The sequence below is a fragment of the Scopulibacillus cellulosilyticus genome (assembly GCF_042665295.1).
Classification (GTDB): Bacteria; Bacillota; Bacilli; order Bacillales; family Sporolactobacillaceae; genus Scopulibacillus_A; species Scopulibacillus_A cellulosilyticus.
Genome location: NZ_JBHTCO010000011.1, coordinates 1 through 57,671 on the forward strand (window position 1 = coordinate 1; position 57,671 = coordinate 57,671).

General features: G+C 39.0%; 55 protein-coding genes, 1 other RNA gene, 2 pseudogenes and 3 other annotated features (1 of these 61 running past the window's edge). Of the genes and pseudogenes, 52 read left to right on the plus strand and 6 right to left on the minus strand.

The window, feature by feature from the left end:
- Positions 1–400: 400 nt before the first annotated feature.
- The 3 genes from ACFQRG_RS09405 to ACFQRG_RS09415 all read left to right on the plus strand — a co-directional run bounded on the left by ACFQRG_RS09405 (position 401) and on the right by ACFQRG_RS09415 (position 4,162).
- A complete protein-coding gene (locus tag ACFQRG_RS09405) occupies positions 401–2,158 on the plus strand; it encodes a LysM peptidoglycan-binding domain-containing protein (RefSeq protein WP_380965640.1) in 1,758 nt (585 codons plus the stop codon).
- A gap of 73 nt (positions 2,159–2,231) precedes the next feature.
- Positions 2,232–3,143, plus strand: a complete 912-nt coding sequence (locus tag ACFQRG_RS09410; protein WP_380965641.1) for a hypothetical protein — start codon at positions 2,232–2,234, stop codon at positions 3,141–3,143.
- Complete coding sequence (locus tag ACFQRG_RS09415) at positions 3,140–4,162, plus strand: hypothetical protein (protein ID WP_380965643.1); 1,023 nt, start codon at positions 3,140–3,142, stop codon at positions 4,160–4,162. The genes ACFQRG_RS09410 and ACFQRG_RS09415 overlap by 4 nt, the downstream gene beginning before the upstream one ends.
- Here the strand turns inward: ACFQRG_RS09415 and ACFQRG_RS09420 are convergent.
- Positions 4,146–4,328 carry a hypothetical protein gene (locus ACFQRG_RS09420; protein WP_380965644.1) on the minus strand — a complete coding sequence of 61 codons (183 nt, stop codon included), beginning with the start codon at positions 4,326–4,328 and terminating at the stop codon, positions 4,146–4,148. The two genes, ACFQRG_RS09415 and ACFQRG_RS09420, sit on opposite strands and share 17 nt — an antisense overlap.
- Before the next feature lie 146 nt (positions 4,329–4,474).
- Positions 4,475–4,723 (plus strand) — a binding site (T-box leader).
- 48 nt (positions 4,724–4,771) lie between these two features.
- On the opposite strand from ACFQRG_RS09420, the gene ACFQRG_RS09425 reads away from it, so the two are divergent.
- The 19 genes from ACFQRG_RS09425 (at position 4,772) to ACFQRG_RS09515 (ending at position 22,781) form a co-directional block, all read left to right on the plus strand.
- Positions 4,772–7,414 (plus strand): valine--tRNA ligase, encoded by a 2,643-nt coding sequence (locus ACFQRG_RS09425; RefSeq protein WP_380965645.1) that lies wholly within the window; start codon positions 4,772–4,774, stop codon positions 7,412–7,414.
- A 75-nt stretch (positions 7,415–7,489) separates the two neighbouring features.
- Complete coding sequence (locus ACFQRG_RS09430) at positions 7,490–8,794, plus strand: bifunctional folylpolyglutamate synthase/dihydrofolate synthase (RefSeq protein WP_380965821.1); 1,305 nt, start codon at positions 7,490–7,492, stop codon at positions 8,792–8,794.
- Positions 8,795–9,019: 225 nt separating this feature from the next.
- Positions 9,020–9,778 (plus strand): prepilin peptidase, encoded by a 759-nt coding sequence (locus ACFQRG_RS09435; protein WP_380965646.1) that lies wholly within the window; start codon positions 9,020–9,022, stop codon positions 9,776–9,778.
- A 115-nt stretch (positions 9,779–9,893) separates the two neighbouring features.
- Positions 9,894–10,937: an SPOR domain-containing protein gene (locus ACFQRG_RS09440; RefSeq protein WP_380965647.1), complete on the plus strand. Its 1,044-nt coding sequence runs from the start codon at positions 9,894–9,896 to the stop codon at positions 10,935–10,937.
- Positions 10,938–11,349: 412 nt separating this feature from the next.
- On the plus strand, positions 11,350–12,039 hold the full coding sequence (gene radC, locus ACFQRG_RS09445; RefSeq protein WP_380965648.1) for a RadC family protein: 690 nt from the start codon (positions 11,350–11,352) through the stop codon (positions 12,037–12,039).
- A gap of 72 nt (positions 12,040–12,111) precedes the next feature.
- Positions 12,112–13,149, plus strand: coding sequence for a rod shape-determining protein (locus ACFQRG_RS09450; RefSeq protein ID WP_380965649.1), 1,038 nt, complete (start codon positions 12,112–12,114; stop codon positions 13,147–13,149).
- 18 nt (positions 13,150–13,167) lie between these two features.
- Positions 13,168–14,022: a rod shape-determining protein MreC gene (gene mreC / locus ACFQRG_RS09455; RefSeq protein WP_380965650.1), complete on the plus strand. Its 855-nt coding sequence runs from the start codon at positions 13,168–13,170 to the stop codon at positions 14,020–14,022.
- 3 nt (positions 14,023–14,025) lie between these two features.
- A complete protein-coding gene (mreD, locus tag ACFQRG_RS09460) occupies positions 14,026–14,544 on the plus strand; it encodes a rod shape-determining protein MreD (RefSeq protein ID WP_380965651.1) in 519 nt (172 codons plus the stop codon).
- Between the two features lie 63 nt (positions 14,545–14,607).
- Positions 14,608–15,288, plus strand: coding sequence for a septum site-determining protein MinC (gene minC / locus ACFQRG_RS09465; protein WP_380965652.1), 681 nt, complete (start codon positions 14,608–14,610; stop codon positions 15,286–15,288).
- Between the two features lie 18 nt (positions 15,289–15,306).
- On the plus strand, positions 15,307–16,104 hold the full coding sequence (gene minD / locus ACFQRG_RS09470; protein ID WP_380965653.1) for a septum site-determining protein MinD: 798 nt from the start codon (positions 15,307–15,309) through the stop codon (positions 16,102–16,104).
- 135 nt (positions 16,105–16,239) lie between these two features.
- Entirely contained in the window at positions 16,240–17,019 is a 780-nt protein-coding gene (locus ACFQRG_RS09475; protein WP_380965654.1) for a peptidoglycan DD-metalloendopeptidase family protein, read from the plus strand.
- On the plus strand, positions 17,012–17,869 hold the full coding sequence (locus tag ACFQRG_RS09480) for a M50 family metallopeptidase (RefSeq protein WP_380965655.1): 858 nt from the start codon (positions 17,012–17,014) through the stop codon (positions 17,867–17,869). The genes ACFQRG_RS09475 and ACFQRG_RS09480 overlap by 8 nt, the downstream gene beginning before the upstream one ends.
- 66 nt (positions 17,870–17,935) lie before the next feature.
- Positions 17,936–19,129 carry a ribonuclease E/G gene (locus ACFQRG_RS09485; RefSeq protein WP_380965656.1) on the plus strand — a complete coding sequence of 398 codons (1,194 nt, stop codon included), beginning with the start codon at positions 17,936–17,938 and terminating at the stop codon, positions 19,127–19,129.
- 48 nt (positions 19,130–19,177) lie between these two features.
- Positions 19,178–19,297 (plus strand) — a sequence feature (ribosomal protein L21 leader region).
- Between the two features lie 12 nt (positions 19,298–19,309).
- Positions 19,310–19,618 (plus strand): 50S ribosomal protein L21, encoded by a 309-nt coding sequence (rplU, locus tag ACFQRG_RS09490; protein WP_380965658.1) that lies wholly within the window; start codon positions 19,310–19,312, stop codon positions 19,616–19,618.
- Between the two features lie 9 nt (positions 19,619–19,627).
- Positions 19,628–19,966 (plus strand): ribosomal-processing cysteine protease Prp, encoded by a 339-nt coding sequence (locus ACFQRG_RS09495; RefSeq protein WP_380965659.1) that lies wholly within the window; start codon positions 19,628–19,630, stop codon positions 19,964–19,966.
- A gap of 5 nt (positions 19,967–19,971) precedes the next feature.
- Positions 19,972–20,262, plus strand: coding sequence for a 50S ribosomal protein L27 (gene rpmA / locus ACFQRG_RS09500; RefSeq protein ID WP_380965660.1), 291 nt, complete (start codon positions 19,972–19,974; stop codon positions 20,260–20,262).
- Positions 20,263–20,465: 203 nt separating this feature from the next.
- Positions 20,466–21,002: a Spo0B C-terminal domain-containing protein gene (locus tag ACFQRG_RS09505; protein ID WP_380965661.1), complete on the plus strand. Its 537-nt coding sequence runs from the start codon at positions 20,466–20,468 to the stop codon at positions 21,000–21,002.
- 18 nt (positions 21,003–21,020) lie between these two features.
- Positions 21,021–22,310, plus strand: a complete 1,290-nt coding sequence (gene obgE / locus ACFQRG_RS09510; RefSeq protein ID WP_380965662.1) for a GTPase ObgE — start codon at positions 21,021–21,023, stop codon at positions 22,308–22,310.
- Positions 22,311–22,331: 21 nt separating this feature from the next.
- Positions 22,332–22,781, plus strand: coding sequence for an ACT domain-containing protein (locus tag ACFQRG_RS09515; protein ID WP_380965663.1), 450 nt, complete (start codon positions 22,332–22,334; stop codon positions 22,779–22,781).
- Here ACFQRG_RS09515 and ACFQRG_RS09520 read toward each other — a convergent pair.
- Positions 22,776–23,300 carry a transcription repressor NadR gene (locus tag ACFQRG_RS09520; protein WP_380965664.1) on the minus strand — a complete coding sequence of 175 codons (525 nt, stop codon included), beginning with the start codon at positions 23,298–23,300 and terminating at the stop codon, positions 22,776–22,778. The genes ACFQRG_RS09515 and ACFQRG_RS09520 overlap by 6 nt on opposite strands.
- A gap of 213 nt (positions 23,301–23,513) precedes the next feature.
- Here ACFQRG_RS09520 and ACFQRG_RS09525 point away from each other — a divergent pair.
- From ACFQRG_RS09525 to yajC, 11 genes and pseudogenes are all read left to right on the plus strand, one after another.
- A pseudogene (locus ACFQRG_RS09525) lies at positions 23,514–23,735 on the plus strand (LysM peptidoglycan-binding domain-containing protein); the annotation flags it as partial.
- A gap of 80 nt (positions 23,736–23,815) precedes the next feature.
- Entirely contained in the window at positions 23,816–25,186 is a 1,371-nt protein-coding gene (locus ACFQRG_RS09530; RefSeq protein WP_380965665.1) for a hypothetical protein, read from the plus strand.
- Between the two features lie 203 nt (positions 25,187–25,389).
- The gene (locus tag ACFQRG_RS09535) at positions 25,390–25,971 is read left to right on the plus strand and encodes a YhcN/YlaJ family sporulation lipoprotein (RefSeq protein ID WP_380965666.1); all 582 of its coding nucleotides are present in this window, start codon (positions 25,390–25,392) and stop codon (positions 25,969–25,971) included.
- A 103-nt stretch (positions 25,972–26,074) separates the two neighbouring features.
- Positions 26,075–26,800, plus strand: coding sequence for a YebC/PmpR family DNA-binding transcriptional regulator (locus ACFQRG_RS09540; RefSeq protein ID WP_380965668.1), 726 nt, complete (start codon positions 26,075–26,077; stop codon positions 26,798–26,800).
- Between the two features lie 76 nt (positions 26,801–26,876).
- Positions 26,877–27,422: a BofC C-terminal domain-containing protein gene (locus tag ACFQRG_RS09545; protein WP_380965669.1), complete on the plus strand. Its 546-nt coding sequence runs from the start codon at positions 26,877–26,879 to the stop codon at positions 27,420–27,422.
- Between the two features lie 191 nt (positions 27,423–27,613).
- Positions 27,614–28,207, plus strand: coding sequence for a Holliday junction branch migration protein RuvA (gene ruvA / locus ACFQRG_RS09550; protein ID WP_380965670.1), 594 nt, complete (start codon positions 27,614–27,616; stop codon positions 28,205–28,207).
- 16 nt (positions 28,208–28,223) lie between these two features.
- Positions 28,224–29,225, plus strand: coding sequence for a Holliday junction branch migration DNA helicase RuvB (gene ruvB / locus ACFQRG_RS09555; protein WP_380965671.1), 1,002 nt, complete (start codon positions 28,224–28,226; stop codon positions 29,223–29,225).
- Positions 29,225–29,425 carry a DUF2905 domain-containing protein gene (locus ACFQRG_RS09560; RefSeq protein WP_380965672.1) on the plus strand — a complete coding sequence of 67 codons (201 nt, stop codon included), beginning with the start codon at positions 29,225–29,227 and terminating at the stop codon, positions 29,423–29,425. The genes ruvB and ACFQRG_RS09560 overlap by 1 nt, the downstream gene beginning before the upstream one ends.
- Positions 29,426–29,490: 65 nt before the next feature.
- Positions 29,491–30,537: a tRNA preQ1(34) S-adenosylmethionine ribosyltransferase-isomerase QueA gene (gene queA, locus ACFQRG_RS09565; RefSeq protein WP_380965673.1), complete on the plus strand. Its 1,047-nt coding sequence runs from the start codon at positions 29,491–29,493 to the stop codon at positions 30,535–30,537.
- Positions 30,534–31,673, plus strand: a complete 1,140-nt coding sequence (gene tgt, locus ACFQRG_RS09570) for a tRNA guanosine(34) transglycosylase Tgt (RefSeq protein WP_380965674.1) — start codon at positions 30,534–30,536, stop codon at positions 31,671–31,673. Before queA ends, tgt begins: the two co-directional genes overlap by 4 nt.
- An 83-nt stretch (positions 31,674–31,756) precedes the next feature.
- Positions 31,757–32,089: a preprotein translocase subunit YajC gene (gene yajC / locus ACFQRG_RS09575; RefSeq protein ID WP_380965675.1), complete on the plus strand. Its 333-nt coding sequence runs from the start codon at positions 31,757–31,759 to the stop codon at positions 32,087–32,089.
- A 31-nt stretch (positions 32,090–32,120) separates the two neighbouring features.
- Here the strand turns inward: yajC and ACFQRG_RS09580 are convergent, their stop codons facing one another.
- Positions 32,121–32,498, minus strand: a complete 378-nt coding sequence (locus ACFQRG_RS09580; protein WP_380965677.1) for a TIGR04086 family membrane protein — start codon at positions 32,496–32,498, stop codon at positions 32,121–32,123.
- A gap of 336 nt (positions 32,499–32,834) precedes the next feature.
- Between ACFQRG_RS09580 and ACFQRG_RS09585 the strand changes: the two genes are divergently transcribed.
- The gene (locus ACFQRG_RS09585) at positions 32,835–33,491 is read left to right on the plus strand and encodes a YetF domain-containing protein (protein ID WP_380965679.1); all 657 of its coding nucleotides are present in this window, start codon (positions 32,835–32,837) and stop codon (positions 33,489–33,491) included.
- A 34-nt stretch (positions 33,492–33,525) separates the two neighbouring features.
- Here the strand turns inward: ACFQRG_RS09585 and spoVB are convergent, their stop codons facing one another.
- Positions 33,526–35,079 carry a stage V sporulation protein B gene (spoVB, locus tag ACFQRG_RS09590; RefSeq protein WP_380965680.1) on the minus strand — a complete coding sequence of 518 codons (1,554 nt, stop codon included), beginning with the start codon at positions 35,077–35,079 and terminating at the stop codon, positions 33,526–33,528.
- A 248-nt stretch (positions 35,080–35,327) separates the two neighbouring features.
- Between spoVB and ACFQRG_RS09595 the strand changes: the two genes are divergently transcribed.
- From ACFQRG_RS09595 to ssrS, 11 genes and pseudogenes are all read left to right on the plus strand, one after another.
- Complete coding sequence (locus tag ACFQRG_RS09595; protein WP_380965681.1) at positions 35,328–35,624, plus strand: post-transcriptional regulator; 297 nt, start codon at positions 35,328–35,330, stop codon at positions 35,622–35,624.
- Between the two features lie 166 nt (positions 35,625–35,790).
- A pseudogene (gene secDF / locus ACFQRG_RS09600) lies at positions 35,791–37,996 on the plus strand (protein translocase subunit SecDF).
- Between the two features lie 266 nt (positions 37,997–38,262).
- Positions 38,263–38,589, plus strand: a complete 327-nt coding sequence (locus ACFQRG_RS09605) for a LapA family protein (protein WP_380965682.1) — start codon at positions 38,263–38,265, stop codon at positions 38,587–38,589.
- A 23-nt stretch (positions 38,590–38,612) separates the two neighbouring features.
- Entirely contained in the window at positions 38,613–40,982 is a 2,370-nt protein-coding gene (gene recJ, locus ACFQRG_RS09610) for a single-stranded-DNA-specific exonuclease RecJ (RefSeq protein ID WP_380965683.1), read from the plus strand.
- A complete protein-coding gene (locus ACFQRG_RS09615; protein ID WP_380965684.1) occupies positions 40,960–41,472 on the plus strand; it encodes an adenine phosphoribosyltransferase in 513 nt (170 codons plus the stop codon). Before recJ ends, ACFQRG_RS09615 begins: the two co-directional genes overlap by 23 nt.
- Before the next feature lie 75 nt (positions 41,473–41,547).
- Positions 41,548–43,722 (plus strand): RelA/SpoT family protein, encoded by a 2,175-nt coding sequence (locus ACFQRG_RS09620; protein WP_380965822.1) that lies wholly within the window; start codon positions 41,548–41,550, stop codon positions 43,720–43,722.
- A gap of 131 nt (positions 43,723–43,853) precedes the next feature.
- Complete coding sequence (gene dtd / locus ACFQRG_RS09625) at positions 43,854–44,303, plus strand: D-aminoacyl-tRNA deacylase (protein ID WP_380965685.1); 450 nt, start codon at positions 43,854–43,856, stop codon at positions 44,301–44,303.
- A 336-nt stretch (positions 44,304–44,639) separates the two neighbouring features.
- Positions 44,640–44,795: a hypothetical protein gene (locus ACFQRG_RS09630; protein WP_380965686.1), complete on the plus strand. Its 156-nt coding sequence runs from the start codon at positions 44,640–44,642 to the stop codon at positions 44,793–44,795.
- 73 nt (positions 44,796–44,868) lie between these two features.
- Positions 44,869–45,107 (plus strand) — a binding site (T-box leader).
- Positions 45,108–45,156: 49 nt separating this feature from the next.
- Positions 45,157–46,425, plus strand: a complete 1,269-nt coding sequence (gene hisS / locus ACFQRG_RS09635; RefSeq protein WP_380965687.1) for a histidine--tRNA ligase — start codon at positions 45,157–45,159, stop codon at positions 46,423–46,425.
- Between the two features lie 2 nt (positions 46,426–46,427).
- Positions 46,428–48,212 (plus strand): aspartate--tRNA ligase, encoded by a 1,785-nt coding sequence (aspS, locus tag ACFQRG_RS09640; RefSeq protein WP_380965823.1) that lies wholly within the window; start codon positions 46,428–46,430, stop codon positions 48,210–48,212.
- A 98-nt stretch (positions 48,213–48,310) separates the two neighbouring features.
- A non-coding RNA gene (gene ssrS / locus ACFQRG_RS09645) (6S RNA) lies at positions 48,311–48,498 on the plus strand.
- Positions 48,499–48,621: 123 nt separating this feature from the next.
- On the opposite strand, the gene ACFQRG_RS09650 is transcribed toward ssrS, so the two are convergent.
- Together ACFQRG_RS09650 and ACFQRG_RS09655 are read right to left on the minus strand one after the other, a co-directional pair.
- The gene (locus ACFQRG_RS09650; RefSeq protein ID WP_380965688.1) at positions 48,622–49,275 is read right to left on the minus strand and encodes an RsfA family transcriptional regulator; all 654 of its coding nucleotides are present in this window, start codon (positions 49,273–49,275) and stop codon (positions 48,622–48,624) included.
- A 99-nt stretch (positions 49,276–49,374) separates the two neighbouring features.
- The gene (locus ACFQRG_RS09655) at positions 49,375–50,709 is read right to left on the minus strand and encodes an AAA family ATPase (protein ID WP_380965689.1); all 1,335 of its coding nucleotides are present in this window, start codon (positions 50,707–50,709) and stop codon (positions 49,375–49,377) included.
- Between the two features lie 232 nt (positions 50,710–50,941).
- On the opposite strand from ACFQRG_RS09655, the gene cymR reads away from it, so the two are divergent.
- The 7 genes from cymR to ACFQRG_RS09690 all read left to right on the plus strand — a co-directional run.
- Complete coding sequence (gene cymR / locus ACFQRG_RS09660) at positions 50,942–51,364, plus strand: cysteine metabolism transcriptional regulator CymR (RefSeq protein ID WP_380965690.1); 423 nt, start codon at positions 50,942–50,944, stop codon at positions 51,362–51,364.
- 85 nt (positions 51,365–51,449) lie between these two features.
- On the plus strand, positions 51,450–52,595 hold the full coding sequence (locus tag ACFQRG_RS09665; RefSeq protein WP_380965691.1) for a cysteine desulfurase family protein: 1,146 nt from the start codon (positions 51,450–51,452) through the stop codon (positions 52,593–52,595).
- Between the two features lie 120 nt (positions 52,596–52,715).
- Positions 52,716–53,852, plus strand: a complete 1,137-nt coding sequence (mnmA, locus tag ACFQRG_RS09670; protein WP_380965692.1) for a tRNA 2-thiouridine(34) synthase MnmA — start codon at positions 52,716–52,718, stop codon at positions 53,850–53,852.
- A 113-nt stretch (positions 53,853–53,965) separates the two neighbouring features.
- A complete protein-coding gene (locus ACFQRG_RS09675) occupies positions 53,966–54,634 on the plus strand; it encodes a tetratricopeptide repeat protein (protein WP_380965693.1) in 669 nt (222 codons plus the stop codon).
- 17 nt (positions 54,635–54,651) lie between these two features.
- Positions 54,652–56,967, plus strand: a complete 2,316-nt coding sequence (gene recD2, locus ACFQRG_RS09680; protein ID WP_380965694.1) for an SF1B family DNA helicase RecD2 — start codon at positions 54,652–54,654, stop codon at positions 56,965–56,967.
- Positions 56,968–57,059: 92 nt separating this feature from the next.
- Positions 57,060–57,257: a hypothetical protein gene (locus ACFQRG_RS09685; protein ID WP_380965695.1), complete on the plus strand. Its 198-nt coding sequence runs from the start codon at positions 57,060–57,062 to the stop codon at positions 57,255–57,257.
- A 68-nt stretch (positions 57,258–57,325) separates the two neighbouring features.
- Positions 57,326–57,671, plus strand: partial view of an AI-2E family transporter gene (locus tag ACFQRG_RS09690; protein WP_380965696.1) — the 5' end (the start) only. The gene runs 734 nt beyond the window's last position; the window shows 346 of its 1,080 coding nt (coding positions 1–346); its start codon is at positions 57,326–57,328; its stop codon lies beyond the right edge, outside the window.

The window sequence follows — 57,671 nt, forward strand, 5'->3', positions numbered from 1 at the left end:
GGTTTTAAGCGTTATGATCGTTTACGATTACGTGTTTTATTACATCATCAATATAAATCAATGGGATATCAGTTAGGTTAAGGAGTAGGAACTATTACTCCTACCCCAACATTTGACGTAGAACCTTTTTTAAAATATCACTCTTAGGGCATGAAAGCTGTTTCTCTGAATACACATTAAAGTAGACATATTCATAGACTTACCGCATACATCTTTAAGAGGATGTTCAAAAAGTCCGGGAAACATTGCCGTCGATACTGTGGGTAAGGTGATCTTTCGCCGAAGATTACTCATTGGAGTATCTCCACTTCTCGTCGCAACTCGCAGTAGTTCGAGATGTAATGCTCGTTCCCTTTTTGAACACGAACTTTATAATGAAAACCTTGAAAGGGTGAGAAACGTGTCCCAATCTTCTTCAAAAAGCTTGCAATTCTCAATTAACGAAACGATTTGGTTAAAGGACGGAGAAGCTGCCGAAGAGATTCTCTCAATGGCCTTGGAACCGGACATCACGATAGAAGAAAACAGAAGCTATGTTTCCATTAAAGGAGGATTAAGACTCACTGGCGAGTATAAGCCGGCAGAAGATAAAGGGTTGGCAAATCAGCCTGATCCGACTACCTTCCGAACAATTGATGAGATTACCGAGAGTGATTCCGGAACATCATTGATTGAACATCGTTTTCCTGTTGATATAACAATTCCATCCGAGCGAATTCATGATCTCGAAGATGTATTTGTTATGATTGAAACCTTTGATTATAGTATGCCTGAAAAAAATTGTATTCAGTTAGAAGCGGATATCTCTATAACAGGTCTGATCGAAGAAAATTCTTTTCCGGCTTACGGAGATGATAATAATAATGACAGTGAAAATGCCGTTAATCATCCGTATCTTGCCGATAAATCACTGGAATCAGAGCAAACAGATGATTTTCATCCGGACAGTAATGAAATACCTTTCCAACAAAGTTTTCAATTTGAGGCCTCAAGAGATGTTGACAATAAACCGGATCAACAAGAAAGCCCGCAAATAGAAATGAAGAAAAGGGAAGAAGATCACAAGAAACAATCAACATCTTTTAGAGAGGACAAGGACCAATTTTCACCTTTTAATCATTATTCTTTGTCCAATCAAGACTTTGGCGATCATGATGAGAAGTCCATTAATCAGATATCTCAGGATGATATCCTTCCATTGCGGCCAATTTTCCCTAATATAGATAAAATACCGGAACAAGATGAGGTTCAAACAAATACGGACTCACAATATCAATATAATTATAATCAAATGAAAAAGGATACTGACATAGAATGGGAGCATCAAGAAGCGCTTCGCCAAAATTATAATGAAACGTCCGACGATGAAAGCCTGGAACTTTATGACAATCAACACGGCGTCGAACAAGATCAAGTTAATAATGATAGAGATAACATTGATGAAGCTGCTCAGAAAGTTCAATACGAAAATTTTGATATATCAAATGAAGAAGATGAAACAACAGAATACAATGAGGATTTGTCCTATTCAAAACGGGAAAATGAAAGCAGCAGCTATAACGGAGAAGACCATGATTCGATAGAAGAAACTGAGGATGAATCAAATTATCAAGAAAATCAGAATCATGCCGAAAGCGATAAAGGCAGATTTGAAAAAAAGATTAAGGTCGTTCCTAAAGAAAACAAGAATGTAAACAAAAAAGAAAACAAAAAAGAGACGAAAGAGGAAAACAAAAAAGAAAACAAAGAAGTTGAAAAGCAAAATAAAAAATTAGAGAAGTCTGAAGAAAAAGCGGTTAAAAAGGAAAATAAGCAAAAATACAAGGAAAACAAAAAAGAGAAAAAGGAAATTGAAAATCAGGAAAATGTGAATAAGGAAGCAGAAAATGAAGAAAAAGGGTATGAGTCAGAAAACGAACCTAAGAAAAAAATGAGCAAACGTGAAGAAAATGCTTTATACCTGACAAGTATGCTGACTAACGAAAATGAACAATTTTCCAAAGTTAAAATGTGCATTGTACAAAGCGGTGATTCAATTGAATCTATCTCGGAGCGCTACCAAGTACCAGTGACGAGCATTTTAAGAAAAAACAATTTAGAGTCTGATTTTGTTGATGAAGGGCAAGTGTTATATATTCCGATTCCAAAAAAACGTTAATAAAACTGTTCAAAAATTGAGTCCTCGTATTTTGAATAAAAGATAAAAAATACAGAAGGGACCATATGTTATTATGGATATCCTCTCTTTAATTAAAACACATTATTATTTTGAAAACGCAGCATGGTCTCGTGAACATGAGCCAATCATTGAGACCGGCACCGAAAAGAAAAAAGTTTATTTTTGGCGGGATTTTAATACTCTGCAATGGCATATTAATTGGCGGCACAGGTTATATTGTGACGCCTTTTATGTTGACCGGATGCTGGTGACCGGATCCGGTCAGCTTTTTATTCCATTTGAATCAGGCGGGTTTTTAACATGTCATGATGTATTAGAAGAACGCGCTGACTTGGAAGGCAATGAAAAATCATGGGGACAATTTATCGGTACTGTGTTAAACAGAAGTATGGTGCCAGCAAAAGGTTATTCTCAATTATTAAGTCAAAATATAGAAAAGACATATCAAACATTTGAATATATGCATAGATGGCAACCGCAAATAAATAGTGCAGAGTATCAAATGATAAAGCGCTGTGTACCGACAGTCGGGGAACGGATTAGAAAAATGAAGTCTTTGCTGCGTCAAAACGAGTTAGAATATGTACCATACACGACGGCTTTTTTACCGGTTGAAAGAGGAAAATGGCTGTCCGGCAAACTATTTTGGGAGATTGGTCAGTCAACACCTGTTATAGGATACAGAACCTTTTCTGATTTTCTAAAGAAATGGTTAATGGCAACCAATGAAAAGAGTTTTTACAATTTAGTAGAAACTGTTGACAAGATTTCTCCCTTAAACCGTCATGCACATCAACTATTAGCAGATTTATATTTTCCGGATGAATGGCAAAGAATGGTTGATAACTTACGATTTGAACGTCAACAAATATTATTTGAACAGTTTAAAACAGAATGGGATGCAACGAGCCGGACAACAACTTTTTTTTATCAATTTCTTAAGGAACAGGGGTATGTTTTATGACAACGGCTGCCGAAGAAAATGAGCTTTCCCGTGTGTTATTTCATTATGATTTTACGCCGGCTCATATTGAGCAAAGGAATTCTATTATTAAAATAGAAACTTTTCGGGGGATTTTTGCTTTAAAAGGGACACCTATGTCCGCGTCAAAACAGCAGTCCTTTCTTGCTGCCCGCAACGCTTTAACCAGCCGTTCGTTGAGTGCTTTGCCTATTCTGCCAAATAAATATGGAGACCATTTTATCAATAGTGAAAGTCAATGCTATTATTTGATGCCTTGGATAAATGAGACAACAACTGATTTGCATGTTAAATATGAGCGGTTAATAGATGCCGCGGCTGCCTTGCATAGCGGGACCGTACAGACAGTCAGGAAAAATAAAGAAGAGACTGAGACATTTTATCAACAAATCATGGACAGATGGCAAAGAAGAAAAGAATTTTATGAACGTTTTGCCGACTTTGCTGAACACAGGATTTACCCTTCACCATTTGAACAATATTATTTGACAACCTTTGTACAATTAATGAGAGAACACGAGCAAATGAAAAATGTTCTTGACCAATGGTCTCAAGCTAATGCCGAGTCCGAAGAAGATCGCATTGTTTTATGTCACCGCCAACTTTTGCCGGAGCATCTCCTGATAGAAAATGAACAAAATTATTTAATAAGTCTCGAACACGTACAACCGGACCGACCGGCTTCGGATTTAGTTTTTTTATTAAAAAGGGCAAACAAGGATCTCCGGTTCGATGAAGAACAATGTCATCAAATGATACAGCGCTATCTATCCCAATTCCCTTTAAGCAGTCAAGAAAGGTTATTGTTAAGAGGCATGATTCATCAAACAAATGAGTTTCATCAAATTCTTGTTGATTACATTGAAAGGACTGATCGTACTGGTGATATCACTTTTGTTGAAAGATGGTCAAAGACCCTTTCCGTGTTTGAAGGGATATATCATTTGGATAAAGTTTTAGATCAAACCGAAGAACCGGGACAGTCTAAATCCACCCCTTAAGAAAACAAATATAACAACAAATAAGCAAAACGAGAATAATAACATCAATTCCCGTAGCAAAGAAAATGGTTCGTAATAATTGAAAGCAAATGAGCGGAAGAAGAATAACTTCAAAACCGTCTCTGATTTTTCTTAGCCAAGGCGGCATATTAAAGCGATTAAACATATGCTTATCCCCCTTTAAAGTATTCTTTATACAGTCTATGAAAAACGCCCATGCTTGTGACGTATAAATATGATTTTATAGGTTAAAATAAGAACATCTGTTGACGAATGAGCATATTTTTAATTAAAATAAGATTGTTAATATAAGTAGATGCTGAGACAGGGAAGAGTACATGATTGGAAGCTATAAGAGAGAGAAGTCATTAGCTGAGAGGCTTCTTTAGCGGAAGATATGGAAGTCGCCCTTGAGCTGCTTTTTTGAATAGCTTGAAATAGTGTTCAAATTGAACATCCGCTAAGTAGAAAAAGCCGGTTTTACACCGTTATCCAGTTAAGCGTGTATGGATTATTCCGTATAAATTAAGGTGGTACCGCGGAGCTTTCTTCGTCCTTTGTGAGAAGAAGGCTCTTTTTATTTTGTTCAAAAGATGAAGGAGGAAAAAAATGGAGCACACCAAACGTGAAATGGCCACAAAATATGATCCAAGCCAAACTGAAGAAAAATGGTATGATACTTGGAAAAAAAATAATTATTTTAAAGCAGGAATGGATACTTCAAAACCGCCATATTCCATCGTTATCCCGCCTCCAAATGTAACCGGAAAGCTGCACCTGGGGCATGCTTGGGATACGACGATGCAAGATTTATTAATTAGATTCAAACGCATGCAAGGTTATGATGCGCTTTACCTTCCGGGAATGGATCATGCCGGGATTGCGACTCAGGCAAAAGTTGAAGGTAAATTAAAGGAGCAAGGGACTTCAAGATATGAGCTTGGCCGCGAGAAATTTTTAGAAGTTGCATGGGAATGGAAAAAAGAATATGCAGAATTTATTCGAAAACAATGGGCAAAGCTTGGCCTTTCCCTGGATTATTCCCGCGAACGTTTCACTCTTGATGAAGGTTTGTCAAATGCCGTAAAAAAAGTCTTTGTTAATCTTTATGAAAAAGGGCTGATATACCGCGGTGAATACATTATAAACTGGGACCCGGCAACGAAAACAGCTTTATCCGATATTGAGGTTATTTATAAGGAGGTAGAAGGACATCTCTACCATTTAAAATACCCGCTTAGTGATGGTTCAGGGACAATTGAAATTGCGACAACAAGACCTGAAACGATGCTCGGCGATTCAGGAATTGCCGTTCACCCGGATGATGAACGCTATCAGGATATGATAGGAAAAACAGCTATCCTTCCTATCGTGGGCAGGGAAATTCCGATTGTAGCCGATGAATATGTAGATATGAGCTTTGGTTCCGGCGCGGTTAAAATTACTCCGGCTCATGATCCTAATGACTTTGAAATTGGCAACCGTCATCATCTTGAGCGCATCCTTGTCATGGATGAATCAGGAACGATGAATGAACAAGCCGGAAAGTACCAAGGTCTAGATCGCTTTGAATGCCGGAAACAAATTATTAAGGACTTAGAAGCTGACGGTGTCTTAGATCGGATTGAAGATCATCATCATTCGGTTGGTCATTCAGAACGAAGCGGCGCTGTTGTTGAACCATATTTGTCAACACAATGGTTTGTCAAAATGAAACCGCTCGCTGACGCATCGGTCGCCCTTCAGAAACAGAATGATAAAATTCGCTTTGTCCCGGAACGCTTTGAAAATACTTATTTGCATTGGATGGAAAATATCCGTGACTGGTGTATTTCAAGACAGCTTTGGTGGGGTCACAGGATTCCAGCCTGGTATCATAAAGAAACCGGCGAGGTATATGTTGGTATCAATGAACCTGAAAATCCTGAAGATTGGAAGCAGGATGAGGATGTTCTTGATACATGGTTCAGTTCAGCGCTATGGCCGTTTTCTACCATGGGTTGGCCAGATGAAGAAGATCCTGATTTCAAACGTTATTTCCCGACAAACACGCTTGTCACCGGATACGATATTATCTTCTTCTGGGTTGCCCGGATGATTTTCCAATCGATTGAGTTTACAGGCGGAAAGCCTTTTGATGATGTTTTATTACATGGGTTGGTCCGTGATGCCGAAGGCAGGAAAATGAGTAAATCGCTTGGCAATGGTATTGATCCAATGGATGTTATTGATAAATACGGCGCCGATGCCCTTCGTTATACACTGGCAACCGGGACAACGCCTGGACAAGATTTAAGGTTCCAATGGGAAAAGGTTGAAGCGAATTGGAACTTTGCCAATAAGATATGGAATGCATCACGCTTTACCATCATGAACCTTGGAGATTTTACTGCTGAGGATATCGATTTATCAGGTAAGAAAACTGTCAGTGATCAATGGATTTTGACAAGGCTGAATCAAACGATTGAAAAGGTTACAAATCTCTTTGAAGCCTATGACTTCGGAGAAGCCGGCCGTTACCTCTATTCATTTATTTGGGATGATTTCTGTGATTGGTATATTGAAATGGCTAAATTGCCGCTATATGGTGATGATGAGGAAGCGAAACAAACAACCAAGTCGGTTCTTACTTATGTTCTGGATAAAATTTTAAAGCTTTTACATCCGATTATGCCGTTTGTAACTGAAGAAATTTGGCAGCACTTACCTCATAAAGGAGAAACAATTCTTCTGTCTGATTGGCCAACGGTAAATGAAAAGTGGCATTCGGAATCGGCTGTACAAGAGATGACATTGCTGCAAAATATCATTCGTTCAATCCGCAATATTCGTGCCGAAATGAATGTGGCGCCAAGCAAACCCATTCATATTCAAATTAAGGCAGCGTCAGATATAGAAAAAGAAAGTCTTATTAATAATAAGGCATACCTGGAAAGATTTTGTAACCCTGAAACATTAGATATTCAAACAGAACTCGAAGCTCCTGAAAAATCAGTATCATCTATTGTGACGGGCGCAGAAATTTATTTGCCGCTTGAAGGCTTAATTAATATTGATGAAGAAATTAATCGTTTGAAAAAAGAACTTGAAAAGCTTAACTTTGAAGTTGAAAGAGTTCAAAAGAAACTAAGCAACCAAGGTTTTGTTAATAAAGCGCCAAAGAAAGTGGTTGACGAAGAAAAAGCAAAAGAAAAAGATTACCTGGAAAAACGCCAAAAAGTTGAAGAAAGAATCAAGGAGCTTCAAGGCTGAAGAAATCCTTAGTGTCAAGTTGCAAATAAGGGTGACGGACAATGTTCGTCATCCTTTCCAATGGAGGTTATTATGATGTTTAAAACAATAGAAGAAACGATGAACTGGATACATCAACTTCTTCCTCATGGTATTAAACCGGGTACGATGAGAATGGAGCGGGTCTTAGAGAGGCTTAACCATCCCGAAAGATCGCTTCGTACGATTCATGTTGGCGGGACGAATGGCAAAGGCTCAACAGTCAGTTTCCTAAGAAACATTTATCAAAAAGCGGGATTTGATGTCGGGACATTTACATCACCGTATATTACAAGCTTTAATGAACGGATTTCTGTCAATGGTGAAGGAATCAGTGATGAGGATTTAATTAAAGCGGCAAATATTATTTATCCTTACGTCAAAGAATTGGAAGGCACTGATCTTGGGACACCGACAGAATTTGAGGTTGTGACCTTAATTGGCATCGTTTATTTTGCGAAAATTAACTTTTGTGACCTGGTTATTTTCGAAGTTGGTCTTGGCGGAAGATTAGATTCAACAAACGTTATTGCGCCGTTAGTTTCAATTATTACAAATGTCGGCATGGATCATATGCAGTACCTTGGCAATTCCATTCAGGAAATTGCCCGCGAAAAAGCCGGAATTATAAAATCTGGTACAGCAGTTATTACTGCAAGTGATCATCCGGATGCTCTTAAAGTTATTCAAGAAACATCGGAAGAGAAGCATGCCAAACTATACGTTTTTGGACAGTCATTTCATATTACAGATCACGGCGGTGATGATGAAGAATGCTTTGATTTCTCATCCGTGTTCAGCCATTATTCGAACTTAACAACAAAAATGAAAGGGTTTCATCAGCTCATCAATGCAGCAACGGCATTAATGGCAGTTGATTATTTAAAAACATATTTTGCTTTGCATGTAGAAGAAGAACATGTGATTCAGGGTATTAAAGAAACGCATTGGCCGGGGCGTTTTGAAATTTTAACGGCAGATCCGCTAGTTATATTGGATGGCGCGCATAATCCTGAAGGTATGCATGCTTTAGCGGAAACGGTTGAACGTTATTATAAAGACCGGACGATTAAAGTCCTTTTTGCCTCATTAACAGATAAAAAAAATGAAGCGATGTTGGAGGAGGTTGAAAAGATAGCAGACGAGCTTACTTTCACATCATTCGACTTCCCAAGGGCAGCTAAAGCGGATGAATTATACGGTTATTCAAATCATCCGCATAAAATACAGGCCGATGACTGGCAACATGCATTAGCCGGCATGAAGCGTGATGCAGATGAAAATGATGTCATTCTTGTAACAGGATCTCTTTATTTTATTACCGAAGTTCGACAAAGCTTCAACCTGAATAAACATCAATGAGGCTTTACGATAGATAGGAAGCTGGAAATAATCCTGAATAAGCTGCGATGAGAAATGGCCTTTACTTCTTGAATAGTTCAACGGCGCAGGCACACACTCATTCCTGCATTTAAATTCACCAATCGACAAGTTAGGATCGCCTTTTATCCTAACTTGTTTTTAAATTAAAAAACTATTCCAAAGTTGATGAAATTTTAGTAAAATATGTTTAAATCTTAAAAGGATGTGAGGTTTATAGTTATTTACTTTTATATTTTTATTGTCGGGTTAATTCTTGGTTCCTTTTATAATGTTGTTGGTATCCGGGTAAGCCGGGGCCAATCCATTGCATTCCCGTCGTCACATTGTCCAAATTGCCGCCGGAAAATCCCCATTCATGAAATGATTCCATTTATTTCTTACCTTTTTTTACTCGGAAAATGCCGCGGCTGCGGTATCCGCATTTCTTTAATATATCCAATCGTTGAAATCTCCTGTGCTTTATTGTTTGTTTTTACCTTCATTATTGAACCTTCACTTTCCTCAATTATTATGGGATGGCTCTTAATCTCCCTTCTGCTTATCATTTTTGTTTCGGACATAACAGATATGATCATACCTGATAAGGTTCTTATCGTATTTTTTATTCTTTTTATCTTCTATAGAATTATTTTCCCAATCTCTCCATGGTGGCAATCTGCCGCTGGAAGTATCGCCGGTTTTTTTATTCTTTTTTCTATTAATTATATTAACAGGGGGAGCATCGGCGGAGGAGATATTAAGCTTTTTACCGTGCTGGGATATTTATTAGGTCTGGAGACTGTGTTATTAGCATTGTTTTTATCAGCATTTTTTGGTGCGGTCATCGGCGGGGGAGGACAATTGACAGGATGGTTGAAGAAGGGACAGCCTATACCGTTTGGTCCGTTTATTTCACTTGGGACGCTTATGGCATTCTTCTTTGGGGAGCAAATGATGCGCTGGTACGTATCTTTGGTTTCGTAGTGTAAAAAAATGACGAAAAGAAATTAGGACAGGACGACAAAAGTCTTGTCTTTTTTTTGACGATGTATGCTATTCTTCGATATACACGTAATATTCTGGGAAGGAGTGGTTGCTATTGGTCAAAAAAAAGACTGATCCAGACATTATTGTTAAATTTAACGGCAAGGAACATTCCCTCGAAGAAATAACTAAGGCGGAAACTGCGGCCGCTGATTCTGATAAAAGTCTTAATTGGCGTCAAGTATTTCCCAATGAAGAAAAGGAAACGCTTAAATCTGATAAAATAGAAGAGCAATCTGCTGTCACCCATGAAAGCTTGGTATCAAAATTAAAGAAAAAGAAAAGTAAGACTAAAAGTGAAAATGACCATATACCAATCTTCCTGTTAATAAAACATATTTGGATACCTCTGCTTGCGGCAATAATCGTAGGTATGGGCTTGGGATTCACTCTCCTTTTAGCTTTTTCGGGACATGGAAAAAATCATGCAGTCTCAACTGTTTCAAACACGGAAACTGCCAGTCAACCGGGCCAATCACTGAAGCAAAATGCTTCTGCACTCCCCGCTAAAGATCTCAGCCTTCATTTATATGTTATCCAAGCAGGTGTATTTTCAAATAAAAGCCAAGCAGATGCACTGGTTAATGGCTTTCACGAGCAAGGTGTGCCGGGAGTAGTTGAAAAGGACGGCAATAATTATGTATTTATTGGCGCTCAAACAAATCAATCGGATGTTAACCGTATGAAAAATTATTTCAAGGATCAAAGCATTAGTGTTTATACAAAAGATTGGACCGCAAAAAGCAAGCAGAAGACAGTTAAACGAAATGCCTATAACTTTATGAAATTAGGCAATGATTTATTAGTATCAATGATTCCCGTAAGCGGACAAATGATTCTCAATGAAGGCGGTTCAATCAATAATAAAGATATGAATAAAATAAAGGCAATGGAAAGTGAGTTAAAAAAGGCGGAAAATGAAGCTGAAGGCGTGTTTACGAAGAAAGATCAGGATAAACTTCACTCGTTTTCCAACCAAATTTCTAAAAGTGTCCAATACTTAGATAAGCATAAGGATAAACTTGATAAAAAGACAGGAAGTTACCTGCAGCAGCATTTGCTTAATGCTATGCTGCTCTATAAAGAGCTGTTATCATAAAACTCGCCGCGGTGAGTTTTTTTGTTTTGCCTTGTCATAAAAAATAAAGTCCTGACGAACCCTCTTTATTGGGATTGGATAGGAACATGAAAAGATTTTTTAATGACAGAGGAGTAACGTTATGATACATTTATGTTATCAATCATACATCCTCTTTTAACCTCTTCAACTATCATGTTAATGCTGATTTCATCCTTCCTTTTTCATGAACGCTCTTTTCAAATCTTAACTCACCCGGTCGAATCATCTATACTCAATGTCGGTAACGATGAAGTGCTCGCGTTCAAATGACTGTAAGTGCGTGTTCAAAACTTATTGAACATCTTTATTATAAGGAAATGGTTTGTCATGCGGGGAAGTATGCTTGAAAAAGCATCTTAGTCAGTCACGGAACAATTATTTAGGAGGAATTATGTTGGAAGAAGTTTTGATGATCCGTGATGTACCGAAAGAAGAGCGGCCCAGAGAAAGATTAATCAAGGAAGGCGCTCATGTTCTGTCCAATCAGGAGTTACTCGCAATTATTTTGAGAACCGGTACGAGAGAAGAATCAGTTCTTCAATTGTCTCATCGCTTGCTTCACAAATTTGAAGGACTTACTCTCCTGAAGGAGGCAAGTGTTGAGGAACTTGAAAGTGTGAAAGGTATAGGTAAAACAAAAGCCGTTCAATTGATTGCCGCGATAGAGTTAGGAAGACGTGTCAGCCAATTGCGAAACGAAGAACGTTACGTGATCCGCTCTCCTGAAGATGGAGCGAAGTACGTGATGGAGGATATGCGGTTTTTGGCGCAAGAACATTTTGTCTGTCTTTATTTAAATACCAAAAATCAAGTACTCTATCAAAAAACGATTTTCATCGGGAGTCTGAATGCTTCAATCGTCCATCCGCGTGAGGTGTTTAAAGAAGCCCTGCGGCGATCGGCAGCCTCGATTATATGTTTTCATAATCATCCAAGCGGCGATCCGACACCGAGCCGGGAAGATATTGAGGTTACGAAGCGGTTGGTTGAGTGCGGGATGCTGCTTGGTATTGATGTCTTGGATCACATTATTATTGGTGATCAAATTTTTATAAGTTTGAAAGAAAAAGGTATAGTTTAGTACTATTTTTTTCATGATATTTAAGTTATAATTTAATTTATGAGTTTTGCATCATGAAGGGAGATTACATAGATGTTTGGCGGATTTTCTAGAGATATGGGAATCGACCTGGGAACGGCGAATACGCTCGTTTACGTTAAAGGTAAAGGTGTTATAGTGAGGGAACCCTCGGTAGTTGCATTACGTACTGATACAGACACAATTGAAGCTGTAGGTAATTCAGCTAAAAATATGATTGGCAGAACTCCGGGAAATATTGTGGCTGTACGCCCAATGAAAGATGGGGTCATCGCCGACTTTGAAACGACCGCTACTATGATGAAATATTTTATTAATCAAGCTCAAAAAACGCGGTCTGTTTTTTCGCGCAAGCCTAATGTTATGGTTTGTGTACCATCGGGCATTACTGCCGTTGAGAAGCGTGCGGTTGAAGATGCGACAAAACAAGCAGGCGCAAAGGAAGCTTATACGATTGAAGAGCCGTTTGCGGCGGCGATTGGCGCTGATTTACCGGTATGGGAACCGACCGGCAGCATGGTTGTGGACATTGGCGGCGGTACAACAGAAGTAGCTATTATATCACTTGGAGGCATCGTTACCAGCCAGTCAATTCGTGTAGCCGGCGATGAGATGGATGATGCTGTGATCCAGTATATAAAGAAGACCTATAACTTAATGATAGGTGAAAGAACTGCTGAAGCATTAAAGCTGCAAATTGGATCAGCCGGCAAGCCTGAGGATATTGACAGTATGGAAATACGCGGAAGGGATCTGTTAACAGGTCTGCCGAAGACTATTGAAGTAACAGCGGAAGAGATAGCTGATGCGTTAAGTGATACAGTTACGGCAATTATTGAGGCTGTTAAAGTGACATTGGAAAAAACCCCTCCTGAACTCGCTGCCGATATCATGGACCGCGGGATTGTTTTGACCGGAGGCGGCGCTTTATTACGTCATTTAGATCATGTGATCAGTGAAGAGACTAAAATGCCTGTTATAGTAGCTGAAAATTCAATGGACTGCGTTGCTATTGGAACAGGACGTGCGCTTGAAAATTTACATTTATTCAAGTCTAAAGCAGGTATTACTTCACGATCCAGATCAAAGTAAAGTAAGTGGGTGTCTTAAATGTCCCCTTTTTTCTCAAATAAAAAACTTATCGTACTCTTAGCAAGCCTCATTGTACTCGTTGCATTAATCGGTTTTTCAATAAAACAGCAAACAAAAACGACTTGGGCTGAAGAATTCGTTCATGATACGGTTGGATGGTTTCAACAAATTTTCAATAGACCCGCTCAATATGTGGCGGGTTTCTTCGAGACTATTGATGATATAGAAAATACCTATAAAGAAAACCGTGCTCTTAAGGCTAATCTTGATAACTATGCATCCGTTGTTCAAGAAAACCAGGAAGTCAAAAAGGAAAACTATGATCTGAGGAAAGAATTGAATCTATTGAACGACCCAAGTCTTCATGATTATACGAAACACCCTGCGACGGTTATTGCCCGTTCCTATGATGAATGGAATCAAATGATTACTATTAATAAGGGTGCTCAAGACGGTATTAAGTCAGGTATGGCTGTCATAACGCCAGACGGCTTTGTTGGAAAAGTCACTAAGGTCAGTCAGTTTACCAGTGATGTCACGTTAATTACGGCTTCGAATAATGCCAATCAGATTGCAAGTATGATACAAAGCAAAAGTATTTACGGTATGATTGAAGGCTATGATCCTAAGAAAAATGTTCTATCATTTAATAAAGTACCGGTAAAGTCCAATATTAAAAAAGGTCAAACGGTTGTTACTTCAGGACTTGGCGGTGTTTTTCCTAGAGGCCTTATTATCGGAAAGGTCAAGGATATTAAAACAGATCAGTACGGTTTAACGAAGAATGTTGAAGTTACCCCGGCTGCTCATTTAAATGACTTAACAAATGTCATTGTTGTCGAGCGTCATGCGACAACTGTCAAGGGGGGATAAGCCTTGAATCATGTAAAATTATTTCTTATCCTCTTTGTTTTATTCCTTATTCAAGGGACGGTAATGACTGTTTTTTCTCCTGAATGGTTTGGTTTCAATATGGCAGTCATTCCGCACTTTATATTAGTTGCCGTTATGCTGATTGCTTTTTTTCTAAATCGCGGTACAGCTGTAAAATACGGAGTTGTCTTTGGGTTTCTCATTGATATTATTTACACCAATGTATGGGGTGTATACGCGTTTTGTATCGCTTTTACAGCCTATCTCATGAGCTATTTAACTAAAGTTTTTCACATGAATCTTATTGTTGTGCTGTTTATAAGTATGATCGGTGTCTGTTTTTTAGAATTGGAAGTTTACGGTATCTATTCTATTGTTGGTTTAACTAATGTCCCATTTGTTCATTTTCTTGAGTTTCGGCTGCCGCCTACTGCCGCTTTAAACGGCGTATTTACTATTATAGCTTTTTATCCAATGCGGCGTTTTTTAGGCAGGATGAGAGAAGGAACGGTAGAAGAATAGGCCGCAAAAAAAGGATTCCAATCATAGGATGTTGAATATATCTATGTTGAGGTGAACGATCCTATGTCTAACGTGCAGCCTTTAGTAACAATCAAAGGCAGGAAAGATGGCCTCGTTCTTTCCTTAAATGATAAATGTTCTTATGATAATCTAATCTTAGAACTTAAAGAGAAACTGTTAGTTGATACAAGAGATCATGAGGGTCCTCTTATTCCGGTAAGAATTGAAGCGGGATATCGTTATTTATCTGCGGAACAGAAAGAGGAAATAACGGATATTGTCCGCTCCAAAAAGAAATTGTATGTTGATGAAATCAATTCTCACGTTCTTTCAAAGAAAGAATGTGAGAATCAGTTAAAACAGTCCCAGCTAACTTCAAAAACTCAAATTGTCCGTTCAGGTCAAGTTCTTGAGATAGAAGGGGATTTGCTGCTTATAGGTGATGTTAACCCCGGCGCACGTGTGATAGCTACAGGAAGCATCTATGTTATGGGATCGTTGCGGGGCATCGCTCATGCTGGAAAGAATGGCAATCACGAAGCTGTGATCGCTGCATCCTTGATGAAACCAACCCAATTACGAATTGGTGAAGTCATTAGTCGTTCACCGGACAATACAGATGACAATAAAGATGGTCAAAATACAATGGAATGTGCTTTTGTCGATCCATCAGCCAAACAAATCGCCATAGACCGCATCCAGTCATTGTTTAAAAGAAACAAGCAATTAGCAAGGTTGACATGATGAGAGAGGTGTTGACAAATGGGGGAAGCCATTGTTATAACTTCCGGAAAAGGCGGCGTCGGCAAAACGACAACATCTGCCAATATTGGTACAGTTCTAGCACTTCAAGGTAAAAAGGTATGTCTAGTCGATACTGACATTGGGCTTCGAAACCTTGATGTTGTCATGGGATTAGAAAATCGGATTATCTATGATCTTGTTGATGTTGCTGACGGACGTTGTAAGCTTAATCAGGCGCTTATTAAGGACAAAAGGTTTGACTGTTTAAGTCTGCTTCCGGCTGCACAAACCAGGGATAAAACCGCTATTACCCCTGAACAAATGAAGAAAATCATTGATGATTTAAAGCGGGAATATGATTACATAATTATTGATTGTCCAGCGGGGATTGAACAAGGATATAAGAACGCTGTTGCTGGGGCAGATAAAGCAATTGTCGTTACAACACCTGAAATTTCTTCTGTCAGGGATGCTGATCGAATTATCGGTTTGCTTGAGCAGGATGAAAATCTATCTTCACCCCGTTTAATTATTAACCGAATTCGTAATCATATGATGAAAAATGGCGATATGCTGGAAATTGATGAAATTATGAATGTACTCGCTATTGATTTGTTAGGTATTGTTATGGATGATGATGCGGTGATTTCCGCTACAAACAAAGGTGAACCGATTGCCCTTAATCCTTCTTCCAAAGCATCGATTGCTTATCGGAATATCGGCCGGCGTATCCTTGGAGAATCAGTACCGTTAATGTCGCTTGATGAAAAACCTGGATTTTTTCAAAGAGTTAAGCAATTGCTGGGTATGCGTTGATTAAACCCGGTTGGGAATATTCCCAACCGGGTTTTTTTAATAATAATAATTGCTTAATGTATCTTTTACCCTTCAGTCATAACTTGTCCTCAGATAACATAAGTTGTACAAAGACGGGTAAAGGAAGGGTTAGCGATGAAAAAGATTGATGAGATTAGAAAGAGGCATAAGAATAGAAAAAATTCATTTAGTTTTTCAAGTAAACAATCAACTTTTCACTCGCATCAACATTCCGCGGACGACTTTTCCGAATATAAGGAATACAAGAAGCCAACCAATGACCAAAACAATTGGCATCCCTTATTTCAAGTGCAAACTTTCATTGTCAAATGCCTGATATCCGGTTGTTTAGTATTAGCGACAGGCATTGTTTATAAACAAGCTGACAGCCGCTTGAACGTTGTTAAAAGCGGTGTGTCAAAGGCTATGAATGATGAATTTAAATTCGCTAAAGTATCAGGGTGGTATGAAGATACATTCGGAAAACCGCTAGCTTTATTACCTTTCCTAGATCAGTCTCCGGATAAAAATAATAAGGAAAATAAGTCTAATAAAATGGCTTATGCTGAGCCGGTCAGCGGGCAAGTGACCAGGAAATTTTCAGCTGCCAATAAGGGTGTATTAGTTAAGACGTCTGCTAATTCACAAGTTAAAGCTGTTAAAGACGGCTTTGTCGTGTATGTCGGTAAAAAGGCTAAAACAGGTGAAACGGTTATTATACAGCACAAAGACGGCAGTGAATCCTGGTATGGAAAATTGGACAATGTTGATGTTAAAACTTATGACTTTGTAAAAAAAGGTCAAAAGGTTGGCAAGGTTTCCAATGGTGATCATAATCAGAAAGGAACTTTTTATTTTGCATTAAAAGAAGGTAACCAATTCGTTGATCCCATTCAGGTGATTAAATTTGAATAATTTTTATTTACCAAAATTTAAAATTCATCCAGTTTTCTGGTTTGTACTTGCTGCCGGATTAATTACAGGTCACTTTTGGGATATTGTCATTGTGTTTTTTATTGTTTTTATTCATGAATGCGGCCATGCTGCAGCTGCTATGATAGTAGGATGGCGGGTCACAGCCATAGAACTGCTTCCTTTTGGAGGTGTTGCCAAGGTTGAAGATCACGCTAACCGGCCTCTTAAAGAAGAATTATTTGTAACTATTGCCGGACCGTTGCAGCATTTATGGCTGCCTGCTGTTTCTTATCTTTTAGCACCAACAGAGTTTTGGAGCTATTCCCATCATCATTTATTTTTAACATACAATACGATGATTTTGCTGTTTAATTTATTGCCTGTTTGGCCATTGGACGGCGGGAAACTTCTTTATATCCTTTTAATGAGGCGCTTGCCTTTTAAAAAAGCTTATCACTATTCCTTGATCATTTCGCTTATTATATTAGTTTTACTCACCGTTTTTCTTTTAATCTTTTATCCTTTTTTACTGAGTTACTTTGTTGTTGCCAGTTTTTTAGGCTTGTCAATTTATAAAGAGTGGAGACAGAGGCAATATGTTTTTATGAGGTTTTTATTGTCCCGTTGGCGGGAATATCAAGATAAATCCAAGTACTATAAGCCGCTCATCGTACCTCCAAATATGCCAATTATAAATATTTTGGATTTGTTTTACAGGGGAATGGATCATCAAATTATTATTCGCAATCATAATAAACAGCGGGTCATTAATGAAGGAGATTTGTTGAATCTATATTTTAGCGGTCATTATGCACGGCACAGAATAGGTGAATTGTTCAAGCTTTGCTGATCGCCGTTTGACGTATGTTCTTCCGATTTAATACAATAAGAACATCCATATCGGAGGTTCGTTCCCATGGCTAAATTAATTATAGATTCCAAGCAGCACCCGGAGCGTGCTGCTTTAGTTAGTGATAAGGAAATATTGGCCTTCTATATTTCAAGGGGAGATCAATTTCCTGTAATAGGCAATATATATATAGGAAGCGTGACGAAAGTTAATAACGGCCTTCAAGGCGTGTTTGTTGACTTTGGCGGAGACAAACATGGCTTTCTGCATAAACACGACATTCTCGGATTTAACGATGAAAATTCATCTCAAGTGCCGCTGAGTGAGCTGGTACATCACGGAGATAAAGTTATTGTGCAGGTAGTCAAAGAACAAACTGAACGAAAAGGCGCTAAATTAACACAGTATATTCAACTTTCAAATGCCCAAATGGTTTATTTGCCATATAGCGGTTATGTTGCTGTGTCCAAAAAAATACCTGAAGATTTAAAAGAAAAATTACGATATCAAGTATCTGAATGGTGTTCTAATCAAGAAGGCGCTATTATAAGAACTGAGGCTAAAAACTATTCATTGCCGGAATTGCAGAAGGCTTTTTTTGAGCTTAAAGATTTATGGAAGGATTTATTGGAGAAGGCTGGCCAATCAGCCCGGCGAGGTGTACCTTTATTTACATATCATCATTTTGTCAACCGAGTGTTAAATGAAAACATTAGACTTGGCATTGATGAAGTGATTATTAATAAAAAATTAAATGAATCAATATTAAATGAAATCAACGAGAAAACTAACCATAAAATTCCTATCACCTTCAATTCATCTGCTAATCTGTTCGAGCTGTATCATATCGAAGGAGCTTTTAAAAAAGCATTAAAAAGAAAAATTTATTTGAATTCAGGTGCTTTTATCGTTATAGACTACACCGAATCCATGACGGCTGTTGACGTAAATGCTGGCCGCTTTACCGGTGACAATTGGGAAGATACGGCCTTTAGGGTTAATATGGAAGCGGCTGATGAAATCGTTCGTCAAATAAGGCTTAGACAAATTGGCGGGATCATCATCATTGATTTTATAAACATGAAGAATGAACACCATCAAGCAGCTTTATTAGACAAATTGAAATCTCAATTTAAATATGAGAAAGATACAACTCAAGTGTTAGGGTATACAAAGCTTGGTCTCATGGAAATTTCAAGAAAGAAAAGCTGGTATGGATTACAAGAAGCTGTTATGGATAATTTGTTTAAGAGCAATTGACAGAACGTTTTTCACTATGGTATGATTTTAACGTTAGTTTTTTTGGGGCACCCGCTCCAACCGCTCAAAATAGGTCGTAAAGTACTTTACAGCAGATGTTCGATAGAGGATAACTTCTTCTTAACATCTCTTAATGTGCTGCCTGTGATGGCGAGTCTGAGAAATTAGGGAGGTGCGATTATGTACGCAATTATTGAAACTGGTGGAAAACAGCTTAAAGTAGAAGAAGGCCAAGCATTGTATATCGAAAAATTGCAAGCTGAGCCGGGTGAAACAGTAACATTCGATAAAGTTCTTTTCGTTGGCGGCGACAGCGTAAAAGTTGGACAGCCAACTGTTGAAGGTGCTACAGTTACTGCAAAGGTTGAAGAACACGGCCGCGGTAAAAAAGTTGTTGTGTTTAAATTTAAGCGCAGAAAAAATTACCGTCGTAAGCAAGGTCATCGTCAACCATTCACTAAAGTGACAATCGAAAAAATCAATGCATAGGTTTTTTCTATGATTAAAGTAGATGTTCGGCGGGACCAAGAGGGATACATTCATACTTTAACAATTAAAGGTCATGCGGATGCCGGTCCGCACGGATACGATCTTATTTGTGCCGGTGTGTCTGCTGTTTCTTTTGGTTCATTGAACGCCATACAATCGTTAACTGGTCTTGAACTTGATATAAAACAAGGCGACCGGGGCGGCTTTCTCCGCTGTGACGTTCCTCTGAATATAGATACGGAATGTCAAGAGAAGGTTCAGTTATTACTTGAAGGTATGATCGTTTCTTTAAGGACGATCGAAGCCTCATATGGTGAACATATTCAGATTGAAGATCATGGGAGGTGACATGAATGCTAAGACTTGATATTCAATTCTTTTCCTCGAAAAAAGGTGTAGGCAGTACTAAAAACGGCCGTGATTCCATTGCAAAACGTCTGGGCGCGAAGCGTGCTGACGGTCAATTTGTAACAGGCGGTTCCATTCTTTACCGTCAACGCGGTACAAAGGTATATCCTGGAACTAACGTAGGCCGCGGTGGAGACGATACACTATTTGCTAAAATCGACGGCGTTGTTAAGTACGAACGTGTTGGCCGTGACCGTAAGCAAGTCAGTGTATACCCTGTTGCCAAAGAAGCTTAATAGTATAAGTATAAATAACAAAAAGCTTATAACTAAATGAAGAAAAAAAGCAGCGGATAACGTCCGCTGCTTTTTTTCATAAGAAATTTCGTGTGGATTATATTACCTATACAGCCAATGCTCTTTGATTTTCTGATATAATTGAACAAAGCATATTGGAATGGTTAAATTGTAAGCCTTAAAGTGAGCATGGGAGCTATATTATGATAAATGAAACAGAACTTATCGAACTGTTAAGGAACGAGCGGCATGAATGGTTAAATGAATTACAGCTGATTAAAGCTTACCTTTCATTAAACCGCCTCGAAGAAATTGAAAATGTTATTGAACGCATTATAATGAAATCGAAAAACGAAGCACAGCTTTCTAACTTAAATATCCCCAGGTGTGCGGCGTTATTATTAACATATAACTCGTATTCACATTTGCTAAAACTTGAATTTGAAGTCATCGGCAAAGGTTTTAAGTTAAATCAATATGATGAGGAACTTACAAATTTGCTAATGCGATGGCTTGATATTTTTGAGAGCTATGCAGCAAAAACAGTTGAAAATGAGGTTACTGTTACTCTTGATATTAAAGAAACTTCAGCGGTATTAATTTTTGATTTCATTGGTTCATTAACAGATCATAGGCACCTGGCTGAGGTTTTACAAACAGACAAACTGCATCAATCGTTTCATTTAGTTGAACAATATATTAACGAGACAGAGGCATTTATAGAATTGCAAATTACTTAATATTTGAGGTGGATTAGTGTGTTTGTTGATCGAGTAGATATTTACGTAAAGGGCGGCGATGGCGGTAATGGCATGGTTGCCTTTAGACGGGAAAAATATATCCCTAACGGCGGTCCTGCCGGCGGCGACGGCGGCAGCGGTGCAAATGTTGTTTTTCAAGTTGATGAAGGATTGAGGACTTTAATGGATTTCCGTTATCAGCGGCATTTTAAAGCGATGCGCGGTGAAAACGGAGGCTCCAAAAATCAACACGGAAAAAACGCAAAAGATATGATTGTTAAAGTACCGCCTGGAACGATTGTGATGGATAAAGCCACTGAACGCATCATTGCGGACTTAACTGAGCAAGGACAAACAGCAATTATTGCCAGGGGCGGCCGGGGCGGCCGCGGAAATACGCGATTTGCGACACCGGCCAATCCGGCGCCGCACTTATCCGAAAACGGTGAACCGGGTGAGGAGCGGGAAGTGAGATTAGAGCTCAAGTTGTTGGCTGATGCAGGTTTAGTTGGATTTCCGAGCGTTGGTAAATCGACGTTGTTGTCAGTTGTTTCAGCCGCCAAACCAAAAGTTGCTGCGTATCATTTTACTACGATTAAACCTAATTTAGGTGTTGTTTCACTCGATGATACGAGAAGCTTTGTTATCGCTGACCTGCCCGGTTTGATTGAAGGGGCAAGCCAGGGGGCGGGACTTGGACACCAGTTTTTACGTCATATTGAAAGAACTCGGGTCATTATTCATGTCATTGATATGGCTGGAACTGAAGGCCGTGATCCTTATGACGATTATCTGAAAATTAATGATGAATTAAAGCATTACCAAATGAGGTTGTTAGAACGTCCTCAGGTTATTGCTGCAAACAAAATGGATATGCCGGGAGCGGAAGAAAATTTAAAGAAATTCAAGGAAAAGGTAAGTGAAGATCTTCTAATTTATCCAATCTCTGCCTTAACTAAAGAAGGTTTGCGGGATTTGATCTATGCAGTTGCTGATTTGATCGAAAAAACACCGACATTTCCTATCCATGATGTTGATAATGAAGAGGAAACAGAACGGGTTGTTTATAAGTTTGAAGAAGAGGAGAAGCCATTTGAAATTAACCGTGACGATGACGGCGTATTTGTAATTAGCGGTCCAAGGATTGAAAAGTTATTCAAAATGACTGACTTCACTCAAGATGAATCTGTCAGACGTTTTGCAAGGCAAATGCGTGGTATGGGAATTGATGAGGCACTCAGGAAACGGGGAATTGAAGATGGCGATACAGTTAGAATTTTAGACTTTGAATTTGAGTTCGTTGATTAGAGCTCGTAACAGGAGGCTCATATGAAGAGAAGTCAACAATTCTTTTTGGTTCGCGAAGATGTTCTTTCTGAGTCAATGCTGAAAGTTTTAAAAGCTAAAACATTGTTAGAACGCGGTAAAGCTGAAAATGTTACAGAAGCAGTGAAAAAGGTTGGACTGAGCCGAAGCGCTTTTTATAAATATCGAGATGGTATTTTCCCGTTTCATAAGGTGGTAAAGGAAAATATTGTGACCCTTTTATTCCATTTGGAAGACCGAAGGGGCACACTGACTAAACTATTGGATATTGTTGCAAAAGCGGGATGTAATGTTTTAACGATTCACCAAACGATTCCATTGCAAGGCAGGGCTAATGTGACTCTGTCAATTGATACAAGCGGTATGGTTATTGATATTAATCAATTGCTTGATAACTTCAAAAAATTAGAAGCTGTTGATCAAGTCGATATGATCGGTTCAGGCGGGCTATAGCAAATAGCCTGCCTTTTTTAATGATGCGAAAGCCCCGTCAAGCATTTCTTCTGAGTCTGCTTCGATTGTATGCAGATGCGGACCTCCGGTAAGGGAAAATAGAAAAGAAGCATTTGCCTGCTGGATTTTTTCAATAAAACTTTTAACATCTTTACGGTTTTTAATCATTAAGGATGCTGTAATTTCCCCGTATATAGGATGATCAACAATAACATTTTTAACTGTTACACCGTGGTCAACAATAATATTTAATTCATTTTCTGTTTCTTCTCTTGAATGCCGGCATGCAATAATACGGCTAACCGTCTTTCGTTCACTAATATATATATATCCTTGAGCTGTTGCGATAATAGGGTAATTCTTCGCCTTAAGCAATGAAATATCTTGAACAATAACTTGTCTGCTGACATGTGTTAGATTGGCTAGTTCGCTTCCTGTAATTGGAACCGGACTTTCCTTTAATTGTCTAAGTATAAGTGAACGCCTTGCCTCACCAAGAACCTTTTTTTGATTTGTCATAATGACACTCCATTTAATTTCATGACATTTTAATTTTTTTTAGAATACATCATTTATTATATCGAAAAAAATCTTTTTATGATATAACAGCCTCTTGAAAGGATTTTTATACTTTAAAGTTTTATCTTGTCCTCTTTTTTGAAATAAAAAAATGTGGCAATTAGCCCAGACCGGCCATATAATGTAATACACGCGTGCAGGAGGGGTTAGAACGTGAAAATTTATGTTGTTCAAAAAGGCGATACGCTGTACGAAATTGCTCAGAAGCACGGCATTCCATTAGAAGAAGTAAAAAAGATGAATCCTCAACTGAGTAATCCGGATAAAATCATGCCCGGAATGAAGATTAAAGTACCTACAGGATATAAACCTGTTAAGAAAAAAGAAGAACCGATTTCAAAAAAGGAGATGCCTATAAAAAAAGAAGAGCCTAAAGTTANAAAAAAGAAAAACCTATTTTTCATGAAAAAAAAGAAATGCCTAAAAAAGAAATACCTAATACAGAGAATCCGGTAATGAATAAACAATTAAAGAAAACAGCGCCTATCTATCCAATGATGGATAATGAAAATAATTGGAATCCAAATGTAAACAATAATGCAAATCCGAAGGTAAATCCTAATCCAAATGCGAACACAAACCCGAATATAAATGCAAATCCAAATCCAAACGTAAACCCGAATATAAATCCTCATTCAGATGAAATTCATCACATTAATATTAATGAATCAAACATTGAACCGAAATCTAACAATAAACCGAAAGAAAATATCCATGAGATACCTATTATAGAAAATGAATTGCCAAATATGATACATCCAAAAGAGATCAATGAGATGCCAAATTATCATCCAAGTATGAACAGTATGCCGTTGTGGGAATGGGAATCAAAAAAGAAAATTAATGATAAAAAACCGGTATTAAATAAACCATTGGAAGATCCATGGGCTATAACAAAGGAAGAAAATTATTATCATAAATTTGATAACTCAAATTTATGGGAAGATCCCTATTTAAAGGAAACAACTTGGCATGGTACACATATAATGCCTGAAATGAATACATGGCAAAATCCAAATGTTATGCCGGAGGTAAATCAATGGCATGGGGCAAATGTGAATCCGGAAATGAACACGTGGTATAACGCAAATAATATGACACAGTCAAATATGTGGCATGAAGCCAATGTAAATCCGGAAATGAACGCATGGCAGGACGCGAACATTATGCCAGAGTCAAGTGTGTGGCATGAAGCTAATGTAAATCCGGAAATGAACACTTGGCATGACGTAAATAATATGACACAGTCAAATATGTGGCATGAAGCCAATGTGAATCCAGAGATAAATCCATGGCATGGATCTCATGTTAATCCGGAAATAAATCCATGGTATCAAGCCAATGTTATGCATGAATCTAATGTATGGCATGGAGCTAATATAAATCCGGAAATAAATACTTGGTATGATACAAATTATATGATGTCTCATTATCCATCCGCCTCTCATTATCCAATGCACAGCGGTTATGGGGAGTCAGGTTACGGTTATTATGGGCAGCAAATGTCACATCAGATAAATGCTTATCCTAATCAAGAATATTATTATCAATACCAAAGTTTTCCGCCGCAAGCGGACTGTGGCTGCGACCAACAGCCAAATATGAATATGTATTATCAGCCTTCTCCTGAAGCATTTTATTACGATCCGGGGGTTCCGCCAACACCGCCGACACCACCAACACCGCCTGTCTCATCGGCAAACAGGGAGGAAAATAATAATAATCAGCAAGAAGAGGAAATTAATCAACGCTGGGACAGCTACGCTAATTATCAGCAACCGCCATACCTGCCCCAATTTCCGACTTCAAATAAAAAGGATGAGTGACGATTATTTTAAATCGTCTGCTCATCTTTTTTTTTGTTCGTTTTTTTTACGAATAATTATCATTAATTGTGACAATCTATTCGGATGATTAACTATATATACTTAACCGAAAAAAACATCAAAATTTAACAATAGCACCTTCAACTAACAGTTTAAGTATTACCCTCTTCAGACATCATATTAGAGAAAGGGGGTTTATTATTTTGAAGAAAACAATTTTAACTTTATCCACTGCGTTAATGTTCAGCGGTGCGCTTGTTGGCTGTGCGGCCAATAATGCTGCCGGTCCTAATCCTAATAGGAATAACAATATGCGTAATGTCGGTTATTATACTAACCCGGCGCGCAACAACGTCAATAATTATCCTTATGTAGCAGATCGTACTCGTAATGATGATTATGGCATTAATGATCGAGATATGAGATACGCTAATCAGAACAACACAGCTACGAAGATTGCCAAAAAAGTAAGCCGAATCAATGGTGTTGAAGATGCTCATGTGTTGGTTAGAGGCAATACTGTCATAGTTGGTGTTAACGCTACTAAAGGAAGTTTAAAAAATCCTGATTTCATTAATGACGTAACAAAAACTGCACAACAATACGCACCGGGTAAAGATGTTCGCGTTACTACAGATAGAAATATCGTTAAAAGAATTCAAAATGTTAACTACCGTCTAAGAACCGGCGGTACTTGGAATGAAGTAAGCTCAGATGTAACAGGAATTATTAATGATCTGGGCAATGCGGCTAAACGTCCGTTCCAAAATAATGTCAGACGTTAAATAAATGGCTAAAGGGCAAGGGATATCAGATATCCTTGTCCTTTTTTTTGTTTTAATTTATGGTATAGTAAAATGTAGTAGCAATAAAGAGAGGAGAATCATTATGGCTGGACATTCAAAGTGGAAAAATATACAGCACCGCAAAAATGCCCAAGATGCAAAACGCGGTAAAATATTTATGAAATTAGCAAAGGATATTTTTACAGCTGCAAAAAATGGCGGCGGAGATCCTGATACAAACAATGCGCTAAGAACTGTTATTGAAAAAGCTAAAGCGGCTAATATGCCTAACGATAATATAACACGTGCCATTAAAAAAGCGACGGGAAATCTTGATGGCGTCACATATGAAGAAATCACATATGAAGGATACGGACCGGGCGGGACAGCGGTGATGGTCGAAGTATTAACAGACAATAAAAACCGTTCAGCATCGGAAATTCGCCATGCGTTTTCTAAGCACGGAGGAAACTTGGGCGAGTCGGGCTGTGTCGCCTATATGTTTGATAAAAAAGGCGTTATTACTATAGAAGCGGCTGATGAAATTGACGAGGAATCATTGATGCTGGATGCCATTGAAGCAGGCGCTGAAGAAATGGAAAATGAAGAAGGGGCTTTTATCATATTGACTCAACCTGAAGATTTTACACAAGTAAGGGAAACATTGGAAAGCCAGGGTTATAAGATTGAAGATGCTGAAGTCACAATGATTCCAAAGACCACCACTTCATTATCCGGCGGAGATCTTGAAAAAATGATGAAACTTATTGACGCTTTGGAAGAAAACGACGACGTACAGGACATCTATCATAATTTGAATGAAGAATAATTTGTCAATACGAATGTTAAGCCTCTTATTTGGGAAATAATAATGTTATTAAATTTCTAAATAAGAGGTGATTTGTTTGATCAAGCTCTTATTTTCTTTACTTTTTACAAGTGGTCTTTTCTTTTTTGATCTAAATGGAAATTACAGTCATTTAGCACAGGCTGAACAAAGTAAAAGTAACATGACGCACCTGCAAAAGACCCCGGTTGTTGTTTATGTCCATCTAAAAAAGGACTACCTGGATGGTATTTCTATTGAGAGAACGGTGGAAGAACATCCATTATCTTTGAAAGATATTTTTTTGTCTTACCAAGATTGGCAATTAGTAAAACAAACGAATGACAATATTTACTTTGAAAAAAGAGTGAATGATATTTCCCCTGTAGCTAAAACTGTAGGTATTTTTGGTTTAACAAATGATCGAACTTTGACTATTTTCGAAGGAAATCCCGACAAAAATCAAATCATTCAAACTTTCTTTCAGATTGATACAAAAGCTTTAGAGGCAAATGAAGTTAAAGATCTTAATAAAGGAATTCCTGTTCGCAACAAAAAGCATTTCCAACAGGTAATGAATGCTTTAGCCAAATATGCGGAAAAGCATTCTTCTGGACATTCTTGAAAAGGAATGTCCATTTTCTCTTACGTTAAAAGCATAAATTGGCTGCTTTAGATGTCAATTTGACGCAGAGGCCAATTTAAGGTCTTAAGTATAAGTGCATTGTCTATTCTAAGCAGCTTATCCTATCATTTTTATTAAATATATGTTATGATGAACGTTGAGTAATTTTTATATTTGAAGGAGAAACCGTATTGATCGATTATATAAAAGGGACCGTTCAACATATCTCAAGCGAGTATATGGTTATTGAAAACAACGGTATCGGCTATCAAATAATTTGTCCTAATCCGTTTGCTTACCAGCAGCATATGGGGCAAGAGATGGTGATTTATACATATCAGTATGTAAGAGAAGATATTATAGCGTTATATGGATTTAAATCAAGGGAAGAACGAGCGTTATTTATTCATCTTTTAAGTGTCTCGGGGATTGGTCCAAAAGGAGGTTTGGCGATCCTCGCTTCAGGGCAGCCTGAGAATGTGATACAAGCGATTGAAGATGAAAATGAGCAATATTTAATCAAATTTCCCGGCATAGGCAAGAAGACAGCGAGACAAATCATATTAGATTTAAAAGGAAAGTTTAAAGATCAATTTGGCTTGTTTGCACCTGTTATGGAAGATTCTTTAGGATCTAACGGAGCGCTTGAAGAGGCGCTTGAAGCCTTGAAGGCGCTTGGTTATTCTGAGAGAGAAATTAAAAGAATAGTGCCTAAGTTAGAAAATAAAAACTTAACGGCAGAGAAATACATTAAAGAAGCTTTAGGGTTGATGCTAAAGAGTTAAGGAGGCCAATTTAGCGATGGAAGAGCGAATGGTTTCAGGTGAATCGATCCCTGAAGAAGAATTGATAGAAAGATCGATTCGACCGCAAAAACTCGTCGATTATATTGGTCAGGAGCAGGTTAAAGATAATCTGTCTATTTTTATAAAGGCGGCAAAACAGCGGCATGAACCATTAGATCATGTTTTGCTGTACGGACCTCCGGGATTAGGAAAAACAACGCTGTCAATAATTATTGCTAATGAGATGGGGGTCAATATCCGGACAACCTCAGGCCCTGCTATTGAAAGGCCGGGTGATTTAGCTGCTATTTTAACAGCTTTAGAACCGGGGGATGTTTTGTTTATAGATGAGATCCACCGGTTAAACCGCCATGTTGAAGAAGTTCTTTACCCGGCTATGGAAGACTTTTGCCTCGATATAGTGCTTGGAAAAGGTGATACGGCACACTCGGTCCGTATTGATTTGCCTCCTTTTACATTGATTGGGGCAACAACACGTGCAGGGTATTTATCGCCGCCATTACGGGATCGCTTCGGCGTCATCAGCCGTCTGCAATTTTATACGACTGATGAACTTTCACTCATTGTAAAAAGGACTGCACATATTTTGCAGACAGAGATTGAAGAAGAAGCGGCTTATGAAATTGCCAAAAGATCAAGAGGGACACCGAGGATTGCCAATCGGTTGCTTAGAAGAATCCGTGACTTTGCTCAGGTTACAAATGATGGGATAATTGATCATTTTTTAACTAGGGAGTCTTTGCTTCGTCTGCAAGTTGATGAAAGGGGCTTGGATCATATAGACCATCAGCTTTTAAAGTCTATTATTGAAAAGTTTAATGGCGGGCCGGTAGGTCTTGACACGATTGCTGCTACAATAGGTGAAGAGAGACATACTATTGAAGATGTCTATGAACCTTATTTGCTTCAAATCGGGTTTTTGCAAAGGACGCCAAGAGGCCGGATGGTAACAGAGGCTGTTTATAAACATTTTAATATAGAAGGGCCTTATAAGTAATGACCGGTTTTGGCAAACTGATGATGACGATTGGTATTGTGTTGTTCTTAGTGGGATTCATTTGGCAATTCATTGGAAAACTTCCGGGTGACATTGTTTTTAAAAAAGGGAATACCACCTTTTACTTCCCAATTATCACTTGCCTTCTGATTAGTATTGTTCTATCTCTTATCTTTTATATTATTAACAGATTTCGCTAATAATGCGTGTTCAAAAAGGAGGACTTTTTGAACAATTTAATACATTAAGTAAAGGTGAGAATTTCATGGATGTATCAATATTTGATTTCGATTTACCAGAAGAACTGATTGCTCAAACTCCATTAAAAGACCGGGCAGCATCGAGACTGATGGTTCTTAATCCTAATCGGAAAACGATCGAACACCGGCATTTTTCGGACATTGTTGATTACCTTAATCCAGGTGATTGTTTAGTATTAAATGACACAAAGGTATTACCGGCCCGGCTATTTGGCGAGAAGTCAGATACTGGGGCTAAAATTGAAATTTTATTACTGAAGCAATTAGAAGGAAACACTTGGGAATGTCTCGTTAAACCCGCCAAACGTGTAAAAAAAGGGGCAGCTTTACAATTTGGCAATGGCAAGCTGCAAGCGGTTTGTACAAAAGAGTTAGACGAAGGACGAAGAGAACTAACTTTTAAATACGAAGGCATTTTCCACGAGGTACTTGATGAATTAGGAAAAATGCCGCTTCCGCCTTATATTAAAGAGCAATTAGATGACCAGGACAGGTATCAAACCGTTTATGCTAAGCACAGCGGGTCGGCTGCTGCACCGACTGCAGGACTCCATTTTACAAACGAACTGTTAGAAAAGCTTAAGGAAAAAGGTATCTCTATTGCCTTTATTACGCTTCATGTTGGCTTGGGAACATTTCGCCCTGTAAAGGCGGAACAGATCGAAGAGCATACTATGCACGCAGAGTTCTACCAAATGTCAAAACAAACAGCTGAACTTTTGAATCATACAAAAAGCCGAGGCGGGCGTATCATTGCTGTTGGAACAACTGTTATCCGTACATTAGAGACAATTGCCGCTAAATTTAACGGTGAACTGAAAGAAGCATCCGGTTGGACAGATATATTTATTTACCCGGGATTTGAATATAAGGCAATTGATGGAATGATCACTAATTTTCACTTGCCGAAGTCCACTTTAATTATGCTTGTCAGCGCATTTTCCGGACGTGAATTTATTTTAGATGCTTATAGAGAAGCTGTTCAGGAACGTTACCGTTTCTTCAGTTTCGGAGATGCGATGTTCATAACAGAGGGGATTAAGACAACATGACTGCTGTAACGTATGAATTAATTAAGGTATGCAAACAATCCGGGGCAAGGCTCGGTAAGCTTAATACACCCCATGGAACATTTGAAACGCCCATGTTTATGCCTGTTGGAACATTAGCAACGGTTAAAACGATCAGTCCGGAAGAACTGAAAGAAATGGGCGCAGGTGTCATTCTCAGCAACACATATCATCTTTGGCTTCGTCCGGGTGAAGATATCGTACGTGCGGCAGGGGGCCTCCATCAATTTATGAACTGGGATCAAGGGATTTTAACAGATTCCGGCGGGTTTCAAGTGTTCAGCTTGAGTGACCTGAGAGACATTACCGAAGAAGGTGTTCACTTTCGTAACCATTTAAATGGCGAAAAGTTATTTTTAACCCCTGAAAAGTCAATTGCGATACAAAATGCTTTAGGATCAGATATTATGATGGCATTTGATGAATGTCCGCCGTACCCCGCTTCATATGATTATATGAAGGCTTCCGTTGAACGGACAAGCCGTTGGGCTGAAAGATGTCTAAAAGCAAATAAAAAGCCGGAAACTCAATCCTTGTTTGGCATTGTCCAAGGCGGCGAATTCGAAGAACTGCGGAGACAATCAGCTCGTGAGCTGACGTCATTAGATTTTCCTGGTTATGCTGTCGGCGGTTTGTCAGTAGGTGAGCCGAAAGACATAATGAATGAAGTTTTAACCTATACAACACCGCTGTTGCCTGATAATAAACCCAGGTACCTTATGGGGGTTGGGTCACCTGATTCTCTTATTGACGGGGCAATCAGGGGGATTGATATGTTCGATTGTGTACTGCCGACACGAATTGCCCGAAATGGCACATGCATGACATCCAACGGCAGGCTTGTGATCAGAAATGCTAAATATGCCCGTGATTTTGGACCGATTGACGAAAATTGTGACTGTCATGTATGTAAAACATATTCAAGGGCATACATCAGACATTTGGTAAAGGCAAATGAAACATTTGGATTTAGACTTACATCTTACCATAATCTTTATTTTTTGATAAAATTGATGGAGTGTGTAAGACAAGCTATTCGTGAAGATCGCTTGCTCGATTATAGAGAAGCTTTCTTTGAGCAATATGGCTTTAATAAGCCAAATGCAAGAAACTTTTAAGCGGATGTTCAAAAAGGACCGGGAACAAGAGCAGCCTATTTGAACACAAGCTTTAATATTGATTTTATAAAGGAGGGTTGAGAATGAGCAGCAGTTTTTTAACGACAATTGGTCCGTTGATTATCTTTTTTGTGATTTTCTATTTCTTGCTCATAAGACCGCAGCAAAAGCGTCAAAAGAAAACGCGCGAAATGCAAACTAGTCTGCAAAAGGGCGATAAAATCGTAACAATTGGCGGGATACATGGTACTGTAGACGCTATTGACGATGAAAAAGTTACGATCAAATGCCATAATACAACTAAGATTACTTTTGATCGTGCGGCGGTAAGGGACATTTACCAAAAGAAACAAACCCATGAGCCGAAAGAACAAAAAGCAGCTAACGAAAAAGAAGAAAAAGCTAAAGAAGAATAAAAGAAACGTGCTTCATTATGAGGCACGTTTTTTAATGTTTTTTAACAAAGATGTTAACGCCAATGGCACCGCCGAATGCTGCAATGACTATATTTCCGGCATATAACAAATATTGTCCTGACGAGATACCGCTGTTATAACCGAGAAACTGAATAAGCAGTATTAACAGAGAGTATAAAATACCCGTTGTGCCTCCGATAAACAGTCCTTTTTCCTTCAACTTGGTTCCGGCTGTGATACCGGCAATGAATAAAGCGACGAATGAGGTAATCATAGGCAGCAGGCCGACTGAAGACTCCGTCATAGAGGTGAGTCTTAATAATGTTGCTAAAACAAAGGTAACAACTAAAATAATGAAAAGTGCTGTTACAATTCCGTAACAGGCGGCGGTGAGCATTCGTTTAGTCATGGTGTTCCCCCTTTTCATCCCGGTGCAACCGTCCGTAAGTCTCCCGCCTCAAAACTTTAGTTTAAGCGCTGAAGTATAGGCGGAAGTTAACGAACGCTAACACCCCGATTTGTTCAACTAACCATCAGTTGGGATAAAGAAATCCCCCACTGATGGAAGTTTCACTTTATAAGCTGTTTATTTATGCTTATTCACGCTTGGACAGGAATAGAATTGAATTAACAAACAAAGTGACTTTTTGGTATTTTTTTATTAAATCATTTTCTAATAAGACATCATTTTTCCTCTTTGCTCTGCTCATACTAAGAATGGGTTACATAGAAAGGGGATTTCTTGATGGCTACTGTTATCTTAAGGACCATTTTTTTATATATTGTTATTTTAGTGACCTTTCGTATGATGGGGAAGCGGGAAATTGGGCAATTAAGCATTGTTGATTTCGTTGTGTCCATTATGATCGCTGAATTAGCTGTCATTTCAATTGAAGATCCCAATAAACCGTTGTTTGTTATGATAGTTCCTATATTATTATTACTGCTTATACAAATGCTCCTTTCTGCTTTATCATTAAAAAGCAAGGCATTACGAGAACTCTTCGATGGAAAGCCGGCGACTATCATTAAAGAAGGGAAAATTGATGAACACGAGATGCGGAAACAGCGTTATAACTTTGATGACCTCCTGACTCAGTTAAGAGAACAAAATATTAAGAATATAACTGATGTAGAATTTGGTGTCCTTGAGCCTAATGGGAAGTTGTCTGTTTTAAAAAAATCAGATTATGAAAACAATGATGAAAAAATTTCCGCCATGAGCTTTCCGCTTATTTTAGACGGAAAAGTTCAGAAACAAAACTTAGAGAAAATTAATCAAACACCATTATGGTTAAGACAACAATTAAGAAATTTAGGTTTCCGTGATGTTAAACAAATTTCTTACTGTGTTTTAGATGATGATGGCACTTTTTATATAGACATAAAAGATGAACGGTAAAACACCGGGCAATTAAAATATTGGCCGGTGTTTACTATACCACCCATTTTCCGATAATAGGGAAACTTGATAGTTCCTCTTTCTTTAAAAGACGGGTTGCGCGAATAACAATGAAGTAGAAAATAACGGTAATGACAATTAACGTCATTGTGCGGGGTAAAAGCCCCCAATCCAATAGAAAGTGCTTCATTAAGAAATTAGCGAAACATCCGGTAATGATAATAGAGAAAATCCCTTTAACATAATCCTTTAAAACAAGTGAAAATCCTACCTTTTTTATAACCGTCGCTAAGTGAAGAAGCGTGACGAGAACGACGCTTGCAACAAATCCTAAAGCTGCTCCTATAATTCCCAGTTCGGGGCGGGAGGCAAGCGCAAATATAGTCAGAAGTTTAACTGCAGCGCCTATAAAGCTGTTAATCAATGCAGCATTAGCAAGGTCAAGAGCTTGAAGTACCGCCTGAAGCGGACCTTGGAAATAAAATAGAAAAAAGAATGGCCCCATAACATAAATATAGACAGCCGAACCCGGTGAATGATACATCAAGGTCATTAATGGTTCCGCGAAAACATAAGAAACAACAATTGAGATGCCTCCGGTAATCATAGCGATTTTTAAAGCTTGGTTCAGCCTGTAGTGGATCGTTTCAATATTATGAGTTGCCTGGGCCTCGCTGATCGTTGGGACCAGTGATGTTTGCAGAGCAAATGTAATAAAGCTTGGCAAAATTAACAACGGAATAGCAAAACCTTCAAGTTCCCCGTATTGTTTTGTTGCTACAATGGTAGAGACACCAGCCAAATACAGACTGTGAGAAATAATAATAGGTTCCAAAAAATATGAAATTGAGCCAATCAGCCGGCTGCCTGTTGTCGGTAAAGCAATATTCATCAATTGTTTAAAGGTTTGCTTGCCATTATGCAAAAATCCCCAAAAGTCTTTTCGAATCTTAACCCTTTTTCTTCTCTTAAACATCGAAATCATATATAAAAGGGAAATAAATTCACCAATCACACCGGAAATCATTGTCCCGCCGGCTGCATATTCAATACCGTATGGCAAAAGCGTCGTTGTTAAAAAGGCTACCAATGAAATCCGAACAACTTGTTCTATCACTTGAGAGTATGCATAAGGCTTCATGTCTTGCAGGCCTTGAAAGTATCCGCGCAGTACCGAAGCAACAGCAACAATTGGTACAATCGGTGCTATAGCAAGAAGCGGATAAATCGTTCTCGGATCGGTAAATACAGTTTTAGCTAAAAGCGGTGCCAGTATCACCATAACGGCTGTAAAAATAATGCTTAGGATGCCAACGGTTAAAAAAGAAACCGTTAATATTTTTTTTATTTTTTTCCGGTCATTAAGCGCATCAGCTTCAGCGACCATTTTTGAAATAGCTACCGGCAATCCTAATTGGGTTAATGTTACTGTAAGCATAAGCGTTGGATAGGCCATCATGTAAAGGCCGATGCCTTCTTCGCCGATAATCCTTGCAACAACCATTTTATTAACAAAACCAAGGATTTTAGTAATCATTCCTGCAATAATTAATATAAAAGTTCCTTTAAGAAAAGATTGTTTTGTCATAAATAAGCCCGCCTTTTTTAAGGGTTTTTCTCCTTTTTAAGGAACGCCCCGTATGAATAGGTATCTTAGCCTTGCTAAATGCACGATGGTTTGTCCTTTGCAGTCAAATACTCTTCTCTCTGATACTTGATAACATGTATATGCCTATAGGTGGACAAAGCATGACTAGATCCGGGCGGTTTTAAGAAGAATTTATATTTTCCATTAGTTTGACTTGTGCTATGATAATATCGATAGGAGTGATGGACTTGTCTCATACACAAAATTACCAAGAATGGCGTCATCATATTCAACCATTTCTTAATAGTAAGCTTGAAGAATTCCATTCATTGGGACTGAAGCGGCTAACGATGAATGAATTATGGACATTTATCGAAGAAACGATGGAGAAAAAGGACAAATCGTTAAAACTTCACGAATTTGTCAATCATGTGATGGGCTTATCCGTTAATGATTATATGAATAAATTAAGGAAAGATATGTTCAAAGGGTCAGCTTCTTTTCTGGAGGAGAACCTTCCCGGCCTTAACAATCCTGCAGAATAATAAATGTTATCATTGACCGGTAACATATAAAAATTGACATGAAAATTGCCGGCTGGCTATAATGGATATATTATGTTTACGAATAAGATGCAGAATAAGTTGTAAAAGCATTGTTCAAAAAGGAGGACAAGTCTTTTTGGACGACATCTGGAAAGGAGAAAAGTGCATGGTCAAAAAGGGAAGGATTGTCTCCTTTTTTCTTATAGTCATTATATTGGCCATTATTATAGGTTTTACTTTTAAGCCTATCATACATAATTTAAAGCTCGGCCTTGATTTAAAGGGAGGCTTTGAAGTCCTTTATCAAGTTGAACCTCTTAAAAAAGGGGAGAAAATAACTAATAAAACAATGCAAAGTGCGGTTGCAGCGATTAATAAAAGGGTTGACGCCCTGGGGGTCAGCGAACCGGAAATTTCAATTCAGAACGGGCACCGCATTGATGTTCAGCTGCCCGGCGTAAAAGATCAGGCGAAGGCAAGAAAGCTGTTATCAACAACAGCAAACTTAAGCTTCCGGGATGTTAATGACAAACTTATGCTTGATGGTTCAGATTTAGCACCGGGAAAGGCAAAAGTTGCCTTTGATCAAATGAACAAACCAATTGTTACATTGCAATTGAAAGATGCAGATAAGTTCGGAAAAATAACGAAAAAGTTATCGAAATTACCGCCACCAAACAATAAATTGGTTATTTGGCTTGATTATCAAAAAGGCGATTCTTATAAAAAAGAAGTTACTAAAAAGCATCCGAAATTTATCTCAGATCCTGCAGTAAATCAAGAGTTGGATACTAACAATGTAGAAATTACCGGCGACTTTACGATGAACCGTGCCAATACATTGGCGGAGCTCCTTAATGCCGGCGCTCTTCCTGTTAAGATGAAGGAAATCTATTCAACATCAGTTGGTGCGCAATTTGGTCAGCATTCTATGTCAGAGACTGTTTTTGCAGGAGCCATCGGTGTCGCAGCGATTTTCTTATTTATGCTTTTATTCTACCGTTTTGGCGGATTCATCGCTGTCGTATCACTTTGTGTTTATATCTATTTAACTCTCGCAGTCTTTATCGGCTTGCAGGCTGTTCTTACATTGCAAGGTATAGCTGCTTTAATTCTCGGGGTCGGTATGGCGGTTGACGCCAATGTCATTACTCTTGAAAGAATAAAAGATGAACTCCGGTCAGGGAAAACAGTATTATCGGCCTACCGGGCAGGTAACAGGCGATCATTTTGGACAATCTTTGATGCCAATATCACAACGATTATCGCTGCAGCAGTTATGTTCGTTTTAGGTCAAAGTGAAGTTAAGGGATTTGCAATTATGCTGATTGTAAGTATTCTTGTCAGCTTTATTACTTCCGTATATGGATCGCGATTATTCCTTAGCCTTTGGGTCAGGAGTAAGGCTTTAAATAATAAACCGGGATTATTTGGTGTGAAAAAGGGTGATATTAGTGATCTTTAAAAACTTTGATTTTATCAAACACCGCAACAAGTTCTTTATCCTTTCGATCGCTATTGTCATCATTGGCATCATCAGCTTATTTTTATTTCGCTTAAATTTAGGCATTGACTTTTCCAGTGGCACTCGCGTCGATATTATGGGGAAAGAGCCGCTTTCTATTAATCAGATTGACCAAAAGTTTAAAGAATTAGGATTTAATCCGGAACGTCCAGTATTATCCGGGAATAAGCATAATATCGCGACGGTAAGGATTAATAAGAATTTAAATCAGGATCAAGTTGCCAAGATTAAACAAGCTTTTAAAAATGAATTGGGCGTTGATCCAAATGTCAGTACAGTATCGCCGCAAGTCGGCCGTGATTTGGCCAAAAACGCTTTTTGGGCGGTTGCTATCGCTTCTATTATCATGATTATTTATATTACGATCCGATTTGAATTTTTGCAGGGGATCGCGGCAATCATCGCTTTACTTCACGATGCTTTTTTCATCGTCACTATATTCAGCTTGTTCCATCTTGAAGTAAACATTGAGTTCATTGCAGCTGTCTTAACAATTATCGGATATTCAATTAATGATACGATTGTTACTTTTGACCGGATTAGAGAAAATATTAAGCTGTCTGAGAAAAAACCGACAACTTTTAAGGAATATGGGGAAATTGTCAATAGAAGTATCCGGCAAACCTTAGTCCGATCTATCAATACAGTTTTAACAGTTTTGCTGCCGGTTATTGCACTTTTGATATTTGGAAGTGAATCAATCAGGAACTTTACCATTGCTTTGTTTGTTGGTTTAATTGCCGGGGTGTATTCTTCCATTTTTATTGCATCCCCGCTATGGGCTGTTTGGAAATCCGGTTATATAAAAAGAAAGAAAAAAAAGAAAGCCGCCCAGCCGCAAACATAATAAAATAGTCAGAAAGGGTGTTAAGGGGGAAATCCTCTTCTTAACGCCCTTTTTTATTAGGGGATGTTCAAAAAGTTTGGGAAAGAGTAACGTTAAGTTGTAGATGTATGGTAGTGCTCCTGCGCCGACGCTTATTCTAGGTAGTGTTTCCAACTTCTCGTCGCAAATCTGCTGGGAAGCATATTCAAGCAGTTGCTTGGCTCTTTTTGTCCTCCTTTTTGAATACAAATTAATAAGATAAATTTAAAAAAGGTGAGGTGAAGAAAATGAAGGCACATGCAGGCATTATTCTAGCACTTATATTTGTTTTAATTATAGCCATATTCTCAGTTGTTAATGTTGATTCCGTTACCGTTAACTTTTTATTTGCTAAAGCGGAATGGCCGCTTATTCTAGTTATTATCGTCTCTGTACTCATGGGTGCGCTTATTGTAGGGTCTATTGGTTATGTTAGAATTTTTAAATTGCAAAGAGAGTTAAATAAGGCTAATTCAGAATTGGAGAAATATCGCGGAGAAGGAGCTGCTTTAAGAAGACAGCTCGTTGGCGAAGAGGATGAGAACCTTGATGAAAAGCAGCCTCCTCATGTATAATTGTTTCGTTAAGAGGTGTTTATATGCTTAAGCCAACGACACGATGGCATGTTAAAACAGTTGATGAACAACAGGCAATTCAGCTTGCCGAATCGTTAAATGTTTCACCATTTATCGGAAAACTGCTTTTAGGCCGCGGCATAGCTGAGACGGCACAGGCAGAAACTTTTATAAATAAAGATGAACAAGCCTTTTATGATCCATTTTTAATGGATGGTATGAAAGAAGCAGTTGACCGTATTCATAAGGCGATAAATGATCATGAAAGTATTTTAGTTTTTGGTGACTACGATGCTGACGGCGTTAGTTCGACCTCTCTTCTTGTAAGAGCATTGCGGGAGTTAGGGGCTGACGCCTCTTTTTATGTTCCTAATCGTTTTACTGAAGGGTACGGCCCCAATATACCAGCGTTAGAAAAAGCAAAAGAACAGGGCATCGGGCTTGTTATTACTGTAGATACCGGTATCGCGGCTGTTGAAGCAGCGAGACGGGCAAAAGAACTGGAACTGGATTATATTGTGACAGACCACCATGAGCCTCCTCCTGAGCTTCCAGAGGCATATTGTATCATCAATCCTAAGAAGCCCGGCTGTCCTTATCCCTTTAAATCATTGGCAGGCGCAGGTGTTGCTTACAAACTTGCTCATGCATTAACAGGTGAGCAGCCAAGTGATTTACTGGCGTTAGCTGCTATCGGCACTATCAGTGACCTTGTTCCGTTAGTTGATGAGAATAGGCTTATTGCGTCAAAAGGATTGGATATCATTAATCAAGGGTCATTTATTGGAATTGAAGCTCTCTTATCTGTCAGCAGCATTGAAAGACCCGTTGACAGCGAACATATTGGTTTTGGTATCGGTCCACGCTTAAATGCTGCCGGGAGGATGGATCATGCGGGTCCTGCTGTTGATTTGATGTTAACCAATGATCCTGCCTCAGCTAATCAGCTCGCCCTTGATTTAGATAATCTCAATCAAGAGAGAAAGTCAGTTGTTGATCAAATGACAAGACAAGCTTTGAAACAGGCAGAAAAACAGTATGATAAAGGACAAAAGTTTTTCGTCATTGCCGGTGAAAATTGGCATGAAGGTGTTATCGGCATTGTAGCCTCCAGAGTTGTTGAAAAGTTTTATCGGCCAACCATTGTATTCTCAATTAACCCTGAAACAGGTCTTGCCAAAGGTTCGGCAAGAAGTATCGAAGGGTTCGATATTTTCCAGGCATTATCCGGTTCAAGGGATATATTGCCGCATTTTGGCGGACATCCAATGGCGGCGGGAATGACCGTGGCATCGGAAAATTTATATCTTTTGTCAAGCAGGCTGAATAAATATAGTGATGTCATGCTAACAGAGGATATTTTGACACCGTTGACGACGGTTGACTGTGAATGCAATGTGCAAGATATTACCATTGATGTCATTCAAGAGTTAAATATACTGGCACCATTTGGCGTAGAAAATCCTAAACCAAAATTCGCAATTAAAAATGCTCACATCTCAGGATTAAGAAAAATCGGCAAGAACCAAAACCATCTGAAATTAGCATTTACAGACAATGAGTCGTCCTTGGACGGCATAGGATTTTACCTTGGTGACAAGTATGATCAGATGACACCGGACGTTCAAGTATCTGCTGTCGGTCAGTTATCTGTTAACGAATGGAATGGTTTTAGAAAGCCGCAAATGTTAGTTGAGGATATCAAGGTTGATGAATGGCAGTTATTTGATTTACGTAATGAGCAAAAAATACAAGAACGGTTAACGAAGATTCCAAAAGAAAAAAGGCTGATGATCGCTTTTCATAAACAGACGATTGAGCAATTGGAATTGAATCAACTAGAGGATGAGATTTATTCCTTTGATGACATAGATTCAGAGGCGCTTAAAAGGGAATACTTAGTTTTATTAGATTTACCGAATGACAGGCAGCAACTTAAATCTCTTTTACAAAAGAGAGATTTCCCTGAACGGATTTATGTAATATTCCATCATACTGAGGAACACTTTTTTTCTGAATTTCCTGCCAGGGATCATTTTAAATGGTTATATGCGTTTATTTTAAAGCAAGGCTCCTTAAACTTTTCGAAGATGGCAAGCAGTATTGCCCGTTATAAAGGTTGGCAGAAGGAGACCGTCTATTTCATGGCAAAGGTGTTTTTTGATTTAGGTTTTGTTAAAATAGACAATGGTGTTATGACTGTAAACCCGGCTCCGGAGAAAAAGCCTTTAACAGAATCCCGTATTTATCAACAAAGGCGGGAGCAAATGGAGCTTGAAGATATATTTTGTTATTCCTCCTATCAATCGTTAAAAGATTGGTTTAATCAGCGGCGATTAGAAAGGAGCAGCATAGAGGAGGCTGCAAGCAGTGAATTACAAGGACTATATTGAAATCGTGAAAGACTTTCCAAATGAAGGGATTGTTTTTAAAGATATTACTCCGCTAATGGCTGACGGAGATGCTTACCGGGCAGCGGTAAATGATATTACCGCATACGCCAAAGAGAAACACGCCGACGTGATTGTCGGTCCCGAAGCAAGAGGGTTTGTTGTAGGATGTCCCGTTGCGTATTCTTTAGGCCTTGGATTTGTACCTGTAAGAAAAGAGGGTAAGCTGCCTCGGGAAGTTGTTAAGGTAAATTACGGCAAAGAATATGGGAAGGATGCGCTAACTTTACATAAGGACGCCATACAACCCGGTCAAAAAGTTATTATTACAGACGACCTTCTGGCCACAGGCGGCACAATCAAGGCAACCATTGATTTAGTTGAGCAGCTTGGAGGCGTTGTCGCAGGGCTTGCTTTTATGATTGAATTAACTCAGTTAAAAGGTAGAGAAAAGCTTGACAACTATGATATATTTACATTAATGCAATATTAAAATGAGAGTGCTCGGGAAGGGCGCTCTTTGTTTATAAAGTTAAGCAGCGGTAAATTTTTAAAGGTGATGGATTATATGACGATTGATGAATTATTGGATAAGGCATCATCCTACCTTAACCAAGAACAAGTAGATAAAATAAAACAAGCCTATGATTATGCTGAACAGGCGCATGATGGCCAATTCCGCAAGTCGGGAGAGCCATATATTATTCATCCTGTTGAGGTTACCAGCATATTAGTTGATTTGGAAATGGATCCAACAACAATAATTGCCGGATTACTGCATGATGTTGTTGAGGATACCCCGGTCACCCTTGAAGATATCAAAGAAACGTTTGGTGAAGAAGTGGCGCTTCTTGTTGACGGTGTGACCAAGTTGAGAAACTTTGAATTTACATCAAAGGAAGACCAGCAAGCTGAAAATCACCGGAAAATGTTTGTTGCAATGGCAAGAGATTTACGATGTGTATTGATTAAGTTAGCCGACCGGCTTCATAATATGAGAACGTTAAAATATATGTCAAAAGAAAAGCAGCTGCAAAAAGCAAATGAGACCTTGGAAATCTTTGCACCGCTTGCTAACCGTTTAGGTATTTCAACAATAAAGTGGGAATTAGAAGATATTGCATTACGTTATCTTAACCCGCAGCAATATTACCGTATTGTTAATTTAATGAAACGGAAGCGTCAAGAGCGTGAAGATTATATTGCTGAAGTCATTGATGATATAGAAGATCGGGTTGAAGAAGTTCATATTGACGCAGAAATCTCTGGAAGACCTAAGCATATTTATAGTATTTATCGAAAAATGGTTCATCAAAATAAGCAGTTTAACGAGATCTATGATTTGCTTGCTGTCAGAATTCTCGTTAAAAGTATTAAGGATTGCTATGCTGTCCTGGGTATTATTCATACACAATGGAAGCCGATGCCAGGACGTTTTAAAGATTATATTGCTATGCCGAAAGCCAATATGTATCAATCTTTGCATACAACAGTGGTTGGTCCAAAGGGAGATCCATTGGAAGTACAAATTAGAACTCATGATATGCACAGGGTGGCAGAATATGGGATTGCTGCGCACTGGGCATATAAAGAAGGAAAACCTAAAAATGTCAATAATAAATTCGAAGATAAATTGGCATGGTTCCGGGAGATTCTTGAATGGCAGAATGATACAGCAGATGCCAAAGAATTTATGGAATCGCTGAAAGTGGATTTATTCTCGGATATGGTTTTCGTTTTTACACCAAAAGGCGATGTCATAGAATTGCCTGCCGGATCGGTCCCGATTGATTTTGCGTATCGAATCCATACGGAAATCGGAAACCAGACTGTCGGTGCTAAAGTTAACGGTAAAATGGTGCCGCTTGACCATAAATTGAAAACGGGTGACATTGTTGAAATGCTCACCTCCAAACATTCATACGGTCCAAGCCAGGATTGGTTAAAAATCACGCAAAGCTCTCATGCCAAAAACAAGATTCGCCAATGGTATAAAAGACAGCGCCGAGAAGAAAATGTAACCAAAGGCCGTGAACTGATTGAAAAAGAACTGAAAAATCAGGGTTTTGATCTTAAAGAAATTCTTACTCAAGATAACCTTTCAAATGTTGCACAAAAGTATAATTTCGCAACAGAGGAAGAAATATACGCAGCAGTCGGTTATAACGGCATTACGGCTAAACAGGTGGTTACGCGGCTGACTGAAAAAGTGCGCAAAAGCCAAGAGCAAAGTGCGGAAAAAATATTAAATTCATTTCCTGATGTAAAGACTTATACACCAAAAAGACGGACCGAATCAGGTGTGAGGGTAAAGGGTGTTGATAATTTATTAATAAGATTATCAAAATGCTGCAATCCTGTGCCGGGAGATGAAATCGTCGGCTATATTACAAAAGGCAGGGGTGTTTCAATACATCGGAAAGATTGCCCGAATATTAACCATGATCATGATGAAGAACGTTTGCTTGAAGTTGAGTGGGAAGGTTATACTGAAACAACGAAGCAATATAACGTTGATATTGAAATTACCGGCTTTGACCGCACCGGTTTACTGAATGATGTTCTTCAGGTTATTGCTGAGAGTCATACAATGATGCATGCCGTTTCCGGAAAATCTGATAAAAATAAAATAGGTATCATTCATATGACCATTGCGATCCGTAATATCAGCCATCTTAAAAAAGTCGTTGACAAAATAAAGAAAATCCCTGATATATACAGCGTCAGACGCGTCATGCAATGAGCACCGAGCAAAACATCTCGAACTGCTCCGAGTTGCGACGAGAAACGGCACAACTTCTTTGAATATGCGCCGGCGCAGGAGTACCACCACCACGACCAACCCATACACCAGAAGCTTTAGGAGAGATTTTTATGAAAGTTGTTGTACAAAGGGCAAAAAATGCTGCTGTTATCGTTGATGGAGAAACTGTCGGTCAAATTGATAATGGATTATTATTGCTAGTCGGTATTAAGCATGATGACACCATTGATGATCTTAAATATACGGCTGATAAGATTGCGGGATTAAGAATTTTTGAAGATCACGAAGAGAAAATGAATTGGTCAGTTCAAGATGTTAAAGGGGATATACTATCAGTATCCCAATTCACTCTGTACGGCGATGTCAGTAAAGGCAGACGCCCCAATTTTATGGAAGCAGCCAAGCCTGATCAAGCCCAAAAACTATACGATCAATTTAATCATTTGCTAAAAGAGAAAGGGCTCCGTGTGGAGACAGGACGTTTTGGAGCAATGATGGACGTATCTTTTACAAATGACGGTCCTGTAACGCTGATTGTTGAAAGCAAAAGAAAAAATTAAAATCAAGTTCAAAAAGGAGGACAAAAAGAGCCGACACTGGTTAAAAACGTCACGTCCATGTGACAACGCCAGTACTAGCACGTCCTGTGCGTCGGAAGTTCAAGGAAGCGCAGCCTTCGAGCACCGGAGCGACGAGCAAATCTTCTCGAAATAACTTCGAGTTGCGACGAGAAGTTGGCGATGCATCCGTGAATATCCTGCGGCGCAGGAGCACAACCATTCCTTTCCGGACTTTTTGAACTTCCTTTTAAAGTTTAATTTTGGCCTCTTTGGGCTATCCTAACCTAAAAGTACGTGTTCAAATTTTGAACAGTCTTTAAAAGGAAGGGACAGCCAATGAGAATTAACCGTTCACACTATACGCGGATTTTCCATAAACAAGAAGACCATAAAGAGGCAGCTTTAATTATGGCATTCAATGACCATGTTCTTGATCCGACTCAACACAGCCGGGAAACTATTTCGGAAATAAAAAGAAAATTTTTTCGTTAAAATCGGTTGACAATATAAATAATTATAAGTAATATATTGAAACATAAATAGTTTTAGAACTTGTATTTTACGGACAAAACCGATGATGGAGAAAGTAATTAGGTTACGTGTGATAAGAGAGGAAATGCCGCGGCTGTAAGCATTTCTGCATGCGTCTAATGAAAGACACTTCGGGAGGTGTCTCTCTGAAACTTTGGGAGTAGGAGAGAACGTTGCAGGCGTTAACTGCTTTATGAGAAAGATAATGCTTTTTTAGGTATTTATCTTTAAATAAAGGGTGGCACCACGGATTTATAAAATTTCGTCCCTTGTTCATCGTAACGATGAGCAAGGGACTTTTTATTTAGCTAGGAGGTTTATCATGAGTATTCAAATTCCAAGAGGGACACAAGATATTCTCCCTGATGAAATCAGCATCTGGCAGTATATTGAAGAACAAGCCAGGCTTGTGTTTAAACAGTTCAACTATCATGAGATACGCACCCCAATTTTCGAATCAACTGAGCTCTTTCAGAGAGGGGTAGGCGATTCAACTGATATTGTTCAAAAGGAAATGTATACATTTGAAGACCGCGGCGGGAGAAGCTTAACGTTACGGCCGGAAGGGACTGCATCCATTGTCCGGTCATTTGTTGAAAATAAAATGTTTGGCTTGCCTAATCAGCCTGTTAAGCTTGGATATATTGGTCCAATGTTTCGCTATGAGCGTCCGCAATCGGGGCGTACCCGTCAATTTACGCAAATCGGAGTGGAAGCGCTTGGCAGCAACGATCCTTCAATAGATGCTGAAGTAATTGCCTTGGCGATGACACTTTATCACAATCTCGGGTTAAAGAATCTTAAATTAGTACTTAATAGTCTTGGAGACCCGGAGAGCCGTCAAGCCTACCGTGAAGCATTAATCGAGCATTTTAAGCCGTCAATCAATGAGTTTTGTTCAGACTGTCAGAAGCGGCTGGAGCAAAATCCGCTGAGAATCCTGGATTGTAAAGTAGACAGGGAACATCCTGCCATGAAAACAGCACCTTCGATATTGGACTATTTAAACAGTGAATCACGGTCTTATTTTGATCAGGTTAAAAAAATGCTTGATGATATGGGGATTTCGTATATTATAGATCCTAATCTCGTTCGCGGTCTTGATTATTATAATCACACGACCTTTGAAATCATGGGTGAAGGATTCGGGGCTATTACAACACTATTAGGAGGCGGACGCTATAACGGCTTGGTCAGTGAACTGGGCGGCCCGGAAGTACCTGGTGTCGGATTTGCATTCGGTGTTGAAAGATTGCTGCTCGCTCTTCAAGCGGAAAATGTCATGCTTCCTATTAACGAAACGATAGATTGTTTTCTCGTTGCAATTGGGGAAAAAGCTAAAGAAAAATCAGTGCCTATTCTTTTTAACTTAAGAAATGCCGGTCTATCCGCTGATAAAGATTATATGGACAGAAAGGTAAAAGGTCAGTTTAAGCAAGCTGACAGGCTTAAAGCTCAATTTGTAGCCACGCTTGGCGAGGAAGAATTAGAAAAAAATATCATCAATGTTAAGAACATGACAACCGGGGAGCAAGAACAAATAGCTATTAATGAACTGGAAGCATATTTACAAAAACATTTGCAGAGGTGACAATCATGTATCGAAATGAATATTGCGGGCAATTAACCGAAAAACACGTCGGTAAACAGGTCAAATTAGCAGGCTGGGTCCAAAAAAGAAGAGATTTGGGCGGGTTAATTTTTATTGATTTAAGAGACCGTTCAGGACTTGTACAAATCGTTTTCAATCCGGAAATCTCTAAGGAAGCGCTTGAAACCGCAGATAAAATCAGAAGCGAATATGTCATTGAAGCCGAAGGGGAAATTGTCCTTCGCGATGAACAATCAATCAATAATAATATGGCCACTGGAACAATAGAAATGGTTGTCCAAAATGTTGCCATTATTAATAAATCAAAAACGCCGCCTTTTGAAATTAAAAATCAAACGGATGTTTCTGAAGATGTCCGCTTAAAATATCGTTATTTAGATTTAAGACGTCCTGAGATGCTGGAAACTTTCAAAATGCGGCATAAGATCACTAAGAAAATCCGTGATTTTCTTGACGAAAAGGCCTATCTGGAAATTGAAACGCCAATGTTAACAAAGAGTACGCCGGAGGGGGCACGGGATTATTTAGTGCCAAGCCGGGTACACCCGGGAGAATTCTATGCACTTCCGCAATCGCCGCAAATTTTCAAGCAATTGTTGATGGTTGCAGGGATGGAGAAATATTATCAGATTGTTCGTTGTTTTAGGGACGAAGATCTTCGGGCTGACCGGCAGCCAGAATTTACACAAGTTGATATTGAAATGTCCTTTTTCGAACAAGAACCGTTTATGCAAATGATGGAACAAATGATGGTTGAGCTTGTTAAAGACATTAAAGGTATTGAGATTAGCCAACCGTTTGAACGAATGCCTTATAGTGAGGCGATGGGCCGATATGGCAGCGATAAGCCGGATACACGCTTTGGCATGGAACTTATCGATTTATCCACTGCTGTTAAAGATTGCGGTTTTAAAGTATTTAGCCAAGCGGTCGCCGGCGGGGGTCAAGTCAAAGCTATCAACGTTGCAGGTCAGGCAGCCAATTATTCCAGGAAGATGATTGATGCATGTGCTGATTTTGTTTCCACATACGGTGCCAAAGGGTTAGCATGGCTGAAAGTTGAAGACGACGGTTTGAAAGGACCGATTGCAAAATTCATTGATGAGCTGGCAGCCGCTAAAATTATTGAAAAGACTCAGGCTAAACCGGGAGATTTACTTTTATTTGTTGCTGATTCACCAAAGGTTGTTGCCGATAGTCTGGGCGCGCTCCGTTTGAAATTAGGTAAAGAACTTGATTTGATTGATCAAACTTCTCTTAATTTCCTTTGGGTTACAGAATTCCCGCTTCTTTCGTACGATGAAGATGCTGGCCGCTATGTTGCGGAACACCATCCATTTACGATGCCTATGGCTGAAGATGTAGATCTGCTTGAAACTGATCCTGGGCAAGTTAGAGCTCAAGCTTATGATTTAGTGCTCAATGGATATGAATTAGGCGGCGGTTCTCAGCGTATTCACCAAAGAGATATTCAAGAAAAAATGTTTAAGGCACTTGGCTTTTCAATGGACGAAGCTAAAAAGCAATTCGGCTTTTTGATGGAAGCCTTTGAATATGGGGCACCGCCGCATGGCGGCATCGCTTTAGGACTTGACCGCCTTGTAATGATTCTGGCGGGACGTTCAAATTTACGGGATACGATTGCTTTTCCTAAGACTGCGAGCGCTTCATGTTTATTAACAGAAGCACCGAGTCCTGTCAGCCCTGATCAGCTCAAAGAACTTCATTTAGATATTCGCTGTAAGACGTCTGAAGCTAAGATATAAATCATTAGAATATAGACCAAAAAATTTATTGAAATTGTGCAAGCTGTATTATTGCGTCATGATAAATCATGTGCTATGATGTTTATACAAAGAAAGCGAGAGTCCTGAAGTGTTCGTGGATAGCCGAATGTTTTGACCGAACATCGAAAGTACGGGAGCTTGTCGTTTTCATCCGGAGTGAAAGCCTCATATCGTACCGAGGACTCGCAAAAGATGAAACAGGGCACCCACCTGCCAGGAGCGCGGGTTTCAAAACTAAGGTTTTATACGGCACGTTGGGGCTCTCACTTTTTTATTTTGCTTTTAAATAGGAGACTGTTGTTGTTTCCTGCTCATCCAAAGTCAAACTTTTAACGGTTATTTTCCAAACCTTACATATAATGAAAAACAACGGTCATTGACCGTTGTTTTATTTTGCGATTTTTTCAAGATTGCCGTTTTTATCCATCTTAAATGCAGGTGCTGACGAATCTTCTTGGTCTTGGAAGGCAACCATTCGTCTTGCCCTTTCCATAATACCCATTAAAGATTGGTAATCTTCTTCAATGATTTGATGATTTTTTTGCAACTTTTCAAGCTGTCTTTCAAGATCATTGACTTTAGATTGTAATCGTTCATTTTCATGCTTTAAGGCTTCATTTTCTTTTATTAATTTTTGACTTGTTCTATCATGATTTTGTAAGTTTTGTAGAAAACTAATGATATCATCCATTGTTAAAGTTTTTGGTGAAGAAGCTGCAGCTTGGGACCTTTCTTCAAAATTTACAGTTGGTTGAACAACCGGTGTTTCAAATTGCGGTTTTTGCCAATTTCTTACCCGTTGTTGCTCAGCGCGTTTCCTTTGTTTTCTCTGTTTTTTAGCAATTTCAATCGCTTGTTCATATTTTTTACGAACAATCGCATTCCACCTGAAACCGCATGCTGCTCCTGTCCGGTTTAATTTATCGCCAACTTCTTCAAAAGCGTCTAATTGTGTACTGCCTTCGCGAACATGACGCAGCACAGTTTCAGCTAATAACAAATCATCTTCATGAGACCAAGCGTCTTGTCTAACTTTTGTCATGATGACCTCTCCTTAGAATATTATTCTTTATAGAAATGATTGACAAAAGTTAATGAGTTTATACGCTTAAAATATTTTTCTATGTTTCATTTACTAGAATTAATTATTCTCTTGATTTCTCTTAACAAAATAATCCAATCTCTTTTGAATGCTCTTCTCATAGCCTCTTGGAGAAGGCTGGTACAATTTTAAATCCTTAAGATGTTCCGGTAAGTAATCTTGAGGAGTATAGCCATCTTCATAATCGTGAGGATATTTATATCCTTTGCCGTGCCCCAGCTGCTTTGCGCCTTTATAATGGGCATCTCTAAGATGCAGCGGGACTTGTCCTGTAATCTCCTTTTTAACAGCAGCTATTGCCTGATCTATACCGATAATGACCGAATTGCTTTTTGGAGCTGTAGCAATATATAACGCTGCTTCAGCCAGGGGGATACGGGCTTCAGGCATTCCGACAAAAGTTACGGCTTGGGCAGCCGCCTGTGCAATAAGAAGTGCGTTAGGGTCGGCTAATCCAACGTCTTCAGCTGCATGAATGACAATTCGTCTGGCAATGAACTTAGGATCTTCGCCGGCTTCTATCATCTTGGCCAGCCAATAGAGTGTCGCGTTTGGATCCGAACCTCGCATACTTTTAATAAAGGCTGACGTTGTATCATAATGATTGTCCCCTGACTTATCATATTGAAGGACACGCTCCTGGATGGATTCTTCTGCAACACCCAAATCGATGTGAATCGTGCCGTTTTTGTCAGGATCAGTCGTTAACACCGCAAGTTCCAGTGCATGCAGTGCTGTTCTGGCATCGCCATTAGCCACTTGGACAAGATGATTAAGGGCCTCTTTGTCTATCTCAATCGGGTAATCTCCATATCCGCGTTCCTTATCCTTAAGTGCTTGAGTTAAAATGTTTTTAATATTTTCTTGGGTAAGCGGTGTAAATCTGAATAATCTTGATCGTGAAAGTAAGGCGGGATTAATTTCAAACATTGGGCTCTCTGTTGTAGCGCCAATGAGAATAATTGTCCCGTCTTCAACAGACGGCAGCAAGGCATCCTGCTGGCTTTTATTAAATCGATGAATCTCATCAATAAAAAGGACCGTTTTTTGATCATCATATTTCAATCTTTCTTTAGCCTTTGAAATCACGCTCCTAATGTCGTTAACACCGCTGGTTACAGCATTCAGCTGCTGAAAATGGGCTGAGGTATTGTTAGCGATAATTCTTGCAAGCGTTGTTTTTCCGGTTCCCGGGGGACCGAAAAAAATCATTGGCGTTAATTTATCGGCTTTAATAGCCCTTCTTAATAAACGGCCGGACCCTGCTATATGCTCTTGACCGATAAATTCTTCAATTGTTCTTGGGCGCATCCGGTCAGCTAAAGGTTGTCCAAGATGAGTTTGCCTGCCTTCGGAAAAATCAAATAAATCCATATACATCGTCCCTTTCTATAGGTGAAAATACTATAGGTTTGTAACGAATGCAAGAATAAGCCTTTTCATGCTATAATAGCTACAGTTTATTCTTCAATTTAACTTTAAAAGACAAGTTCGAAGCTTCTGGAACAAGGCTTCGGCTTCTTTAGTGCTTAATTGGAAATTTTGCAGGAAATGTCTTCAAGTATATGGTAACTTGTATATAAACTAGTGGAAAGAGGTGTTGACATTGAAAATTTCCACAAAAGGAAGGTATGGATTAACTATAATGATGGCCCTCGGCAAAAACAGTGGAGATGGGCCGATGTCTTTAAAAGCGATTGCTAAGGAATATGATTTATCAGAACATTATCTTGAGCAGCTTATAGCGCCATTAAGAAATGCCGGCTTGGTTAAAAGTATCAGAGGGGCTTATGGAGGATACGTATTGGCGAAAAGCCCGAAAGATATTACAGCGGCTGATATAATCAGGGTTTTGGAGGGGCCGATCAGACCTGTTGAGGTTATGGATGATGATGACCCTGCCAAACGGGAACTCTGGATAAAAATTAAAGATGCTGTAAAGGATGTATTAGAAAGCACTTCACTTGATGACCTTATTCACTTTGATGAAGATCACCAAGTTCAAGATCCTTATATGTTTTATATTTAATAAAGCCTTACTTAAATAAAGTGTTCAAAATAGGGGGACAAACAGGTCTTCGGACTTTGAACAGCTATTTAAAGGACGTGTCAGGATGAAATCAATATATTTAGATCATGCGGCGACAACGCCTATTCACCCGGATGTTCTAAGTGAAATGGTTGAAGTGTATCAAAATGCTTTCGGCAACCCATCGAGCATTCATCAATTTGGGCGTACTGCAAGAAAATATTTAGATGATGCGAGGGAAACCGTCAGCAGAATGATAGGCTCAAAACCAAATGAGATTGTTTTTACGGGCGGCGGAACTGAATCAGATAATATGGCTGTGCTTGGCGCAGCTTTTGCCCAAAAAAATAACGGCAAACATATCATAACGACAAAAATTGAACATCATGCGGTTTTAAATACATGCCGTTATCTTGAGAGCGTTGGATTTGACGTGACTTATTTAGATGTAGACAATAAAGGTATGATTGATCTTAATGAATTAGAAAGCGCTTTGCGGGATGATACAATTCTTGTCACAATAATGTATGCGAATAATGAAGTGGGGACTGTCCAGCCGATAAGAGAAATCGCAGCTCTCGTCGAGAATCATCAAGCGCTTTTTCATACAGATGCTGTTCAAGCTTTTGGAATGATTGATCTCGATGTCTGTGAAACGGCTATTGACCTGTTGTCCATGACTGCTCATAAGATAAACGGACCAAAAGGCGTCGGTTTTTTATATATCCGTGAGGGCGTTCAGTTAGTCACGTACGCCCACGGCGGCGAACAGGAAAGAAAGCGGCGTGCAGGCACACAGAATGTTCCGGGTATTGTTGGTTTGGAAAAAGCGGTGGCCATTGCTTCGGAACAATTTTTAAATAAAATTGATAAATATATAGGCTATCGGCAAACGATATGTCATATCTTAGATCAAAACGAGGTTAATTATGAGATTAATGGAGATCCGGATCATTATCTTCCGCATATCTTAAATCTTTATTTCCCGGGTACTCAAGTGGAAACTCTGCTTGTGAACTTAGACTTGGCAGGTATAGCTGTTTCCAGCGGATCAGCGTGTACTGCCGGTTCTGTTGAGCCTTCTCATGTATTAACAGCCATGTTTGGAGCTGAATCCGATCGGGCCCAAAGCTCTATCCGAATCAGTTTTGGATATGGACTGACAACAGAAACGGTTGAGGAAGCTGGAAAGATTATTGCGGCTACTGTTAAACGATTAACAAAATCTTAAGTTAAATTGAGTTTTGGGCAAGTTATACCAGTTGAAATGATGTTCCCGGTATTGGTATTGTTATAAAAAACTAATCATGTTTTTACAGCTAGTGTAAAAATACAAAAGGGTGATGAATGAATGGATAAAGCGCCCGGAGACACACGGGTTGTAGTAGGTATGTCCGGCGGTGTGGATTCTTCAGTAACAGCGCTGCTCTTAAAACAACAAGGCTTTGATGTTGTCGGGATCTTTATGAAAAACTGGGATGATACCGATGAAAATGGTGTTTGCACAGCAACAGAAGATTACGAAGATGTAGCCAGAGTTGCAGGTCAAATCGATATTCCTTACTACGCGGTTAATTTTGAAAAGGAATATTGGGACAAAGTCTTTACCTACTTTTTAACAGAATATAAAGCGGGCCGGACGCCAAATCCTGACGTCATGTGCAATAAAGAAATTAAGTTTAAGGCCTTTCTTGACCATGCGCTGGCGCTTGGTGCAGATTACGTTGCAACCGGTCATTACGCGCGTGTTGACAAAATTGACGGACATGTCCGGATGCTTCGCGGTTTGGATAAAAACAAGGATCAAACCTATTTTCTTAATCAATTAACAGAAGCGCAGCTTGAAAAGGTGATGTTCCCCCTCGGTGAACTGACTAAGCCGGAGGTAAGAGAAATCGCAAAGGAACACCATTTAGCAACAGCCGGCAAAAAGGACAGCACGGGCATTTGTTTTATTGGCGAAAGGAACTTTAAAGAATTCTTGAGCAACTATCTCCCTGCACAAAAAGGAGAAATTAGAACGATTGATGGTGAGTTTAAAGGCTATCATGACGGTTTAATGTATTATACAAACGGTCAGCGCCAAGGATTAGGGATTGGCGGTCCAGGAGGCCCATGGTTCGTATGCGGCAAGGATCTTAAGAAGAATATTTTATATGTTGCTTCGGGATTCCATAATCAGGCTTTATACTCTGAAGGCTTAATCGCAACAGACGTCAATTGGATTAATGGCTTGCCAGAGGAAAAAATATTAAAATGTACAGCCAAGTTCCGTTATCGCCAGGAAGATCGCCCGGTAACGGTTTACATTGAATCGAAGGATAAAGTTAAAGTTATTTTCAATGAGCCTGAGAGAGCAATCACACCGGGTCAATCCGTTGTTTTTTATGATAGAGATATATGTCTCGGCGGAGGAACGATTGATCTTATATTAAACCAGCCGGAAGGCGAACAGTTTGATTTTGTAGACTCAACCTTATCATCATAAGGTTGAGTCTTTTTTGTAATTAGCGGGAAAATCACGTTTTACATGATAGCATCCCTATTTCTCTGATATACTACTGATAGAATGCTCTATGATCAAGAATGGAGAGAATAGAAGTGGAAGATAAAATACAACAAGGTTTGGATGCTTTGAATAGGGGACAGTATGAAGATGCTGCGCAACTTTTTAACGACACGATTGTTGAGTCTCCTGAAGATCCAAGAGGGTATACGCATTTTGGGCATTTACTTGTTTCATTAGAAAAGCCAGAGAAAGCTAAGGCTTTTTATGAGAAGGCAATAAGCTTAACCGAAAATCATTTGCCGGCAATCTATGGTTTAGGGAATGCCCTGTATAATCTTGGAGAGTATAAGGAAGCTTTAGAGAAATATCAATATGCTTTGACACTCGATAATGATAACTCAGATATTTATTATATGATGGGGCTTGTCTACCTTAATTTAAACCAATCAGGTCCTGCACTTGCTTCATTCCAAAGGGCTGTAGAACTGAATCAAGAGGATGTTGATGCACGTTTTCAGTACGGGTTATCTTTAGCACATATTGGACAAATCGACTTAGCCAAGGAGCAATTTCAAAAAGTCGTTTCCATAGATTCTAAGCATGCAGATGCTTATTATAACCTTGGTGTAGCAGCTATGTACGATGAAGATGAAAAATCGGCAGAGCAATATTTCAAAAAGACGCTGTCCATTCAAAAAAATCATATGCTGGCAGCCAACGGATTAAAAAACATCGAACAACGTTTAAATGAACGGAACTAAGAAAGAGGGTCAGGTTTATGGCGGACCAGTCTTCATTAGACCTTTTTCAAGACGATCAAAAATATATTAAGGGGATCCCTTTACATATTATCTTTCAAAATGAATCAAATGCTTATACAGTCATGCGGGTTAAAATTAACGAAACAAATGAACAAATTGACGAGAAAGAAATAATTGTCATCGGGTATTTTCCGATGATCCATATGCATGAAGTCTATCATTTTACAGGTTCAATTAAGGTTCACCCGAAATACGGCAAACAATATGAAGTTCATCAATATAGAAAATTACTTCCTCAATCAAAAGCAGGAATGGTTCAATATTTATCAGGTGATTTATTTCCCGGAATCGGAGGGAAAACGGCTGAGCGGATTATTGATACACTTGGGGAAAATGCGGTATCAAAAATTCTTGATGACCCGAACTGTTTAGATAAAGTGCCTAAATTAAGCGAGGAAAAGGCGCGGCTGCTTTATGAAACACTTATCCAGCATCAAGGCTTGGAAAAAATTATGGTTGCCTTATCTGATTATGGATTTGGCTCACAGCTCTCTATGAAGATTTACCAAACATATGGAGATATGACATTAGAAATTATTCACGATAATCCTTACCAGCTTGTAACTGATGTTGAAGGCATCGGATTCCACAGAGCTGATGAATTAGGAAAAGCTTTAGGTATATCAGGTAACCATCCTGACCGCATCCAGGCGGCCTGCTTGTATTGGCTGAATGAAAAGGCTATGGATGAGGGGCACGTTTTTATGCCGTATGAGGAAATGATTGGTGAGGTTCAAAAATTAATTACAAAACCTGAAGAGCCTATCGATGAGATGGATATTATTCGGGAAATTGACAGCCTGGAAGAAGAAGGGAAATTGATATTAGAAGAAAATGAAGTTTATTTACCCTCTTTGTACTATGCTGAAAAAGGGATTGTCACAAGTATAAAAAAGTTAACAGAGCAGACCGATTTTCAGGAGGAATTTTCCGAATCTGAATTTCTCAGTGCATTAGGCGACCTTGAAGAACGCTTAAATATACAATATTCAATAACGCAAAAAGAAGCGATCAAACAAGCAATCCACTCACCAATCATGTTATTGACCGGCGGACCAGGAACAGGAAAAACGACAGTCATTAAAGGAATTGTTGAAGTTTATGCTGATCTTCACGGTGTCTCTCTTAATCCTAAAGATTACAAGGATGATCCTTTTCCGGTATTGCTTGTTGCGCCAACCGGCCGTGCTGCAAAACGGATGAGTGAATCAACGGGGCTGCCGGCCGTCACGATTCACCGTCTATTAGGGTGGAAAGGCGGCGGTTCCGGGTATGAACATGATGAAGAGAACCCAATTGAAGGCAGCTTATTAATCGTTGACGAAATGTCTATGGTTGATATTTGGCTTGCTAATCAATTATTTAAATCCCTTCCTGAAACAATACAGGTGATTATTGTCGGAGATGAAGACCAATTGCCGTCAGTAGGACCCGGCCAGGTTTTAAAGGATTTTCTAAGCTCTGATGTTATCCCGACAATTGAACTGCAAAATATCTACCGGCAATCCGAGGGATCTTCTATCATTGATTTGGCTCATGCCATTAAAGAGGGCAATATTCCGGAGGATCTTCAAAATGCTAAAGATGACCGGCGCTTTTTTACTTGCCGTCAAAACCAAATTATTGATGTAATAGGTCAAGTTTGCGAAAATGCTCATAAAAAAGGATATACAACAAAGGATATTCAAGTTCTTGCACCGATGTACCGGGGTAATGCAGGAATTGAAGCTATAAATGAATCACTTCAAAATTTATTTAACCCCCCTTCAGATCAAAAACGATCATTGACTTTTGGCGATCGGATTTATCGTATCGGTGATAAAGTGCTCCAGCTTGTTAATAACCCCGAAGAGCATGTGTTTAATGGTGACATAGGCGAGATCGTCGCTATTATTATGGCTAAGGAAACGGCCGACCACGAAGATATGCTTGTTGTCTCCTTTGATGGGATAGAAGTCACCTATTTAAAACGTGACCTTAACCAAATTACATTAGCTTATTGTTGCTCAATTCATAAATCGCAGGGCAGTGAATTTCCGATTGTCGTTCTGCCGGTGGTTAAAGGATATCATCGCATGTTAAGAAGAAATCTTATTTATACTGCCATAACGAGAAGCAAATCCTATCTCATTATGTGCGGGGATATTAATGCCTTCTCTTATGCAGTTGAACGTTCTGATGTTGATTTAAGACATTCAAAGTTATCACAAAAACTTAAAGAAAGGATAAATCCTGAATCCGATGAATCAACGATTGATGATCATATAGTATGAATTGACTGATAAATGGACATGATGCTAGTAACCTATTTTCGAGTTATTCGATTTAAACAAGTATTTTTGGAAAAAACCAGAGGTGAATGCAGATGAAATGTCCAAACTGTCAAAATAAAAATCTAGGGAAAATCGGTGTTAATCTATATTATTGTTGGGACTGCTTTATTGAACTCGCATTAATAGACGGCAGACTTTCCCTAAGCCAAGTTGAAGAAGACGGCAGTTTAACAACACTTGATGATTTATTTGAAGAAGATGAATTAAGAGCTGAATCAGGCGGTTTTTAAAAATTAGTAAGGCTTGCGGTCGATATTCTTAGGGAATTTTGCACACAATAAAGTGTGGAGGGATATCGATGTCACGATGGTCAGCCATTGACTGGCTTAAAAAGCTAACTATACTATTACTTGTATTTTTAAACGGTTATCTGCTTTATAAATTACTGCCGTTTCTCGATAAAGTTTTTGATTTTGTTGCGACAGTACTGTTTCCGTTTGTGAGCGCGGCCCTGATTGCTTATTTACTTCATCCGCTTATTGAAAAGGCGCATGAAAAAGGATTGCCGCGAACGCTGGCCGTTCTTATTATTTACCTTTTATTTTTCTGCTTAACGGGCTATGGATTGTTTAAGTGGGCACCGTCAATTATTAATGAGCTGAAAGACTTCGATGATCAGGTGCCCAAATATGTCGCCTTCTACC

Coding starts and splice junctions, on each gene's coding strand:
- ACFQRG_RS09410 (WP_380965641.1), top strand. CDS start 2,232: ATGGATATCCTCTCTTTAATTAAAACACATTATTATTTTGAAAACGCA.
- ACFQRG_RS09415 (WP_380965643.1), top strand. CDS start 3,140: ATGACAACGGCTGCCGAAGAAAATGAGCTTTCCCGTGTGTTATTTCAT.
- ACFQRG_RS09420 (WP_380965644.1), bottom strand. CDS start 4,328: ATGTTTAATCGCTTTAATATGCCGCCTTGGCTAAGAAAAATCAGAGAC.
- ACFQRG_RS09425 (WP_380965645.1), top strand. CDS start 4,772: ATGGAGCACACCAAACGTGAAATGGCCACAAAATATGATCCAAGCCAA.
- ACFQRG_RS09430 (WP_380965821.1), top strand. CDS start 7,490: ATGTTTAAAACAATAGAAGAAACGATGAACTGGATACATCAACTTCTT.
- radC (WP_380965648.1), top strand. CDS start 11,350: ATGTTGGAAGAAGTTTTGATGATCCGTGATGTACCGAAAGAAGAGCGG.
- ACFQRG_RS09450 (WP_380965649.1), top strand. CDS start 12,112: ATGTTTGGCGGATTTTCTAGAGATATGGGAATCGACCTGGGAACGGCG.
- mreC (WP_380965650.1), top strand. CDS start 13,168: ATGTCCCCTTTTTTCTCAAATAAAAAACTTATCGTACTCTTAGCAAGC.
- minC (WP_380965652.1), top strand. CDS start 14,608: ATGTCTAACGTGCAGCCTTTAGTAACAATCAAAGGCAGGAAAGATGGC.
- minD (WP_380965653.1), top strand. CDS start 15,307: ATGGGGGAAGCCATTGTTATAACTTCCGGAAAAGGCGGCGTCGGCAAA.
- ACFQRG_RS09475 (WP_380965654.1), top strand. CDS start 16,240: ATGAAAAAGATTGATGAGATTAGAAAGAGGCATAAGAATAGAAAAAAT.
- ACFQRG_RS09485 (WP_380965656.1), top strand. CDS start 17,936: ATGGCTAAATTAATTATAGATTCCAAGCAGCACCCGGAGCGTGCTGCT.
- rplU (WP_380965658.1), top strand. CDS start 19,310: ATGTACGCAATTATTGAAACTGGTGGAAAACAGCTTAAAGTAGAAGAA.
- ACFQRG_RS09495 (WP_380965659.1), top strand. CDS start 19,628: ATGATTAAAGTAGATGTTCGGCGGGACCAAGAGGGATACATTCATACT.
- rpmA (WP_380965660.1), top strand. CDS start 19,972: ATGCTAAGACTTGATATTCAATTCTTTTCCTCGAAAAAAGGTGTAGGC.
- ACFQRG_RS09505 (WP_380965661.1), top strand. CDS start 20,466: ATGATAAATGAAACAGAACTTATCGAACTGTTAAGGAACGAGCGGCAT.
- ACFQRG_RS09515 (WP_380965663.1), top strand. CDS start 22,332: ATGAAGAGAAGTCAACAATTCTTTTTGGTTCGCGAAGATGTTCTTTCT.
- ACFQRG_RS09520 (WP_380965664.1), bottom strand. CDS start 23,300: ATGACAAATCAAAAAAAGGTTCTTGGTGAGGCAAGGCGTTCACTTATA.
- ACFQRG_RS09530 (WP_380965665.1), top strand. CDS start 23,816: ATGAATAAACAATTAAAGAAAACAGCGCCTATCTATCCAATGATGGAT.
- ACFQRG_RS09540 (WP_380965668.1), top strand. CDS start 26,075: ATGGCTGGACATTCAAAGTGGAAAAATATACAGCACCGCAAAAATGCC.
- ruvB (WP_380965671.1), top strand. CDS start 28,224: ATGGAAGAGCGAATGGTTTCAGGTGAATCGATCCCTGAAGAAGAATTG.
- ACFQRG_RS09560 (WP_380965672.1), top strand. CDS start 29,225: ATGACCGGTTTTGGCAAACTGATGATGACGATTGGTATTGTGTTGTTC.
- queA (WP_380965673.1), top strand. CDS start 29,491: ATGGATGTATCAATATTTGATTTCGATTTACCAGAAGAACTGATTGCT.
- tgt (WP_380965674.1), top strand. CDS start 30,534: ATGACTGCTGTAACGTATGAATTAATTAAGGTATGCAAACAATCCGGG.
- yajC (WP_380965675.1), top strand. CDS start 31,757: ATGAGCAGCAGTTTTTTAACGACAATTGGTCCGTTGATTATCTTTTTT.
- ACFQRG_RS09580 (WP_380965677.1), bottom strand. CDS start 32,498: ATGACTAAACGAATGCTCACCGCCGCCTGTTACGGAATTGTAACAGCA.
- ACFQRG_RS09585 (WP_380965679.1), top strand. CDS start 32,835: ATGGCTACTGTTATCTTAAGGACCATTTTTTTATATATTGTTATTTTA.
- spoVB (WP_380965680.1), bottom strand. CDS start 35,079: ATGACAAAACAATCTTTTCTTAAAGGAACTTTTATATTAATTATTGCA.
- ACFQRG_RS09605 (WP_380965682.1), top strand. CDS start 38,263: ATGAAGGCACATGCAGGCATTATTCTAGCACTTATATTTGTTTTAATT.
- recJ (WP_380965683.1), top strand. CDS start 38,613: ATGCTTAAGCCAACGACACGATGGCATGTTAAAACAGTTGATGAACAA.
- ACFQRG_RS09620 (WP_380965822.1), top strand. CDS start 41,548: ATGACGATTGATGAATTATTGGATAAGGCATCATCCTACCTTAACCAA.
- dtd (WP_380965685.1), top strand. CDS start 43,854: ATGAAAGTTGTTGTACAAAGGGCAAAAAATGCTGCTGTTATCGTTGAT.
- ACFQRG_RS09630 (WP_380965686.1), top strand. CDS start 44,640: ATGAGAATTAACCGTTCACACTATACGCGGATTTTCCATAAACAAGAA.
- hisS (WP_380965687.1), top strand. CDS start 45,157: ATGAGTATTCAAATTCCAAGAGGGACACAAGATATTCTCCCTGATGAA.
- ACFQRG_RS09650 (WP_380965688.1), bottom strand. CDS start 49,275: ATGACAAAAGTTAGACAAGACGCTTGGTCTCATGAAGATGATTTGTTA.
- ACFQRG_RS09655 (WP_380965689.1), bottom strand. CDS start 50,709: ATGGATTTATTTGATTTTTCCGAAGGCAGGCAAACTCATCTTGGACAA.
- ACFQRG_RS09665 (WP_380965691.1), top strand. CDS start 51,450: ATGAAATCAATATATTTAGATCATGCGGCGACAACGCCTATTCACCCG.
- mnmA (WP_380965692.1), top strand. CDS start 52,716: ATGGATAAAGCGCCCGGAGACACACGGGTTGTAGTAGGTATGTCCGGC.
- recD2 (WP_380965694.1), top strand. CDS start 54,652: ATGGCGGACCAGTCTTCATTAGACCTTTTTCAAGACGATCAAAAATAT.
- ACFQRG_RS09685 (WP_380965695.1), top strand. CDS start 57,060: ATGAAATGTCCAAACTGTCAAAATAAAAATCTAGGGAAAATCGGTGTT.